The following is a 57,671-nucleotide window of genomic DNA, read 5'->3' as shown; positions in this document are numbered from 1 at the left end:
TCTGGTCCAGGCCGAGGGGGACCCGGTGGGGTTCGGCGACCGGGCCGGGCAGGAGGTTCGGCTCCAGGAGGTGGGGCAGTACGCGTACGGGTTGGGCGACTTCGCCGCTCCAGGTGGCGCGGATGGCGCGGGTGGTGCGCTCCAGGATCGCGCCCAGGTCGGTGGTGTCGGTGAGTGTGTCGGTGCGGGGCAGGGCGACCTGAGCGAAGAGCTTGCCGTCGGTGAGGACACGGCCGGGCTCGTCGGGGGAGAGGGTTGCGGCGAGCTTGTGGTCGATGGAGGACTCGCTGGGGTCGTTGAGGCGCAGTTCGATGCGGGTGCCGAAGTTGGACTGGACGGCGATGCGGGCGTCGTTCCAGCGCAGCATGCCCGCCACGATGTGGATGCCGTAACCGCCGCCGCGCTTGAGGAGGTCGGTGACGTCGTCGTCCAGCTGCTCGAAGTCGTCGCGTAGCGCGCCGAAGCCGTCGATGACGAGGACGATCTCGGCGGAGGCCAACTGCGGGAGCCGCCCGGCGGCGTGCAGGTCGCGCAGTTGGGCCAGGGAGTCGATGCCGTGGTCGCGGAAGAGGTCCTCGCGGGCGGCGAGCATGGTGCGCACTTCTTCGACGGTGCGGGCGGCGCGTTCACGGTCGGCGCGGCCGGCGATGCCCCCCACATGCGGCAGATCGGCCAGGGCCGCCAGGCCGCCGCCGACCAAGTCGAGGCCGTAGATGCCAACTTGTTGGGGGGTGTGGGTGAGGGCGAGGGAGAGGACGAGGGTGCGCAGGAGGGTGGTCTTGCCGGACTGCGGGCCGCCGATGATCGCGGCGTGGCCGCCGGCTACGGTCAGGTCCAGGTACCACTGGCCCTGCCACTGCCTGATGGGGTCATCCAGCAGGCCGAGCGGGACTTCGAGTGGGCCGCGGCGCTTGGTGAGTTGCGTACCGCGCGCACCGACGTCCAGCGGCCCGGCGATCGCATCCAGGGCGATCGCGTCGGGCAGCGGCGGGAGCCAGATACGGCGCTCCGCACTGGCGGCGTTCGTCAACTGCTCGACCACGACGGCCAGTTCGGTCGGTCCGGTATCGCGGCGTCGCACTGTCGGCTCGGCCGCCTCGCCCTCTTGGGGGTTGGCTGCGGAGTTGAAGGTGTCGTAGGGGAGGGCGAGGGGCCCGGTGTCCTCGTCGTCGTTGCGTTGTACGGGGCCGCGGTAGGGGCCGGAGACGTAGCTGGCCTTGAAGCGGTCGTAGTGACTGGTGTCGACCTTGAGGTAGCCAAAGCCAGGCAGCGGCGGCAGGTGGAACGCGTCGGTGGTGTCCAGGACGGTGCGGGACTCGTCGGCGGAGAAGGTGCGCAGGCCCAGCCGGTAGGACAGATAGGTGTCCAGGCCCTTCAAATGGCCGCCCTCGATGCGCTGACTGGAGAGAAGTAGGTGGACGCCGATGGAGCGGCCGATGCGGCCGATGGACAGGAACAGGTCGATGAAGTCCGGCTTGGCGGTGAGCAGTTCGCCGAACTCGTCGATGGCGACGAACAGGTGGGGGAGCGGTTCCAGGTCGGGGCGGCGGCTGGCGCGCAGGGCTGCGTAGTCGCCGATGTCGGCGACGTTGCCGGCGTCCTTGAGGACCTGCTGACGGCGCTTGACCTCACCGGCGAGGGAGGCATGGACGCGCTCGACCAGCCCGGCCTGGTTCTCCAGGTTGGTGATGACGCCGGCGACGTGCGGCAGTTCGGCGAACGGTGCGAAGGTCGCGCCGCCCTTGTAGTCGACCAGGACCAGGGAGAGGTCCTCTGGTGCGTGGGTGGCGACCAGGGCCAGGACGATGGTGCGCAGGAGCTCGGACTTGCCCGAGCCGGTGGCGCCCACGCACAGTCCGTGCGGGCCCATGCCCAGCTCGGAGGATTCCTTCAGGTCCAACAGCACCGGTTCGTGGGCGTCGTTGACGCCGATCGGTACGCGCAGGAAGGCGCGTTCGTTCCGTGGCGCCCACAGGTGGGGGAGGTCGAGTCGTGCCACGTCGTCGATGCCGAGGAGGTCGGCGAAGTCGATGGGGCCGGTCAGCGGTGCGTCGGCGAGCGATTCGGCGGACAGGCGCAGCGGTGCCAGCATCCGGGCCAGGCCCTCGGCGAACGGGATGCTGACGTCGTCCGCCGTGCCGTGGGCGCCGATCGGCTCCTGCCCCCGCAGGTCCTCGATGACGACCTGATCGCCCTCGATGGTGATCCGGACCCCGACGTGGCCCGGTTCCTGGACCCGGTGCTCCAGCAGGTGCAGCACGGTGACGCCCATGTCGCGCAGGCCGACCGCCTCGTCCGGGCGCGGCAGTTCGACGGCGTCCGCCCCGTGTCCGTCGGCGACGACGAGTAGCCGGGAGGTCATGGCCAGGGCGTCGTTGCCGGACAGGCCGCGGCGCACCTCGGCGGCGTAGGAGGCGCGGCGGCGCAGCTCCGGACCGAGTTGCCGGGCGAGTTGGGGCAGGGAGGGCGCCATGCGGCGCGCGGCGACCGGGCCGTCGAACTGCTCGGAATCCAGCAGATGCGGCAACCACTTCGCCCACTCCCAGTCAGCCAGCCGATCACCAGGCGCTGCGAGGGCCACGGCCACGTCGTCCGGAGCGTGCACCGCAGCGGTCTGGACGAGCAGGGCGCGTGCGAGGCGCAGGCAGTCCTCGCGGGGGCCGATGACGCCGACGTTGCCGACCCGGTCCAGTGGGGCGGTCAGGGGCAGTTCGGTGCCGGTGCGGAAGCGGGCCATCAGCGCCGATGCCTCGTTCAGCATGAAACGGTCGGGCGGGGTGAGGACCGTCGAACCCTGCTGCCCGATCTGCAGGTCGCGTACGGGCATTTCGCCGGTACCGACGCGTACGCGCAGGAAGTCACCGTCCGTACGCCGGCGCTCCCACAGGCGGGCCGGATCGCGCACGATGTCGTAGAGGGCGGGTGGCGGCGGGTTGAGGATCTCGGCGCGCTCGCGGCGCCCGCGCTCGTCGGCGGAGAGTTCCTCGCGCAGGTCTTCCAAGTAGGCCAGGTATGCCTCGCGTTGGGTGCGTCGGGCGCGTTGGGCCTTGCCGCGTTGGGAGAAGGCGAGCGCCATGGAGCCCATGATGGTGACGACGAGGATGATCGCGCCGAGCCCGGCGAACTGGCTGTTGCGCACCACCGTCATCATCACCACCGACGACATGACGCCGGCCACCGGCAGCAGCGACATCGCGATGTTGCCCGCCTTGCCCTCAGGCAGGTTGGGCGGGGGCTCGATGATGCGCGCCTCGGTGGCGGCCGGGGGCCGGGTGGTCCGGGCCGGGCGGTGGATCAGTCGGGTAGTCATCGTCGTCCGTCGTTCACGGTTCGTCGTCCGGGGTTCACGGTCGGGCTCGGCATGGCGGTCAGTGACGCCTTTGGGAGAGGCGGAAGGCGTCCGCGGTGATGCGGGCGGCGGCCTGCCTGGTCGGGTGAGCGAGCAATTCGGTCTGGATCGGTCCGCTGGCCGCCAAGTGCCGGTCATACGGCAGGACTTGGACGCCTACCCCGAGGGACCGGAGTTTCTGCGTGGCCTCGTCGAGGTCGATCCCGCAGTGGGGCACCAACTCGGTGAGCACGACGACGGTGCCGTCGATCACGTGCCGGGGCAGCTTCTGCATCCACTGGAGCACGCAGTACGTGCTGCTGATGCCTTCCGGCGTGGCGGGCGTGGTCAGCACGCGACCATGGGCGGCGGCGAGCGCGACCCGGGCCACCTCGGCGGGCAGCGTCTCGCAGTCGATGACCATCACACCGAAGTAGCGCCGCAGCGCCACCACGGCCCGCTCGTACGCCTGACTGTCCAGCATCGCACCGATCTGGCCCTGGCTCGCGGGCAGCAGCCAGGCGTTGTTGGGGAGCTGGACGAGATAGCCGGTGACGTCGAGCAGCGACATGTCCGGCTTGACGATGTCCGCGACATCGCTCGTCGTCCAGCGCCGCGTCTGGGCACCGAGCCGCAACGGCACCGAGCCCAGCGCCGGATCGGCCTCCAGAACAAGGACCGGATCCTGCCGGTAGTGCGCGAACGTCGTACCGAGCAACGCGGCGACGGTCGACTTGCCCGAGCCACCCCGGATGGACGTCACCGCGATCTGCCGCCCCGTCGTCACGGGCTGCTGAAGCACCCCAGCAGTCTCGGCGACCGCGGCGACCTCACGTGCGGCGGACGAGGACAGCGTGCGACGCAGGACACGTGCAGCACGCGTCACGAAGGACTCGCCGTGCTGCGGCTTGCGACGCATCGCGTTGGCCAGTTCCTCGTCCACCATCGGGCGGGAGACGGGGGCGCCTTGAGGCTGGGGGTGTTGTTGGCCGGCAGCGTACGCCGCCGGAGCCTGCTGCCTGAGCTCCTGGTGCGGGTAGCCGCCCTGCTGCTCCTGCCCTGAATACGGGGCGGCCTGCTGATGCGCACCAACCTCATGAGCAGCACGCGAAGCCTGAGTGCTCTGTGCAGACGGGCCAGAAGCAGGACTGGAAGCGTTGTACGCCTGCCCACCAAGGACTTGCGCATCCTGCTGAGCGCCGCCACCCCTCAGGTCGCGCAGCACCTCACCCTGCCAGCCGTCTCCGCTCGGCATGCTTGCCCTTCACCCCCACCCTGCTGCCCCGCCCGGAGCACCTGCACGTCGACTCAGAACTGGTTAAGCAACTGCCCATACACACCGAACACGCCAAAGGCGAGGGGGAAGAGCCCCACCATTCCCACCGACTCGACCAGATCCGCCACGCGCCGCAACCGCACCTGCACATGCTCAGGCACCTGCACAGCCAAAGCCACCAGCGGCAACACCGCAGCAGCACCCAACACGACCAGCGGCCCGGCACCCCCCGCATGCTCCATCCACACCACCACCAGGCGCACAACCAGACACGACGCGGCGACCAAGAGCGCCACGACCTCGGCAACCAACGGGAACGCCCGCGCCCTCGACACAAGCACCACCGCGACCAGACACGTCAGCGCGACGCTCCACACGGTCGGCTTCCCGGCCACAGTGAGCAACCAGCCAGCAGAGGCCGCCGAAACCGCAGTGACGATCGTCGACAGAGCAAGACCGCGATGCGTCGCCGCAAGAGCCGTACCCACCTGGTGACGACTGACCGAGACCCCACCCGAGCGACGATCATCGAGCGCCGTGAGCCCCGACGCCATCAAGGCAAGCCGCGGCAACACACCAAGCAGCACCAGAGACAACACGGCCATCACAGCGCCGAGTCGGGCCGGATCGCCCTGGAGGGCAGCCACCACCTCCCACACGACCGCGATCGTGGCAGTCGTCACGGAGCCAACGAGCCCACCCTTACCCAGCGGCGAGAAGTAGCCGAGAAAACCAAGCGTCACCACCAACACACCCGCAACGCCGGCCAACCGCGCCGTATCCGGCCAGGCGTACGCATCCGCCGCCGTCCACGCCGTGAGAACACCAAGCCCACCGGCGGCGAGCAGGAGCGCGGTCGTCAGACCCCGGTTCCCCCGCCCGACCTTCGCAACGAGCCCACCAGCCACCAGAAGCACGAGCGCGAGGACCGAACAAGGACCGACGAGAGCGTCGAGCGCGAACTCACGGCGAGCGAGCAACGCGGCCACCACCGTGAAGGCGACCGTCGCCACGCCCGCGCTGGCCCGGCGAGCGGCGGGACGCCAGCGCCACGCCCGCAGATCAAGATCGTCAGCCACCTGGTCCGTGACATCATGCACCACCGGAGCGGGCGGCGCAGAGTGCGTTCTGACGAGCCGGAGCACGGCACCGTCGACGATCCCGGCCGACGCCAGCGTGCTGTCATGCGGCAATACGGAACCGTCGGAGGTAATCAACTGCCGCGTCATCGGCCCCGACACAGGCCGATCGCCCAACAACTGCAAGACATCGGGCAGCAATTGCCCAATGGGCGTATCGGAAAGCAGGACGACGTCGGCCCGGCGCCGCTCGCCGACCAACGTCACTCGACTCAACTGCCCCCGGGAAGTCGCCACTCTGCTCACCACTTACCTGAACCTATCATCGCGCCGCACAGAACACTCCGGCCGACCAAAGATGCCCCACCCGCACACCTCCGCCCAGCCACCACTCCCCAGGCCCCTCCTCCAACCAAGAGGAGCGATGGGGTATGTCCAGAAACGCTACAAAACCTTCCCGAATTCGCAGACTTCTAAGGCTTCGCTGGCTTCGTCGGCTGCTCGTACTGCTGATGCACCTGCCGCTGCTGCTTCTCCTGCTGGGCCTTCTGCTGCGCCAGCGTGTGCTGAAGGAACGACCACCCCACGCACCCCGCACACAGCACAGCCGTGATCGCGATCCCCGCAAACACCTTCCCCAGCCGCTCATCCGCCGAACGCCGCCCCCGCTGCGCCCCGAACAGCAGCGCATCCCGCATCCTGCGCCGGCGTACCGCCACCGACTCCAACAACTGACTGTCGTAATCCCGCGCCATCTCCCCACCCAGTACCCAAGTCGTCCAGAATTCTCGCCACCCCGATTATGGACGGACGGATGCACGCAACCGCTACTGCAAGGCGGTACAGGGCCGTGACCCACTTCTGCGCCTCGCGCTCCGCGGCCGAATTCACCAAGCCCCATAACCCGCAAACCCATAGACCACGATCTGGCAGCAGCACGGCCTGGACGTGACCTGGGACCACGCCCTGCAAGATCGGGATCAGCGCACCAAGTCGAGCTGCTCGGCTGGCGTCCGGGGCCGCCCCGCGGGCACGGGAACCGGTGAGGCGTACGAACTGTGGGTATCGGTCGAGATCACCCGCAGGCGCGGGGACCACCCCATGTAGGGCAAGGCATGCACCGGCGCCATGGGATCCCCGCGGGCGCGGCAACCACGAGGGCGAGGAGAGGAGGAGTCCGCATGCTGCTTCGGGGACCACTCTCGACAGACCACCCCCGCAGGCGCGGGGACCACCAGGTCATGAAGTCCCGGAGTGCGGCGTCGTAGGGACCACCCCCGCGGGCGCGGGGACCACCACTCGGACCCGGGATTCGGCATTCACCGCATGGGACCACCCCCGCAGGCGCGGGGACCACCTGAGCAGGCCAGCCTCCAGCTCCGGCGTCAAGGGACCACCCTGCGTGTCCCCAGCGACGTGCGCCTGGATCGGGACCACCCCCGCAGGCGCGGGGACCACAGAGGGGCGTCGGTGTGGGGGAAGGGGATGCGGGGACCACCCCCGCAGGCGCGGGGACCACCGATCTCACAGACACCGAGCTGGTCACCATCGCGGACCACCCCCGCAGGCGCGGGGACCACGGTTTCAACTCCTTCTCGACATCCCGGAGATCGGGACCACCCCCGCAGGCGCGGGGACCACCGCTGGAGTCGGGTACCGATTAGCCGCGCGACGGGACCACCCCCGCAGGCGCGGGGACCACGAGTCAACGGCCAGTTCGGCGGCCATCTTCGCGGGACCACCCCCGCAGGCGCGGGGACCACGTCGGCGACGTGAGTGCCGCGCCAAGACTGACGGGACCACCCCCGCAGGCGCGGGGACCACTTCACAGAGGCCAGGACGTCAGGGTTGAGGTTGGGACCACCGCCGCAGGCGCGGGGACCACGACTACAACTCCCACACCGCTTCGGACCGGTCGGGACCACCCCCGCAGGCGCGGGGACCACCCCTCACGCCGACCTGGATCGCTGTACGGACCGGGACCACCCCCGCAGGCGCGGGGACCACTCGTCGGTGAGGTCGAGGCCACCGACGAAGAGGGGACCACCCCCGCAGGCGCGGGGACCACAGCATGTGGCCGGAGTAGAGAGGCAGTTCGTCGGGACCACCCCCGCAGGCGCGGGGACCACCTCGCCCATCTCAACGACGTGTTGGCTAAGACGGGACCACCCCCGCAGGCGCGGGGACCACGAACCGCTGGACGGACTCGCGGCCGAGTTGGCGGGACCACCCCCGCAGGCGCGGGGACCACTCCGCTCCGCAGCGTTTGCAGGCGCCCGGCTCGGGACCACCCCCGCAGGCGCGGGGACCACAGGTAGGGGGCTGGTGACGAAGTGTCAAGATAGGGACCACCCCCGCAGGCGCGGGGACCACCGACGACGCCCCCACCCCTCCCGTAGCCAGCCGGGACCACCCCCGCAGGCGCGGGGACCACTACCTCCGCCTGTCCTACGAACTTGAGGCGTCGGGACCACCCCCGCAGGCGCGGGGACCACGTTCTGCGGCCGCTGGGCATCGCGTTTGGACGGGGACCACCCCCGCAGGCGCGGGGACCACGTCGACCCCTCGGCCGCGTCGTTTTCCACACAGGGACCACCCCCGCAGGCGCGGGGACCACCAGTGGCCACGGTGAGGTGGAAGGGTCGGGCGGGGACCATCCCCGCAGGCGCGGGGACCACACAACCGCCGAACTCGACGCGACCACACCAACAGGACCACCCCCGCAGGCGCGGGGACCACCCTGTGTGGCCTCCTGAGCGCCCGCCAGCAGCGGGACCACCCCCGCCAGGCGCGGGGACCACGTAAGCCGTGGCACAGCGGGTTCGAGCAGCTCGGGACCACCCCCGCAGGCGCGGGGACCACTCCGATCTGACCGAACTACCCGGAGATTCCCGGGGACCACCCCCGCAGGCGCGGGGACCACGGTGTGACGCGGCTCGTCACGCAGGTCAGCGCGGGACCACCCCCGCAGGCGCGGGGACCACGGCACGGTGCCACCCTCGAACCGACTCCGCGCGGGACCACCCCCGCAGGCGCGGGGACCACAAGTCCTGGTCGGACGCCATTGCCGAGCCGAAGGGACCACCCCCGCAGGCGCGGGGACCACCCCCACCGCACTTGCCAGGGCGCTCCCGATCGGGGACCACCCCCGCAGGCGCGGGGACCACACGCCCGCGGAGCGCGCCAGGTTGGCGATGTCGGGACCACCCCCGCAGGCGCGGGGACCACCTGACGTTGTACTCATAGCAACCATCGAAAACGGGACCACCCCCGCAGGCGCGGGGACCACACCATCTTGACCTGCTTAAGCAGGTTGCCTATGGGACCACCCCCGCAGGCGCGGGGACCACAGATCGTGCAGCGGTACGGGCCGGACACGATCGGGACCACCCCCGCAGGCGCGGGGACCACCCGACCGGCATCTCCGCCAACGCGGTCCTGCGGGGACCACCCCCGCAGGCGCGGGGACCACTGTCGTGGCCGCCGCCGGGGAGCGCCCACAGGTCGGGACCACCCCCGCAGGCGCGGGGACCACGATGAGCGGCATCTCGGCGTCGATGGCGTCGAGGGACCACCCCCGCAGGCGCGGGGACCACCTCACCGCACACCTGGTGCAGCGTCGTCCGCAGGGACCACCCCCGCAGGCGCGGGGACCACTCGCCCACAGATATCCGGCTGTTCCTCGCAGAGGGACCACCCCCGCAGGCGCGGGGACCACTTTCACAGCACCTCCGGCGCGATGCGATACATGGGACCACCCCCGCAGGCGCGGGGACCACAGTCCCGGCCCACTGGTCGTCAAATGTCGCTGGGGACCACCCCCGCAGGCGCGGGGACCACAGTCCCGGCCCACTGGTCGTCAAATGTCGCTGGGGACCACCCCCGCAGGCGCGGGGACCACTGATCTGGCGTAGCCCGTCGTCGTCCGGCTCGGGGACCACCCCCGCAGGCGCGGGGACCACCTCAGGGCGCACGATGCCCGGGTGGTGGAGCAGGGACCACCCCCGCAGGCGCGGGGACCACCCCGACGCTGACCCAACCGTCCCGCACCTGCCGGGACCACCCCCGCAGGCGCGGGGACCACACCGAAGTTGGAGTTACCCAGATCCCTCGTCTGGGACCACCCCCGCAGGCGCGGGGACCACCCGACCGGCATTGACGAGCAGGCAGCGCGGGACCACCCCCGCAGGCGCGGGGACCACAGCGGGGTGGCGAAGAAGTCGGCGCCCCCCTTGGGACCACCCCCGCAGGCGCGGGGACCACCTGGGCCGCCCGGTCGCCCTGGTCGGCGAGCTCGGACCACCCCCGCAGGCGCGGGGACCACTCGACGACCTCGGCGACGACCGTGCCGGAGAAGCGGACCACCCCCGCAGGCGCGGGGACCACCGCAGCGGCAGCTCGGTGTCCTGATCGCGCGGAGGACCACCCCCGCAGGCGCGGGGACCACCGCCCCCGGGTGGCCCTGACGTTGGGGCTCACGGGACCACCCCCGCAGGCGCGGGGACCACATGCCGGAGACCCGCTCGGCGCCCCGCACCTCGGGACCACCCCCGCAGGCGCGGGGACCACCTTCACGACGTCGAACAGCACCGGGCTGGCCTTGGACCACCCCCGCAGGCGCGGGGACCACCGCCCGTCGCTTGATGACTGCGGAGCGAGGAGAGGACCACCCCCGCAGGCGCGGGGACCACCGGACCTGCCGGCTGGCGATCGTCGAGCTGTGGGGACCACCCCCGCAGGCGCGGGGACCACGCCTCGATCAGCTTGTCGAGGCGCTGCTGCGTGGGACCACCCCCGCAGGCGCGGGGACCACTGCTGATTCTGTTCGCGCCCACCGGGCGCGCGGGGACCACCCCCGCAGGCGCGGGGACCACCTCCGAACCGTGGCCTCGCTCGGCTTCCGTAGAGGACCACCCCCGCAGGCGCGGGGACCACACTCACCGGCCGGAGTGCTGGCGATGGCCGAGCAGACCACCCCCGCAGGCGCGGGGACCACACCTCCCGGACCACCGCGGCGATCTCCTCGTCCCGACCACCCCCGCAGGCGCGGGGACCACACCTCTTCGACGGGCCAGTGGCGGCCTGCACGCAGACCACCCCCGCAGGCGCGGGGACCACACTTCAACCGCTCGGCATCGACCTTGCGGTTCAAGACCACCCCCGCAGGCGCGGGGACCACACAGGCCGTGACCTGCGGCTTTATGTAGCTGCCGAGCGGTTTTTGCTTACTTCAGCGGAAAGTGATGTTCCATCATTAATGCGAGCAATTTCGCCGAAGTCGTACATAGGGGTCTTCTCAGCGGTTTCCGAAGCGTCGTCTCTTGGCGGCTTTGCTCCAGCCCTGGCGTGGTGGGGTGGAGGGAGTGTTGTGGGAGGGGGGTGGTGTGTGGGGTGAGGGGCGGTGTAGCAGGGTGAGGCCCTCGTGGTCGGTGGGGTGCCAGGCGTGTTCGTGTGTGGCGAAGGTGAAGCCTTGTTCGTTGTTGGTTTGGTAGGCCAGTAGGGCGCGGCCTTTGTCGCGGTATTGGCGGACCTCGTCCCACAGGATTTCGCGGACTCGGGTGGAGACGGAGCCGAGGAAGACGCCGGGGGAGATTTCCAGGAGCCAGCGGGTGAGGAAGCCGCGGAGGCCGGCTGGGCAGTTGGCGAGGACGATGACGGTCACCAGATCGGTTCCTCCGAAGTGTGGTGTCCGGCTTCGGCGTTGCTGTAGTTGCGTCCGCTCTTGACGAGTCGGCCGCCGTCTGACTGGAGCGTCATCTGGTCTGTCGTCTCGTCTGTTTCTTCGTTCGTGTGCTGGGGGTTGTGGGTGTTGAGGAGGAGGTTTTTGATGTCGCGTACGCAGCGGTCGAGCAGGCCGGTGGTGTTGATGCGGTCGCGCAGTGCGCGGCGGGTGCGGGAGGCGATGTCTTCCTCGCCTTCGGCTGCTGCGTCGAAGGCGGCGGGGATGCCGATGTCGGTCTTGTAGAGGTCGGCGATGTCCAGGACGAAGGAGCGCTCGTGTCCTGAGTGCACGAAGCCGAGTCCGGGGGAGCAGCCGAGTGCTGCCACCACGGCGTGGGCTACGCCGTACATGCATTGGGCGGCGGCTGTGATGGCTTGGTTGGGTGGGTCGCCGGCGGTGAAGTTGCCCGGATGGTATTCGCGGCGACGCCAGGGGACGCCGGTGCGGGCCGATTCGCGGCGGTAGCACTCCTTGACCCGGCGGCCCTCCATGTTGAGCAGGTCGTTTCGTGTGCGCGTTGAAGGGTCGTCTTCGGGGAAGCGCAGGCGGTACATGGCGCGTGCCACGTCGAGGCGGGTGCGGCGGTTGGCCCAGGCGGTGGCCTGCGCTTCCACGAGGCGGGAGGAGCGGGTGAGAGCGCGCCCGCCGGCGTAGAAGCGCACGCCCTGTTCGCCGACCCAGACCACGCCCGCTCCGCATTCTCCGAGCAGGGCCATGGCCTGGTGGGTGACGCGGGTGCCGGGGCCAAGCAGGAGGGTGCCGATGGTGGCGGAGGGGATGTGGGTGACGCCGTCGGCGTCGGTGGCCGTGATCGCGTTGTCCTCGCGGTGGAGGGTGCAGCGTTCCAGGTAGATGAAGGAGAGCCGGTCGCTGACCCGGGCCAGTTCCCGCGGGGTGGAGGTGTTGCGCCGGCTGACGGTGCTCATGATGCCTGCACGGGGGCGAGGGTCATCAGGCCGCAGCCGTAGGCCTTGGCCTTGCCCAGGCCGTGGGTGAGGGTGCGGCGGAAGGCGTCGACATCGGTGACGCGGAGCCGGCCGTCGAAGGTGACCCGGGTGAAGCGGATGTTGTGGCGGGCGGAGTCCTTCTCGTCGCGTTTGTGGAACTGGAGGGGGAGGCGGTCGTGCACGATCACTTCGTGTTCGTGGCCGCGTTGGGTGAGTTGGCGCTCGGCGGGTGTGCGGACCACCTCGAAGCCCGCGCGTTCTTGCCGTTGGAGCAGCCAGCCGATCTGGTGCCGCGGGGTGACGTGCGCGGTGCGCTTCGTTCGGGCGCCTTGTGGGTCCCCGGGTTTGTGGATGTCGTGCACGGGGTTGGCGGTGAGGCGGAAGGCCCAGGTGTCGCCTGTCGCAAGGCCGTTGAGGAACTCGCCGTAGGCGAAGGTGGTCCAACCGGGGGCGTCCAGGCCGGGCCAGCCTGCCTGTTCGACGAGGTGAGTGAGATCGGGGCGGGTGGGGCTGACGATGAACAGGTCGGCTCGTCCTGCGGCCGCGGGGTCCACGCGCCACAGGACCCGTGGCTGCTGCCCGTCCCGGGGTGGTGGGTCGGGGAAGGCCATGTCCACGGCTCCGTGCAAGAGGTGCGGCGAGCCCAGAAGCCGACGGGCGCTGGAGCGGGCGGTGTTGATGCGGAAGCGGGTCAGGTACATCAGGGGGTCCTTGGGGAGTCCTCTGCTGTGGAGGTGCTCGCGGGTGAGTGGAGCGGGCGGAGACTGGTGGTCGGGTCGTGTTGCGGTGTTGCAGCGTGCTGGAGCGGCAGGGTGGTCTGGTCGGTGCGGACGCCGCGTAGTGCGTAGCGCCGGTGGCGCGGGTCGAAGCTGACCGGGGTGTCCCGTAGGGAGTGGTGCGGGACTTCGGCGGGTGGGCAGTCGATCAGGATGTCCAGTGACTCGGGGGCGATTGGGCCCCGGTTGTTGCGTGCTGTACGCGCCCGTTGCCGCCGGTACCAGGCGGATGCCTGCCAGTCGGCTGCTCGTAGGGCCTCCTCCAGGGTGGTGTTGTCCTGGGGCGGGCTCATGGCGAGGGGGAGGGACGGGGGGCAGGAACGCCGTCCGAGGTAGGGCAGGAAGTGCGGTGTGAGGAGGGCCTGGTGGAGGCGTTGCAGCAGGGCCGGTTCTCCTTCGAGGCCGGCGACGAAGACGGCGTCGGTGAGGTAGAACCGCTCGGACAGGGGCATGGCCTTGCCCGAGTCGGCGTGGTGGGCGGTGTGGAAGTCCCGCAGGCGGGTGCCGGGTTGGTCGATCCGTACGCCGAACCGCAGGGTCGCGAGGTCGGAGAGGTCCGCGTTGCGGGGGCGGCCTTGGGCGGCGGCGAGCAGGCCGAGGACTCCGCTCTTGGTGGGCGCGTTCTCCGTGCTGCGACGGGCGAAGCGGGCCGCCGAGCCCCAGGACTGCAGGGGGCCGGCGAGCCGCAGCAGGAGCACGGTCATGCCGTGGCTCCGGAGGTGAGCCGCTGGGCCACCGCCGCGCTCACGTCCCGTACCAGCGAGGTCAGGGAGACGGTTGTGCCGAGTGGTGCGAGTTCCTTCGTTTCGTCGCCGACGCGGAAGACCCAGCTGTGATCGGGGGCGGTTTCGATCCCGTACTTCTGCTCCAAGTCCGTTACGAAGGCGACGAGTTTGCGGCAGCTTTCGCGCAGGTACCCGCCGCCCGATCCCTGGGGGACCGGCTCCTCGAAGGCTCCGACGAAACTCACCGGCCAGCGGTCGCGGAGCTTGACGATCACGGCGGAGGGCAGGGTGTGGTTGCCGAAGGTGTTGATCTTCCCCGTTGGGAGGGAGGTGATGAACGCTTCCAGGAACGCTCCAACCGCCTTCTCCGTTGGGGTGCTTGGTGATTCGCCCTCCCGTAGTCCGAGGCCGAGGTTGCGCTGCAATTCGTCGACGTCCACGGCGGCGTAGCGGTAGAGGGTGGCGGAGTTGAAGTCGATGGTGCCGATCATGCCGGCACCGGATTCGTCGTCGGAGCTGCGGTCGTCCACGGCGGTGTAGTAGTCGGATTCGATGTCCGACTTGTGCACGCTGAGGGCGTGGGCCACCTGGGTGGCCGCCTCTACGTTGAGATCGGCGGAATCCGCGACCATGCGCCCGAAAAGCGCGATGTCCACCGAGTGCCGGGCGTCGACGGCCTGCCGGGCCTTGGCCTTGTTCTCCTTGCCCTTGAGGTGGTCGATGAGTGCCTTGACTTCGCCGTTGGGGCCGCTGCCCTCGATCGCCAGCGCGGCGAGGGCGTCCAACTGCCTCCTGCTCAGGAACATCAGGTAGGAGGACTCGGGCGCGGCGGTAGAGGTCGCCTCCTCACCCTTCTTCTCCTTGCGCTTCGGCACTTCGATCTTGATTCCGGTTGCTGCTTTCAGGATCTCGGTGGCCAACTGGACCGCTACTCCTTGGAGTGAGCTGTCCCTGGCGACGATCCGCTCGGCCAGCGCTTCGGCCACCTTCTTCGTCCGTACGCCGAGTTCCTCGGGAGGCAGGAGGTCGTTGAACGCCTTTCGGGTCGCCCGCTTCCATGCCTGACTGGAGACCCGCGCTCGCCGGACCCCTCCGTAGTACGCGGACTTGGGGGTGCCGGTGTCGTCACGGTTGAGGTTGCTCGGCGGGACGGTCTGGAGGATGTGGACGTCGAGGATGGTCCGGGTCACCGTAGTTCCGTTCTCGTCTGGTCTGTTGATGCCTGGGCATTAGGGGATCGCAGGCAATGGCATACCGAGTGGGGGTGTGCAGTGTGCAGAGGTGTCTGCGCAGAGTGTTGGGGGGTATTCGCCAACTTCTCGGCAGAATCTAATCGTTGGCCTCTTCGACCGAGAGAGTCGACGGGTGGGCCTGGGAGGCCGAGGTGTCGTCCTCGTCGGTGTCGCCCGCGGTGGCCGTGCGGTAGATGCGATGGAAGTCGCGTCCCCATGCGCGCCTGACGTCGGCCTGGTTCGACTCGTTCTGCCAACGGTTGAGTTGGTCCGCGAGCAGTCCGTAGTCCAGGGGGATGCGTGCGGCGCGGAGTAGCAGCACCATCTCCCGCAGTCGGCGACTCAGGGTGTCGATGTCGGTAGAGGTGCCGATGCGTACGAAACGCTTGCGGATGGTGGGGCTGATCTCTTCGACCGGCTCGGATTGCTTGCCGTGCGTCGCCTCGTCGTCCGAACGGCCGTCGTTGCCATTGCTGCGGGCCGGGCGGTCGATCGTGCCGGTCTTTCCCTGGGCCAGGCGCCGGACCGCACGGCCGACGGACCAGCCGGGAACGTGCATTGGCTCGTCGCGCACCGACTGCTGGTGAAGCGCCCAGAGCGTCACGGCGACATGGACCGCTTGGTCCTCGCGGTCCTCACGCCGCTCGCGTTGTCGCAGTCCTTCGTACTGCGAGTGCCACGAGGCGCCGTCTTCCTCTTGGTCCTTCTGCTCGCGCAGTTCGGTGAGTGCCGCCAAGTCATCCAGACCCCAGCTGGTGGGTGAGGCATGAGCGTCCTGCCCGGCTTCACGGCGCAAGCGTGCCACGGCCGCCACCGCTGCCGGCTTGTCCTGCCGATACCCGCCTTGCAGCCGGCTGATGGTGCGCACAGCGGCCGCACGCGGGAGGGAGCGCCAAGACGGATCCTCGGAGGCGCTACTCCCTGGTGTGTTCTCGTGGTCGGTCTGTTCCGTGGTTGTGGTCATCGGGTGCTCTCAGCGTGCGGTTGGGATACGGAACCGGCGTTGGATTGAGACGGGACACCAACTCTGGAGCTCGGACGGGAACTTGGCGGCCCCAGAACTGTGGTGAGTCGGGTACGGAACCAGTGCTCGGCCCGACCCGAGTCCATCAGCCGGGTACCCATGCTGGGGATGTCGATCAGCCGGCCCTCATCGGCCGCGGGCCCTGCGGAGGCGAGCAGCCGCTCACTGAGCCGCAGCATGCTCCGCCGCACCGTGGTCCGCCATTCCTGGCGCGCCGCGTCCAGTTCAGGGAAGGCCAGCAGGTTCTTCAACCACGCCCTGTAGGGGCCGTCCAGGGCTCCGAAACCCAGGTCGCGGGCGGTGGCGGCGGGAGCGGTGGGGTCCGTGCCGGCGGATCGGGCGAGATTCGCGGCGAGCTGGCCGAGAGCAATCACCGACTGTTCCGCGTCGTTGACAGCGTCGACCGCGGCGGCGCCGTAGACCGGGTTCGCCTCGTGCAAGGTGATCACAGGCAGAACGACGGAGTCGTCCACGACCTCGTCGATAACGGATTGCTGGGTTCCATAGACCGCACCGACCAGACGCAGCCGCACCAGCGTGCCCGGATCGATCTCACTCGCCGTGATCACCTGCGTGAACCACCTGGCGATCCCGGAACGCAGGACCTCAGCCGGCGCGCCGCGCTGCCCGGTGTTCGCCGTCTGCTGGCGGGCCGGAAGCAACGAGCCCAGCCCGCGCCAAGCCACTCTGCTCGGATCGTGCCGCAGCGGCGTGTACACCGGAGTGCGGCCCTGCTTCTTCTCCTGGGCCTCGCTGCGGCGCCAGGCCGACATCGGCTCCAGCTTCCACGGTGCGGTCAGCACGAGCGGGTCACCGTAACCGAGCACCACCCCGGTCACCGCGCCGCCCTCCGCATGCAGCCGGATCCTCCGCGACTGCCAGGTGTACAAGTCCCGCAGCCCCGCGGGATGCGCCTTCCCGGAAGCATCCTTGCGTTCGCCCGGACCTGGTGGGTCAGTGCGCCGCCACACGGGCACGTCCTCGTCGCCAGCGAGGTCGTCCGACGCCCCGCCCTGGGCCTCCTCCAGGGCGATGAGATTGAGCAGCAGGGTCTCTTGGAGCGTGTCGCCTTCGGCGAAGACCCCTCCCAGGTTGCCGAGGGTCCCCACGCCCAAGGGGTAGACCTTCCCCGACCTCCCGCGCTCGTCATCCACCATGGCGGACTTGATCCCGGAGGTGTCGTAGGCGTGGGCGTGCACGAGCCATCGCGCGGCCTCGCCGTAGGGCAGCGCATCGACCCCGGGGCGTCGCATGGCGAAGAACGGCTCGCCCACGGGCACGTCCGCCACGATCCGGCTCAGCGGCGCGACCTCACCCTTGGCGGTACGCAGACCAGCTACTTGGTAGAACGGCCGCTCGGGATGGAACAGGTCGAAACGATCCCGGTGCCGTTCGAGGTACGCAGGCACCGTGGCGAACGGGGCGTCCGCCAGCCACAGGTCCTCCCAGTCCTCTACCTCCACCGGGCCGTCCAACGCGTCGTAAACGATCGCGAGGAGCAGCCGTAGCAGGGCCATCTCCTGGGTTGGTACGTCACCCACCAACCGGCGCAGAGACGCCGCCTGTTCGAACAACCCCAGCAGGGAGACCTCCGTGACGGTTCCGTCCGTGCGCTGCACTGGCATCCACGGCAGGGAGACCAGGTCGAAGGATGGCGGCCCGCATACTTCTTCAGCAGCCTCGGCCACTACGCTCCCCCCACCGGTAACGGAACGACCACCGACACCTGACTCGACGCCGACGGCAGACGTCTCCTGGCGATGCTCACCATCACTGTCCTCGCTCTCAACCCATCTGCTTCCTGGGGCCGTTGCCCTCGCGCCGGCCGTGACGTCCGAGCCCGTGGAAACGTCAGGGGACGTCACCCGCAGGCCATCGGCACGGCTGTAGGTGAGAACGAAGCCTGCCAGATGGGTCTGACAATCCGCGTCGAGAACGAGAATCAACTCCCCATCCAGCCAAGGGCATTCCTTGACCTGCCAGGCAGGAACCCGGAACCTCTCCAGCTCCTCGATGACCCCGTAGACCATCCAGGGCTTGCTGAAACGCACCGGAAGGGTGAGCGCGCTCGCGGCCACCGACTCCGCCGCACGCCTGCTCGGCAGGAAGTCGGTCGGCAACTCCAGGCCGCCTCGTTGCCCCTTCGCGTCGTCATCCAGCCACGGAACCGTCGTCAGCCGACCGTCCGCCTGCCGCTGAACGACCAGCACCTCCAACGTCTCCTCGCTGTCACGTACTTGGGCGTGCCCAGCAGGACTGTCGTCCACGTCGCCGGCCGCGGCCTCCAGCCATCCGTACACCGGACGCCCTGGCCGCCGCACCGGATCCAGCAGAAACCCCCCGGCCTTCTCCCGCTTCTCAGTGAGCAACCGCTCGTGCGCGACACGTGCCTCGCCCAAGCGCTCCGCCCATGCCGCGGGACCGACCCGGTCGTCCCCGTAGGCGGCCTGAACCAGGGGGCTGATGGCGTCGGGAAGCTCCAGGGGATCGCCGTCCAGATACGGGCCCAGTACAGCTGCGGAGCGCAGCAGGCTGTATTCGCTCCGGTACACCGCAACAGTGCCGTCGACGGCCTCCGGAGGCACGGCCTGCCAGTCCTTCACACCGGTGATCAGACACCGTGCCTGAGCCACGCGTGCGGGCCGACGCCGCGGGTGCCGGTGCAACCGGCCCATCCGCTGAAGGACCAAGTCCACCGGCGCCAAGTCGGTGACCAGCAGATCGAAATCAACGTCGAGCGACTGTTCGACCACCTGGCTCGCCACCACGACATGACGCCTGGGTCGCTCCTGCCCCTCCCGCCCGAACCGTCGCAACAAGTCGGAGTCCTTCGCCGCCCGGTCGGCGGCGAGGAAACGCGAATGCGTAACGGTGACCGCTTCGTTGCCCAGGCGCTCCCGCAGCACATCTGCGGTCTCCAACACCCGGTCCACGGTGTTGCGCACCACCAGAGCGCAGCCGCCATCAGCCAGTTCCCGCTCCAACCGATCGGCCAACACGGCCAGATCGTCCTCCAGCCGCTCCACCACCACTTCGGTGCGGCGCCCGGAAGCCGCAGCCGGGTGCGCGGAGAGGACCGGATGCCCGGGGGACACAGCAGTGATCAGCGGATACGCATCCGCCGCCGCCTCGACCTCGGCCCCCACCGAACCGGCGTACGCAGCCACCAGCGCACGCCTGCGCTCCGCCGGCAACGTCGCCGAAAGCAGGACCACCGGCACCCGATACGCTGCCAACCACTCCAACACCCGGTCCAAGTACCGCCCCATATAAGCGTCGTAGGCATGCACCTCGTCGATGACCACGACCTTGCCCGCAACAGCCAGATGCCGCAGCGCCAGGTGCCGGGTCTTCAACCCGGCGAACAACACCTGATCAATGGTCGCCACCGCGAACGAGGCCAGCAGCTGCTTCTTCCGCCCCCGCAACCACTGATGCGCATGAAGCCCGGCGGGCCTGGCCCGCCGGCCACTGCCCTGCTCTTCGCCATCGAGATCAACGGCGACGATCGAACGCCGCCCCGCACGCAGCAACCCCGACCAGCGCTCGTTCAACGCCGCCTTGGCATGGGCCAGTACGACCGACCGCCGACCGTCGTCATCGCCGTCCGACCCCGGCAACCGCTCCAGCCAGTCAAGCAACCGAGGAAACATCGCATCACCCGTAGCGCGGGTGGGCAGCGCCACCAGCACACCACCGGCCCCTGACCGGGCCGCCAACACCTCCGCCGCGGCGAACGCCGCCTCCGTCTTCCCCTCACCCATAGGCGCCTCGACCACCAACAACCCAGGCGCCGGCATGGACCGCGCCACCCGCACCGCCTCAGCCTGAACCGGCCGAATCGCCGCATCCTTCAGCCGCGGAAACCGCCGCGCGAACAACTTCTCCGCCGATTCCCGCGGTTCCCGCGGCGCCCACGCCCTGGGCAGGTCCAAGCCTTCCCAGGCGGCGCGCAACCGCCGCCGCTCACCAACCGGACCACTGGGCTGCCAGGACTCGGGATCGTACGGAAAGAGCTCAGGCGAACTGGCGATCCAGTCCGCAACGATCACCACGGCAGTCAAGATCACCTGCGCTGGCTGCGGCAGCCGCACCTTCTGCCACTCCGGCAGGCGCTCCGCCGCCCCGGCCGCCGCAGCACAGGCATCCATCAACTCGAACTGGACCCCACGCCACAGATCCTCACTCGGCCCCGGATGCCGGAGCAGATGCGGGCGAAGCTGAAGATCGTGGATCTGCTGATGATCCGGCGGCGTCCCATGGTGACCCCCCGCAACGACCGCGAACTGCCCGGAGATCCGGCCGCGCAGCCCAAAGCGACCCTCCATCCAATCCTGTAACAGCAACTGCCCGGCCAGCCCGTGCGGCGCCAACCGCCGGTCCTGCCCGTACTCCCTGGCAACCGGCATATCGAGCCCGACCTCTCGCATCCGCGCGGCCAACGACTCAACCTGACAAGCGAACGCGGGAGTTGCCTTGCCGGCATCGTGAGCGGACGCCAGAAACCTCACGAGCGTCAGCGCGTCCGCATCACCGGCTGGCAGCGCCTCGGCCACCAACTCCCTTACGGTCCGCGGTATCCAGCTCTCCCACAACATCACGGCGACGGCGCCACTGTCCGCCATATGCCGCCACAGCGGAAGCCAACTGTCCGTTCTCCTATCGGACTTCGCCCACGCCTCCCGCGCAGCCGCCGATAACTGACCAAAGGGCGCACCATCTTCGCCGGAGGTCGACTTCAGGGGTGTCTCAAACATGCCTGCTTCCTCCTGCCCGTGCAGTACGACAGAACCGGCTGCGGCGTGTGCCGGCGAGGACTTCCGGCGAACGTGCCGGACTGTGGCGCCCGGTCTCGACGAGGCCGGGCGCCACCCGCTTCACATCACGCGAAGCGCTGACGCAACTTCCTCGGGCGAGGCAGCAGCATCACGACCACCACCACAACGACAACGGCGCCCCACACCCACGGTGCATACGGAAGCGAGGCGGACGGGAAAGCGGTGAACAGTGCGACGAGCAGCGCCTGACGCAGAGTCTGTGGTCGCGGCTGGGGTGATGCATTTTCGGTGGTCACAGGTAGCATGGGGCCTCGTCTCGACTCATTCCGATGGTCTGGGACATGGCCGAGCCCACCTTCTCGCTGCAACGAGAAGGCCTGATGGGCTCGGCCTTCGTCGTTGTACGACAAAGGCCGAGCCCTCAACGGTCGGCCGCGAGGAGGTTACCAGCTGACTGACACCTCCAACGCCCCTTCGTTTAAAGGGACTTGGTGGCAGATAGCTTCTCAGTTGCCACGGACGAGCCAGGTATCTCTGGCCTGCCTAAACGCGGCGCCGCTCATCCCCGCAGGAACGGGGAACACTTGGGCAGTAAGGCCTCTCAGGGGCCACCCCCGCAGGTGCGAGGACCACTTCACCGATCCGTCCGGCGAGACATACGCCTTAGGCCTCCGCAGGCGCGGGGACCACACTACGCAACGGCGAGACGGCCGACGAGGCCGCGCGCATCAAGGCAGGGCTAGGGGCATTCGACGTACCCAACGAACCGTTCGTGACGCGGCCCACGCGCTCAGCAGAGGCGAGCGACTCCCTCCGCTCACCCTCGTCGGCGAGACACACGACAACCTGGTCTGCCTGGAGGGCTACCTGCGCCTGACCGTCGACGCCCTCGTCGGCTTCCGCTTCGCGACCGACACCCAGTGTCTGATCGGCACCGCGCCGGACATGGGATGGTGGGCACGGTAGTTCAGCCACGCCCGTTCTCGGCGCTTGTGCCACACTTCGTCCATGCCACTGGTGTGGGCAACCGGCAACTCAGGTGTCGGCAAGTCGACGGTCTGCGATCTGCTGAAAGATCGAGGAGAGTTGGCCGTCGATACCGACTGGGAGGGCTACAACCACTGGGTGGATCGGACGAGGACGGGTTGTCGTCGAACCTCCGGATCCAGTGCCAGTCGGCTGGCTCGACCGCTTCGCGTGGAAGATCAGTCGCACACGGGTCGAGGCTCTTGTGGCGGAATCACACGAGAAAGCCACGTTCCTCTTCGGTACTGTCGAGAACGAGGTGGACGTGTGGGATCTGTTCGACATCGTGGTCTGCGTGGTGGTCGACAACCAGACGCTCCGGGACCGTCTGCTGACCCGCACCACAAACGCTTTCGGCAAGAACCCGGAGGAACTGGCGGCAGCGCTCGGACGCAATGACGGTGTGGAGTCCACCTACCGACGCTTCGGCGCAATGATCCTTGATGGCACCCGCCCTGCGACGGAGGTTGCCGACGCCATCCTCGCAGCAGCCAACCGCCGGATCGTTCACCCGAGCGAATGAGCGCACTGATCTGCCCTCTTCGTCGCCGCACAAACGCTGTCAACGCGTGGTCGCCCGAGGCGGCGGAGTGGAAATCAGGACCCTCCACAGCGCGACAAAGTTCGAAGAGCCGCCATGGCCGGCGGGTTCCTCCTCCAGTCGATCAAGCGGCCTGCTTCTCACGTTCGGGGAGGATGCCGTTCTCGAACCGCGCACCCGCGCGGACCAGGAGCACGAGGCAGGCGCCTGTGATCGCGCGCCAACGGCTCTGGGCTGGCTCTACGGGATTGAAGACCGTTGCGAGTGCGGCGGCTGGGCTGCCAGCCCCACGGGTGGCCTTGGTGCGCCCTCGACTTCCACTTCGTAGGCGACGTTATTGAGGATGACGAAGGCGACGGGTGAGACCGAAGACACGCCGGGACAGCAAACGCAGCAGCCCCGCTGGCATCGACAAGGCGCTGTGCTGCTCAATGGGTCGTGGCCGGCGACGCGGAGAGCGAGGGTGTGTGCTGCGCTGACGGCCGGCGGGAGTTGGCCGAGGAGAGCCTCTACGACTGGCAACTTGCTTGCGATACCGAAGGGTTGGCGTCAAGGATCCGTGAAATCGGGCCCTCGCGAACGCGATCTGTGTTGCTCATCTGCCTACGCTCGCTGAGCGGACTGATCACATACGGCTTCACCGGGGGAACCACGATGGCTCATGAGCATTTTTCGATTCATCCCGAGCCTGTTACGGCTCTAGGGAAGGACTTCACCGCCTCTGCCGAGCACTTAGACAGCCGCGTCGGTGACTTCGCCAAGCGGGCGGAAAACGTGGACGACGCCTTCGGCGTGATGTCGGAGTCCACCGAAACCCTTTCCCAGTACGTGGAGATGACCCGCCATACCGCGTTGGTCCTTCAGGAGTTATGCGCAGGTCTGCGGAACTACGCCGCCGGCCTGCATCACACGGTCGCCTCCTACCAAGGGGCTGACGCCGCGCAGGCGCAGCAGTTCGGGGGGAAGTGACATGGCAGGTCAGCAGCAGGAGCAGCAACCGCAGATCGAGAAGAGCTTCGACCTGTTCAACCCCGGCGGGGACCCCTCCGTCCTACGGGCCTGCGCCGAAGCGTGGCGGGGCATGGCCCACGACCTCAAGAGCACCATCGAGACCCAGGATCACGAGGTCACTCGGCTCGGCGACAGTTGGACGGGCGCTGCCGCCGACGCCTTCCACGCTCACTGGAAGCACACCAGGAGCCAGGTGGAGAAGTCCTTGCCGCAGTTCGAAACTGTGGCAAGGCAGTTGGAGTCCACTGCTGACGCCATTCAGAAGGCCAACGACGAAGTCCACCGTGTGATCGAGGAAGTCCTTGTGACGGCCGCGATCGGCATCGGTCTGTCGGTGGTGACCGCGGGCTTCTCCGACGCGCTCGCGGCGGGCGCGGCAGCTGCGGAGGTCGCTGAGGCGGCGGGTGAGGTCACGCGCCTCGGTCAGCTTCTGATCCGGGTCGCCAAGATGCTGGAGACGGTGAAGGAGGCCATGGAGAAGAGCAAGCTGCTCAAGATCGCTGTCGACTTCGGCAAGAACACCGGCGCTAACTTCACCGGCAACGTCTTGGGCCAGTCCCTGTCCGGGCAGGAAGTTAACTGGGGTGAGGACATCCAGGACGCCGTCATCGCCGCGGGGGTGGGCACGGGGGCCTCGGAAGCCGGGGGCAGGCTTGGGGCGAAGGTCGAGAAATGGTCGGAGAGTTCCGGGGGGCACGGAGCGGCATGGGCCCCCGGCATGGCCATCGGCGCGGGACTGCGCAGCCAGAATATCCTCGGCAGGATGGCCGTCGAAGGCGTGGGCAGTGCGGGCGGCCAAGCCGCCGCAGACGGGGCGGAAATACTGTTCGAAGGGGAGAAAAAGGACGTCCTGCGGGATATGGGCTTCAGCGGTGCTGCTGGAGCGGTTGGCGGAGCGGAAAACCACGCGGGGGACAAGGCATTCGAGAGCATGAGTGGCAAGCACCGTAAGGGGGGACTTGCCCATTTCCCCGCTTTTCAGCAGATCGCCGCCGACGGCATCATCTACGGTGCGGGCAACGCAACCAACAATATGACGACACCGGCGGAGAACGAGGACAACAACACAACGACTCCGGACGATTGATCAACCTGTGTTTGAAGTTCGCAAAAGCATCAGACGCTTCCGCGACGACCCGGCCTGGACGTACCGCAAGACAGCGCCGCGGGACTACCGCGCCACGTTCGACGATCGCGGATACCCGTTCAGCCTCGGCACCGATGGCTTCGGTATGCGTGATCTGCTCCAAGGCAGCTTCCAGGGCCGCGAGGTGAGCATGTTCCGCCTCCTCGCATGGGAGCGCAGCGGCAAGGCCAGTGTCGCGTGGAACTATTCCGTAGTCGTACTCCCCCTGCCCCGCGCACTCCCGGCCACCGCTCTCACGAGCAGACGACTGGTGGTCACCCGGCAGGTAGAGAAAATTCCCGCACTCAACCGCGTCACCGGCCGCGGAAGGGACTTGCCCAACCTCGGAACCCACCTGGTGCATTACTGCGCTGATGACCCCGACTTCGCAGCCCTTATCAGCACACATGCCATGGAACGACTCATGCACCAAGCCAAGTTGGGCTGGCGCATCGAGGGCAACCGCATGATCGGGTGGACGGACGGACGCAAGACCTACGAGGATCTCCTGTCCCTCGCCGAGACCCTCACGGCCATCATCGACGGCTTTCCCGAACGGGTATGGCACTGGCCCCAGCAACAGGAATCCGGCAACGATCCAAAGGGCGGCGTCGGCAAGCACCGTGCGCCCATCCGGGAAGGGCTCATCCGCCGGGCAGCAGATCCCAGCCGCTGGCCTGTGCGACAACGGCCACGCAGCCAGCCCGAACAGGAGGATGGCTGACCGTGAGCGCGAGGTGCAGAGCAGGAAGATGACGCGAGGGGCACCGGCCGCGCGCCGAGAAGAACGCCTGCCCAAGAAGGCAGCCGCTGCAGCGCTCCATGCTTTCCCGGTGGTCCCACAGGGCCTCCTGGAGGACTGCGCCAGAGCCCGGGAAGGGGTCGAGCCAGCGGCATCGATCGTCGTCCCCACCACCGATGCAGGGCTCGAAGACGCAGGTCAGGCTGGTCCATGCCAGGGGCTTCGCAGGGACTTTCAGCTCTGTCCCAGGGACTTTTCAGGGATTTTTCGCTGAGTAAGTGACAAGGCCACGACGGCTCTGAAAGACGCAAAGCCCCAGGTCAGGAGTGCTTTTCGGCTCACCGATGGCACTCACTGTGGTGACTCACTGCGGAGGCCGCTTCAATCAAGCACGACGGCGTGGACGAGGAGCTCGAGGGGACAGCGAGAGTCCCCAGTTGCTGCGCCGAAATTGGCGCTGTTCCAGGTGAACTCCCCCTGGAACAGCGCCTCTTGGTGGCGACGCTGCACTCCCTAGTAGGAGTAGAACCCCGACCCGCTCTTCCGCCCGAGCCGCCCCGCGTCCACCATCCGCTGGAGCAACGGCGGCGCAGCGTACAGCGGTACCTTGTACTCCTCGTTCATGCAGCAGCTTTCTGCTCGCGACAATAATCTTCCAGCCACTTCTTGATCTCGCTGGGCCAGAACCGCAGTTGTTGTCCCACGCGGAAGCTGGGGATGGCCTGCTTCTCGTGGTTGTCGTAAACCCATGACACGGGCTTGCCGAGAAAGTGCGCAAGGGTCGGCACGGTCCACATGGTTTGATCCATAGCTGTTCACGTCCGGAGGTTGGGAGTGCGACACAATAGGGATGAACTCCGGCCGCACCAAATGCTTCCACGTAGCGTTACTTGAGATTGCTGAGGCCAGTCGCGAGGAGTGTCGGCGAAGGCGGCGGCCTTGAAGGGCGTGATGGTGTGAGGGTGTTGCGGCCTTGGTCTGGCCACGGATCCACCAGGCGGTGACGAAAGTCAGCACCGATCCAGCGCAACGGCCTCGACCGGACCGGAAGGGGCGGCACTGGAACTCAGCACGAAGTCAGCACGCCGCGGCTTGGGCTCGTTCGTTGCGAACGAGCCCAAGCCATTGACCTGCATGTTTGCTGAATTCGGATGCGTCTGCTAAGTGCCCGCATCCCAGTTCGAGACCATCTGGCTGAGGACCAAACGCAAGGACGCCGAGGGCAAGGTCAAGTCCGGCTCGGGTGGGGTCTGTGACCTCTACTTCCCGGCGCACCCCACACCAGCTCAGCATCGCGTCCTGCGCGAGCTCGGCATCCGTTAGCGATCAGGCGGCGATCCCGACGGCCAATTCCTCCGACAGGTAGGCGCCGGCACCGATCGACCGTGACCTTGATGGAACCGGCGCCCTGGCCACCGGGGAGTTTGTGAAGGGACGCTCCGTTCGTCAGGGGTGCGGTCGCCTGTTTCCGGCGAAGGTCGGCGCCGCTTGAGGAGAGCGGCTGATGGAAATTGTGGATCTTCCGTCCTCAGGGGACTCGCGTGACAGCGCGCCCAGAGGCACGAAGGCGCCCTACCGGCTAGCGGACCGCGGGTTCGCCCGGCCCGCGGATTTGCCGCGGGCCGGGCGTGTGGGCGAGTTGTTACGGCATGGCAAGTACCTGCTTGCCGGTGCTGCGGCCGGTTTCGATGTGGCGATGGGCCCGTGCTGCGTCGCGCAGTTCCAGTACCTCGCCGACCTCGACGCGCAGCGCGCCGTCCAACACGGCGTCGACGGCGCGTCGTAGCACCGGTGCCACGGCCTCCGGGCGCTCGCCGCTCAGGGCGCCGAGGTTGAAGCCGAGCACACCCTTGCCGCTGAACCACAGCTCGTTCGCGTCGAAGTGGACGGCGTCGGCGCCGGAGGCGTTGCCCATGGCGATCAGGCGTCCGCCCCGGGCTAGCGCGTCGAGGCTCGCCCGGCGGGCCCCGCCGCCGACCGGGTCGACGGCCACGTCGAATCCGCTACCACCGGTCAACTCCTCCACGGAGTCGGTCAGTTCGTCGCGGAGTACGACCTTGTCGTAGCCGAAGGCGGCGGCCTTCTCCAGTTTCTCCGGCGAGCCCACCGTGCCCACCACCTGGCCGGCGCCCAGCAGCTTGGCCACCTGGCCGAGTTGGCTGCCCACGCCGCCGGCCGCGGCGTGCACCAGCACCCGCTCGCCCTCGCGCAGTCGTGCCACCTCGCCGAGCACCAGCCACGCCGTGGTGCTGTTGGAGGGCACGGCGGCCAACAGGGCGAGGTCCGCGTCGTCCGGGAGCGGGGCGACGAGCCGTGCGTCGGTGACGGCCACCTCGCCGTAGCCGCCGCCCATGGTCATGGTCAGGGCTGTCACCGGCTGCCCGACCCGCAGGCCCGTCACCCCGTCGCCGAGCGCGCGGACGCGACCGGCGGCCTCGATGCCCGGTACGTAGGGCAGGGGAACGTCCACCGCGCCCTGGCGGAAGAGGATCTCGGCGTAGTTCACGCCGGCGTGGGTCACGTCGATGGCGACCTGACCGGGCCCGGGGGTCGGGGCCTCGATCTCGGTGTACTCCAGTACCTCGGGGCCACCGAAGCGGGGGATCGTCACAGCGCGCACGGAATGTCACTCCTCATCAGATGAACAGGGAAAGGGGCGGCGGGGCAACAGGGGTTGTGGGGAGGGTAGTTCAGCCGGTGGTCGCCACGAACCGCGCCGTCCGCTGGTCGGCCATCTCCGTACGCACTCGCGGACCGGCTCGACATATCCGCCGCAGGCGCGAGCCAGCGTACCGGCGGGGACACCGGGGAGCTGGTGATCGCATGCCGTTCCGTGGCCGCCGGATTTCTGGGACAGCCCGAAGGCGGAGGGCGGTTCATAGACGAACGTGATCTGGGGGAGAGACGGCGGCAGAGCCTACCGGACCGGCGACTTGGTCGAGGTGCTTCCGGACGGTGCACTGCTCTGTCTCGGCCGTCAGGACGACCAGATGAAGATCAATAGCCATCGCGTCGAACTTGGCGAACTCCGCCACCACGTACTGAGCATTCCGGGCGTCGCCAACGCCGCCTTCGACATCGTCCGCGGTCCGCTCGATGCCCTGGAACTCTTCGTCCTGCCACGTCAAATGCCCCTCGACAGCCTGGCGTTCGCCGAGACTGTCCGGAACTCCCTCGCCGCAGCGTTGCCCTCCGCTCTCGTCCCACAGGAGGTCCACGTCGTCCCCGAGATCGTCTTCACCCCCAATGGCAAGTGCGACATCCGTGCCACACGCAGGAATCTGTTCTGCGCGGGGCGGCCGGCGGACCCTTCCTCACTACGCTAAGAGGATCGCGCTTTCTCTTGAGGGCGTTGCGGCACCGAGCCGGCCACGGACGGTTCCACCGGGCGGTGGCGGAAGTCGGCGCGGGTTCGGCGCAGCGTCCACGACCGGACTGGAAGGGGCGGCAGGGGAGGCCGGCGACGAGTCGGCATGGAGTCAACACGGCTTCGACTGGGCTTGTTTGACGTGAATGAGCCCGGGCCCTTGCCCTGCATGTCTGCTGACTTCGGATGCGTCTGCCACGTACCCACACCCCAGTTCGGGACCATCTTGCTACGAAGGAAGCGCAAGGACGCAGCAGACCAGATCAAGTCCGGCTCGGGGGGCGTGTGTTGACTCCGCTTCCCGGTCGAACTGTCAGCGGGGCAGTAGGGGGTAGGGGGTGTCGCGGGGGATTGGGGTGCGATAGCGCCCGGCTCGATCCTGGGCGAGGTGGCTTACGGCAAAGCGTTCCGTTTCGAATATCTCGTTGGAACGCCCATACAGTGGAGTATTTCCGACATATTCTTACGGTTCGGTATCGCGGTGCCTGTGTCGTGTCGTCTCTCCTTCCGCCCGCGTGTTCGCTGCGCTGTTTTCGGTCAAGCCAAGATCATTGCTGACATTGGGGTGCGATAAGGTGGCGGGACGTGCGGGGCCGTGATGTCTTCCGGCCGGTACGTTTTCCTCTGTCGGCGTGAACGGATTTCCGTCCGGTGCCGCGGGCGGGGTAGAAGTGAGGAAATGTCCGGGCGAAGGGGGAATCGCATCATGGCGACAGACTTCAAAATTGATGTCGGACGCATCCAGGAGATGCTCACGAAGCTCTCGGAGGCGGGCGACCGCATGCGGGATGCGCAGCGCCGTCTCGAAAAGGTGGGCCCGAAGACCCTGGGTACCGGTGGCCTCGATGACGCCTGCGATGAGTTTCAGGATCAGTGGGGCGATGGCATCAAGCGCATCGCGAAAGCGTCCAAGGAGATTCACGAGAAGCTCCAGGTGACACTGGACGCCTATAAGGCCGGCGAAGCAGAAAACGCCAAGATGATGGGCAGGAAGTAGCCGCCAGCACGGTTCGGCACTGCCCGGTTCAGAGTCGAGGAAAAGATTGACCACAGGGGGAAACGCATGTCTTGGCGCAGTATGTTCATCGAGGACGACTCGGCTTGGCCCGGCGTCGGTTTCAATCCGGCCAAGGGGGATCTGGACCAGATCCAGGCGCTTGCTTCGGATGTGAAGTCCGTCGGCGACGAACTGGACGAGCTCGACCACATGCTCAAGTCGATCGGTAGGAGCGATGGCGCGTGGGAAGGCGAAGCGGCGCGGAACTTCGCGAAGAAACTCGGTGAACTGCCCAAGTACCTTCACCAAGGCAGCGAATCCATGCATGACTGTGCCAAGGCGCTGCGTGGCTGGCACACTCATCTGCAGGGATTCCAGGACAAGGCCGGGAACATCGAGGCCGAGGCGGCATCTGCCCGTCATCGACTGAAGTCCGAGCAAGCGCAATTCGAGAGCCTGAAGAAGCAGTACGACTCGCTCAACCTGGCGACGGTGGATGCGAACGACCCCGGGTTCAAGCAGCTCATGACGAACTTGGGTGACGCGCGGGACGCGGCCAACGGGTCCAAGGAAAAGTTGGAACATCTCATCCGTGAGGCCGAGCGCATCCATGCTCAGTGGAAGGACCGCGCCGGCGAGGCCGAACGCGCGATCCTCAAGGCGTCGGAGAACCACCCGCCGGACATCCACTGGTGGAACAAGGCCATTGACGGCCTGAAGGCCGGCTTCCGGGCGTTCACGGACTGGCTGGTCGACCACGCCGATCTGCTGTCGACGATCTCGTCGGGCCTGGCCGCGGCCGCACTTGCCTGTGAATTCGTACCGGTCGTGGGAACGGTGGCAGGCGGCGTGCTCGCGGGAGCCTCCGCGGTCTGTGCCGCCGGAGCCATGGCGGGTCACTGGATCGGCAACGCGCGCGGGAACGGCACGCCGGGATGGAAGATCGGGCTCGATGCACTCGGGGTCATTCCCGGCGTCGGCGGCATCGCGAAGTCGGCCGTCGCCGGTGCCAAAACGGCTGTGGGCGCAGCAGAGGGGGCCAGCCTTTTGGGAAGGGCGGCCGCCGGAGCCAAGGGTCTGGCCCGAGGCGAGGAGCTCGGTCAGAAGATCTACGACGGCGTGCGTGCCCCGCTCAGCCAGAAGGGCATCAATATGCTCCTGAAGGGCAGGTTCCCGGAGGGGAAGGTGCCGACTGCCGTGGAGGCCGGTATCCAACTCCCCATCAAGGCAGGGTCGTTCATCCACGGCGCCGCGAAGCAGTTGTCCGGTGAGGAAGAGAATTAGGTCCGGCGCAGCGCGAGGACAGGAGAAATCGTTCACGCGGCTATCGGGTTGCGCGAATCGGGACAGTGCGGCGGTGCCGCGAGTGCGCCCGCCCCGACGCGACCCCCTGCTGCGTGCGCAGCGAAGGGACCAGAAAATGCCGAACGACGCCGGCGACACCACGACCAGGACGACAACTCCCCAGCAACGGCAGGCCACCAAGCTGCATATCGGCTGGATCATGCCGCCGTTCGTCCGCGAACTCCCCGTGAATGCCGTGGATGACGAGGCGGCAGCCACGCAGTTGCACGCATTGGTCACGGACCTCCTGCCGGACCATCCGGCGGAGTACCAGTACCGCTTCGCGCTGGGACTTTCGGCGCAGTTGGAGCCGATGGCGGAGGCCGATGTCATCTACGCGGGACTCTGCCCTCTTGAGGTCGACGAGCGGCCGGGCCTGTCCACCCTTGTCGTCAGCCAGGTGGCGCACGATGCCGAGAACGAGACCGCGGCGCTGCGCAAGACGCGCGAAACCCTTGAGCGGAAGTACCCGGACGACGACTTCCAGTCAGTGGAGTTGACCTGTGGGACCGCTCTCCTCCGCGTCGGCACGTCCTCGTACGTCATCAGCGCGGAATGGTCGGTGTCGGGTCGCGAACTTCCGGTCAGCCAGTCGCAGATGCAGGGCTACATTCCCCTGCCCGGCACCGCGGAGATGCTGATCTTCGAACTGACCTCGCAGGCGGGCGAAGACTGGGATCTCCACGTCGAGCTCTTCCGCGAGATTCTGAACACGGTCGACTGGGGCACGGATCTGGAGATCGCGGACTACCGCACTATGCGGAGCGCGCCATCGGTTCCGGCCTCCGTCGAGCCGGCCGAGGCCGTCAAGAAGGCCCTGTACAGGTGCTCCAGTAGGCTGCTCGACGCCGTAGCCCTGCGCGGCCGCGTGGGCGGTCCGGATTCCCTGGCGGCGATCACCTGCGAGGGCTGCTGGGGCAAGGGCCTGCGCACGCCGTGTTCCGCGAAACACGTGTGGCACATCGATCTCGTGCCGGGTAGTGCGCTGCCCGCTGCGCTGTCGCGGGTGGTGGCGGCCTTCTCCGACAACGGTTGGGAGTCGGAGAGGGGGGAGACGGGAGACGCGGTGCGTGCGTGGGAAGTCGACATCTCCGGAAACCGGCTGGGCCATTCCTTCGTGCTTGCCGTCGATGTGGCCGCCGGACGGCTCACGGCCGAAGTGGCGTCTCCGTGTGACCGTGCTGTCGATGCCGAGCCAACCGGCTCTGTTTTCGGGTGAATTGGGAGGAACGGCCAAAGATGAGTCAGAGCGACCTTGTGGATCGGGTGCGGGCCGTGTTGCCCGCTGGTGAACGGGATGCCGAGGTTTTTCGGGCCGTTCATGTCACCCAGAGCGTCGAAGGTGGCGGCGATGCACCGAAGTTCGTGCGGCCGGAGGTACTGGTCGGGCGCAGCATGCCAGGGGACGGGTGGGCGCGTGCCTTCTCTTTCGTTCCGCTGATCTTCAAGGTCGCCTTCAACGCCTTTCCGGAGCCCGATGCGAGCAGCGATGACCCGGTCGTGAGAGCGGCACGGCAGCGGAAGAACGCGCACTTCTTCGGCACCTGGGAGGGACTGGCGGGGCAGTGGATGGCTGCCTTGCAGCCGCGGTGTTCGGGAGGTGTGGTGACGGCCTTCGCGCTCAGTGAGAGCCATGTGCGCTTTGTCTACTGGCAGAAGCGCCGTGGCGGCGAAAGGCTGGGTGACGCCCATGAGTTGGGGGCTGTGTTCCCGCGGGAGAGCATTGCCTGGACACGTCGTAGACGGAAGGACACCAAGGAGTTTCAGATCGGGTTCGCCGACGGTTCCTGGGGGACGGTGTTGGTTCCTGGGGATACGGGATTTTTGGCAGCGTTTCCTTGCACGTTGAGTGCTGGGGACGCGGTTCCGTAGGTGTCGGTGGCGGCGGGTGTTTCGCGGCTGGGCACGGGGCCTTTGTCGGGGGCGTTTCACTGGTTTCACGGGGTTCGGGGGATGGGAGGGGTTCCCGGGCGGGGGGTAGGGGCCTTGAATCGCTGGTCTGGGCCCGCCGCGCGGAGGTGCGTGCGTGGTGGGGGAGTCGAGGCGACGTGAGGGTGGGGGCACTGTGTCTCGCTGCACGCCCAATCGGCAGTTGTCCGCGCTGCTGTTGGAGGCCGACTGGAGCGCCGCTGATCTGGCGCGGGCGGTCAACGCCCTGGGCACGGCCCAGGGGTTGGTGCTGCGGTACGACCGCACGTCCGTCGCGCACTGGCTCACCGGCTCCCGGCCGCGGGCGCCCGTCCCGGACCTGGCGGCCCAGGCGTTGAGCCGTCGCAGCGGGCGTCCGGTCACCGCTCAGGAGACCGGGCTCACGCAGTTCCCGAGAGCGGCGGCCGTACGACCCGGTTTGGCCGAGGAGGGGGAGCCGCTGCGGCGGTTGGGCGCGTTGTGCCGGGGGGAGTCGGATCCGGCGCAGCGGGCCGAGTTGGCGCGGACCGTTTACACGGTGACGACCGCGCCCTCCGCGCGGCCCGGGCCCGCCCAGCCCCCTGCCAGGGTGGCGGCGCGGCGGCGGGCGGCCCATCCGTCCGACGTGCAGGGGCTGACGGAGATGAGCGGGGTGTTCGTGTCCCTGGCGCAGACGCACGGGGGCGGACATGCGCGGACGGCGTTGGCCGCCTATCTCGGGGATGACGTCGTGCCGCTGCTGAACGCTTCGGGGACCGAGTCGTGGCACCGCGAACTGCTTACCGGGGGCGCCCAGTTGACGCATGTGTTGGCGGTCATGACGGACGATGCCGGGCATCACGGCCTGGCTCGACGGTACTTCCGGACGGCGCTGTCGCTGGCTCGTGAGGCCGGGAGCAGGGCCGTGCGGGCCGTCACGCTGCGGGTGATGAGTGGTCAGGCGCTGCGGTTGGGGTATCTGCACCACGCCGCGGAGCTCGCCCAGGCCGCGGTGGGGGTGGATGCGGCGGGGCTCGACGTGCAGGCGTTCGTGTTGGTCCAGCGGGCCCTGGTGCGGGCCACGCAGCGTCGTGTGCGGGAGGCGTTGGCGGATCTCGGGGCGGCGGAGGGGGCGCACGAGCGGGCTTCCGGTGCGCCCGGGCCGTTCACCGCCTATCCCCGGTCCGGGCTCGACTACCAACGCGCGCTGACGTTCCGGGCCCTCGGGCGGACGGAGGACGCGCTGGCCGCCCTGCACGACTCGGTACGCCACCGCTCCGGCGGTGAACGGCGCGGGGACGCGCTGACCCAGGCGCGGATCGCCGAAATGCTGTTGGAACAGGGGAGGTTGGAGGAAGCCTGCGCGCGCTGGCACGCCTTTCTCGACGTCTATCCGCGCCTCCACTCCGTCCAGGCCGACCAGGCCCTCGGCCGCCTCACCCGTACCCTGCGCAGCTTCGCCCGCCATCCGCACGCGGCGGGGGTGCAGGAGCGGGCGCGGGGCGTCCTGCGCCCGGCCCGTCTGGCCAATCCGGAGCCGGCGGGCCGCGGCGCCCGTCTGTCCGATCCGGCCCACTCGACGTACTCGACGTACTCGACCAGGCCGACCCGCATGGCCTGACGGGCGCCGCGTCGTTGCCGCTCCGCCCGTTGCCCCGCGCCGCGTAAGCGCAGCAGCCAGCAGCCAGCAGCCAGCGACTGGAAACCAGCAACCAGCCAGCACCAGCCGGCACTTGGCGCCCAGGCGTGCCCACCAGCCCGGTTGCTCCCCCTGCCCCTTCGGTCCCGCCCGCGCATGCCCTCGACTTCACAAGCTCACGAGCGTTCAACGCGTTCATGGCTCGCGCGGCGGTACGGGGTTCCGGGGCGGCCGGTTTCGGCGCTTGATGGAAGCCCGAGTCGGCGCCTCCCAGGGGTGCCCCGTCGGCGTCCGGTTCTCGATGTGAGGTTCCGATGACCCCTTCCACGCACCATCCCGTAACGCTCCCCCCGTTGGCCGACCTCGACCGCCCCGCCGCCCTGCGCGGTCTGCCGTACGAGGCGTTGGAGGCCCTCGCGGCGGAGATCCGCGCGTTCCTGATCGAGAAGGTCACCGCCGTCGGCGGCCACCTCGGGCCGAACCTGGGCATGGTGGAGCTGACGCTCGCGCTCCACCGGGTCTTCGACTCGCCGCACGACACCCTGCTCTTCGACACCGGTCACCAGGCGTATGTGCACAAGCTGTTGACCGGACGGGCCGCGGACTTCGACGGGCTGCGGCAGCGCGGGGGGCTGTCGGGCTACCCGTCGCGGGCCGAGTCCGAGCACGACGTGATCGAGAACTCCCATGCCTCGACGGCCCTTTCCTACGCGGACGGGCTGGCCAAGGCGCGTCGGCTGCACGGGGAGCGCGACCGGGCGGTGGTGGCCGTGATCGGCGACGGGGCGCTGACCGGGGGCATGGCCTGGGAGGCGATGAACAACCTGGGGGCGCATCCGGACCGGCCGGTCGTCGTGGTGCTGAACGACAACGAGCGTTCCTATGCGCCCACCATCGGGGCGTTGGCGGATCATCTCCAGCACCTGCGCGGTGACGGGACGGACAGCGTCGACTGGTTGGTGGACGGGGGCGGGGCGCGGGCCGGCGGCAACCTGGGGCCGCTGCCGGTGGCGGGGAACCTCTTCGAACTGCTCGGGTTCTGCTATCTCGGGCCGGTGGACGGCCACCACCTGCCGTCCGTGGAGGAGGCGTTGCGGGTCGCCCGCGAGCTGTCCCGGCCGGTGGTGGTGCACGTCGTCACCGTCAAGGGGAAGGGGTACCCGCCGGCGCTGACGGACCGGGCCGACTGCATGCATGCGGTGGGGGTGCTCGACCCGGTGTCCGGGCGGCCCCGTTCCTCTGCGGGGCGGCCGTCCTGGACGCACGTCTTCGCGGACGAGCTGCGTGACGTGGGGGAGCGGCGCCGGGACGTGGTCGCGGTCACGGCGGCCATGCCGGGGCCCACGGGGCTGGCGCGGTTCGGGGAGCGGTTTCCCGAGCGGTTCTTCGACGTGGGGATCGCCGAGCAGCACGCCGTGACCTCGGCCGCGGCGTTGGCGATGGACGGGCTGCACCCGGTGGTCGCGGTCTACGCCACCTTCCTCGGGCGCGCCTTCGACCAGGTGTTGATGGACGTGGCGCTGCACCGGCTGCCGGTCACCTTCGCCCTGGACCGCGCCGGCATCACCGGCCCGGACGGGCCGAGCCACCACGGCATGTGGGACCTGACCGTGCTCGGCGCGGTGCCGGGCATGCGGGTGGCGGTGCCACGGGACGCGGCGCGGCTGCGCGAACTGCTCGCCGAGGCGCTGGACTGCGCCTCGGGGCCGACCGCGCTGCGCTTCCCGAAGGCGACCGCCGGCACCGACCTGCCGGCCGTCGAACGCATCGGACCCGTCGACGTCCTGTACCGCACCGATACCCGGGACGTGCTGCTGGTGCCGGTCGGCCCGCTGGCCGGGCCGGCGTTGGAGGCCGCGCGCTATCTGGCGGCAAAGGGCGTCGGGGTCACCGTCGCGGACCCGCGCTGGGTGCTGCCGGTGCCCGAGGAGCTCACGGAACTGGGCGGCCGGCACCGCGTGGTGGTGACCGTCGAGGACAACACCCGCTCCGGCGGGATGGGTACCGCCGTCGCCCGCGCCCTGGCCGACGCCGGCTCCACCGTGCCGGTCCGCGTGCTCGGTCTGCCCGGGCGGTTCATCCACCACGGCACCCGCGAGGCACTGCTCGCCGCGGCCGGCCTGAACCGCTCCGGCATCGTCCACTCCGTCCTGCGTGCCCGCGCCCACCTCCCGCACCTGGAACCGGAGATCCGGCCATGACCATCGACCTGGGCCTGCCCGCCGTGCCGCCCCGCCTGCCCGCCCGCCGCCCCTCGCGCCGGATCGACGTCGGTGGCGTCCCGGTCGGCGACGGCGCACCCATCTCCGTGCAGACCATGACCACCACCCTGACCGCCGACGTCGACGCCACCCTCCAGCAGATCGCCGAAGTCACCGCCGCCGGCTGCGACATCGTCCGGGTCGCGGTCCCCTCCCAGGACGACGCCGACGCGCTGCCGGCCATCGCGCGCAGGTCCCCGATCCCCGTCGTCGCCGACATCCACTTCCAGCCGCGCTACGTCTTCCAGGCCATCGACGCCGGCTGCGCGGCGGTGCGGGTCAACCCCGGCAACATCAAGCGGTTCGACGACAAGGTCGCGGAGATCGCCGCGGCGGCGTCGGCGGCCGGGGTGCCGATCCGGATCGGGGTGAACGCGGGCTCGCTCGACAAGCGGTTGCTCACCAAGTACGGGCAGGCCGGCCCGGAGGCGCTGGTGGAGTCCGCGCTGTGGGAGTGCTCGCTGTTCGAGGAGCACGGTTTCCGCGACCTGAAGCTCGCGGTCAAGCACCATGACCCGCTGACCGTGATCGCCGCCAACCGGCTGCTGGCGGAGAGCTGTGACTACCCGTTGCATCTGGGCGTGACCGAGGCGGGCCCGGCCTTTCAGGGTTCGGTCAAGTCGGCGGTGGCGTTCGGGGTGTTGCTGGCGGCGGGGATCGGCGACACCATCCGGGTCTCGCTGTCCGCCCCGCCGGTCGAGCAGGTCAAGGCCGGCTGTCACATCCTGTCCTCCCTCGGACTGCGGCCCCGGAAGCTGGAGATCGTCTCCTGCCCCGGCTGCGGCCGCCTCCAGGTCGACATCCACAAGCTGGCCGACCAGGTCGAGGCCGCCTTCGACGGCTTCCCCCACCCGCTGCGGGTGGCCGTCATGGGCTGCGTCGTCAACGGCCCCGGCGAGGCCCGCGAGGCCGACATCGGGGTCTCCTCCGGCAACGGCAAGGGCCAGATCTTCGTACGGGGCCGGGTCGTGCGGACGGTCGCCGAATCGAAGATCGTCGACGCGCTGCTCGACGAGGCCCTCAAGCTCACCCAGGCCGACCCCGGCCCCGGACCGTCGGGAGACGTCTTGACCGATCCGTGACGCCCTCTCCGCGACCCCCGGCGCCCACCTCGTGACCGCGTCCGCCCACACCGAGGAACCACCGACGCAGCACGCAATGACCAACAGGGAGGAACCACTGTCATGACCACCCACCTGCCACCACCCGCGACGAGGCGATCATCGCCGAGCTGCACCGACTGGAGTCCGCCCAGGCCGAGTTCCTCGCCGACCACCTCGGGGCCGTCGCCCCCGAGGACCGCCTGCTGGACTCCGGCTGCGGCCGGGGCGGCGGCACCCTGGTCGCCAACAAGCGGTTCGACTGCCACGTCGACGGGATCTCCATCCCCGAGACCCAGGTGGCCTTCGCAGGCGCGCAGGCCGAGAAGCGCGGCGTGGCCGACAAGGTCCGCTTCCACCTCAAGAACGTGCTCGCCACCGGCTCGTACCGCGCCATCTGGAACAACGAGTCCACGATGTACGTCGACCTGTCGCTGCTCTTCGCCGAGTACTCCCGGCTGCTGGCCCGCGGCGGCCGCCACGTCACCGTCACCGGCTGCCACAACGACGCCTACGGGCACCCCTCCCGCGAGGTCTCCACGATCAACGCCCACTACCTCTGCGACATCCACCCCCGCTCCACCTATGTCAGGGAGACGGCCGCCAACCGCCTGGTCCCCATCTGCGTGGTGGACCTCACCGAGGCGACCCTCCCGTACTGGGAGCTGCGCGCCCCGTCGTCCCTGGCCACCGGCATCGAGGACGCGTTCCTCACCGCCTACAAGAACGGCAGCTTCCAGTACCTGCTGATCGCCGCCGACCGCGTCTGACCTCCCGCGAGCACCCTCCGTCCGGACCGCTACCGGCCTCCCGGCCCGGGCGGAGGGGGAAAGGACCCCCGGTCATGACCCCCGCGCCCCTCATGGCGGCCCCGCTGGACCTGGACCACATCCGCGCCTCCGTCGACGAGGTCCTCGCGGCGTTCCTCGACGACCTCGAACGGACCGCACCCCACCCCCAACTCCCCGAACTCGTCCGCGCGTTGCGGAGACTCGTCGGGGCCGGCGGCAAGCGCCTGCGGCCCCTGCTGTGCGTCGTCGGCTGGCACGCCGCCGGCGGCGCCGGCGGCCGGGGCGCCGCGCTGCGCCTGGCCGCCTCGCTGGAACTGCTGCACGCCGCCGTGCTCATCCACGACGACCTGATCGACGACTCCGCCACCCGCCGCGGCCGTCCCACCGTCCACCGCGCCCTGGCCGCCCGGCACCTGACGGGCCGCGGGCCGGACGCCCTGCGGTTCGGGGCCAGCGCCGCCCTGCTGCTCGGGGACCTCACCCTCGTCTGGTCGGACCACCTGCTGCGGACCGCGCGGCTCACCGACGGCGAGTACCGGGCCGTGCTGCCGGTGTTGGACGCCGTGCGCCGTGACGTGCTGCTGGGCCAGTACCTGGACCTGCTGTCCACCGGTACCCCCGGCGACGACCTGGACAGCGCGCTGGCCGTCACCCGGTACAAGACCGCCCACTACACCGTCGAACGCCCCCTCCAGGCCGGTGCCGCGCTGGCCGGCGCCGGTCCCGAACTCCTCGCCGCGTGCAGCGACTTCGGCATCCCGCTGGGCGAGGCGTTCCAACTGCGCGACGACCTCCTGGGCGTCTTCGGCGACCCGCGGCGCACCGGCAAGTCCGACCTCGACGACCTGCGCGAGGGCAAGCACACCCCGCTGATCGCCCTCACCCTGCGCCGCGCCGACCCGCACCAGCGCTCCTTCCTCCGCCGCCACCTGGGCCGGCCGGGCCTGCGCGCCGCCGACGCGGCCGCGGTCCGCGACATCATCCGCGCCACCGGCGCCCGCGACACGGTCGAGGAAATGATCGAGACCCGCCGTCTCCGGGCCCTGGCGGCGCTGGACGCGGCCGACTTCCCGCCGCCCGCCACCACCGCCCTGCACACCCTGGCCGAGGCCGCCGTACGGAGGTCCGCATGACCACCCACGCCCAACCCGCCCCGCGCCGCGTGCTGTTGGCCGCGCCCCGCGGCTACTGCGCCGGCGTGGAGCGCGCCGTCGCCACCGTGGAGCAGGCCCTGGAACGGCACGGGCCGCCGGTCTACGTCCGGCACCAGATCGTCCACAACGCCCATGTGGTGCGCGCCCTGGAGCGCAGGGGCGCCGTCTTCGTCGAGCGGACCGACGAGGTGCCCGAGGGCGCCACCGTGGTCTTCTCCGCCCACGGCGTCGCCCCGCTGGTCCACGCCGAGGCCGCCCGGCGCCGGTTGACTGTCGTCGACGCCACCTGCCCCCTGGTCACCAAGGTCCACAGGGAGGCCCGGCGCTTCGCCGACGAGGGCTACGACATCCTGCTCATCGGCCACGAGGGCCACGAGGAGGTCGTCGGCACCATGGGCGAGGCCCCAGGCCGCATCCACCTGGTGGACGGCCCGTCGGACGTCGCCGACGTCCACGTCCGCGACGAGCGGAAGGTCGCCTGGCTGTCCCAGACCACGCTCTCCGTCGACGAGACCATGGCCACCGCGGCCGCCCTCAAGGACCGCTTCCCGGCCCTGACCAGCCCGCCCAGCGACGACATCTGCTACGCCACCCAGAACCGCCAGGAGGCCGTCAAGCAGATCGCCGCCGAGGCCGACCTGGTCCTGGTCGTCGGCTCCCCGCACTCCTCCAACTCCGTCCGGCTGGTCGAGGTCGCCCTCGCCTCGGGCGCCACCGCGGCCCATCTCGTGGACACCGCGGACGAGTTGGCGGCGGAGTGGCTCGACGGGGTGCGCACCATCGGCGTCACCTCCGGCGCCTCCGTCCCCGACGTGCTGGTCGACGGCGTCCTGGACCGGCTCGCCGACCGCGGCTTCGACCACGTGGAGGTGGTCCGCTCCACCGAGGAGACCCAGCGCTTCGCGCTGCCCCGCCCCCTCCTTCCCCACGACGACAGTTGAGCCCCGATCCGACCCCACCCCGGCTGCTCGGGAGTCATCCGTGACCTACGTCATCGCGCTGCCCTGCATCGACGTCAAGGACAAGTCCTGCATCGAGGAGTGCCCCGTCGACTGCCTCTACGAGGGCTCCCGCTCGATGTACATCCACCCGGACGAGTGCGTCGACTGCGGGGCGTGTGAGCCGGTCTGCCCGGTCGAGGCGATCTTCTACGAGGAGGACACCCCGCAGGAGTGGCACCGTTACCACGTGGCCAACGCCGAGTTCTTCGCCGAGTTGGGCGCGCCGGGCGGCGCCGCCCGGCTCGGCCCGGTCGCGCGTGACCATCCCCTCATCGCCCAGCAGACGGCCCGCACCCCATGACCCCGGCACCGCCCGCCGGCACCGGCCGCGGGCCGCCGGGACGTGGTCGTCCTCGGCTCGACCGGTTCGATCGGCACCCAGGCCGTCGAGCTGATCGGGCGCAACCCCGACCGGTTCCGTGTCACCGGGCTCGCCGCCGGTGGTGCGCGGGTCGGTCAACTCGCCGCACAGGCACGCAGGTTGAGGGCGCGAACCGTGGCGGTGGCGCGCGCGGACGTGGTGCCGGCGCTGCGTCAGGCGCTGGCCGCGCAGTTCCGGGCCGAGCCGCCGCCCGAGATCCTCGCGGGCCCCGACGCGGCGTCCGAACTCGCCGCCTCCGACTGTCACACGGTGCTCAACGGCATCACCGGCTCCATCGGCCTGGCCCTGACGCTCGCCGCCCTGAAGGCCGGGCGCACCCTGGCGCTCGCCAACAAGGAATCGCTGATCGCCGGCGGCCCGTTGGTGGCGGAACTGGCCCGGCCCGGGCAGATCGTCCCGGTCGACTCCGAGCACGCCGCGCTCTTCCAGGCGCTCGCCGCCGGCACGCGGGCGGACGTGCGCAGGCTCCTGCTCACCGCGTCCGGCGGCCCGTTCCGGGGCCGCACCCGGGCCCAACTCGCCGATGCCGCACCCGCCGACGCGCTCGCCCACCCCACCTGGTCGATGGGCCCGACGATCACCGTCAACTCCGCGACCCTGGTCAACAAGGGCCTGGAGGTCATCGAGGCGCACCTGCTCTTCGGCGTCCCCCTCGACCGCATCGAGGTCGTCGTCCACCCGCAGTCCGCGGTGCACTCCATGGTGGAGTTCGTCGACGGTTCGGCGCTGGCGCAGGCCGCCCCGCCGGACATGCGCGGCCCGCTCGCCATTGGGCTCGGCTGGCCCGAGCGGATCCCCGACGCGGCGCCCGCCTTCGACTGGGCCGCGCCCCTCGCCTGGGAGTTCCTCCCCCTCGACGCGGAGGCGTTCCCCGCGGTCCAACTCGCCTGCTGCGTAGGCAAGGTGGGCGGCACCGCCCCGGCGGTCCTCAACGCCGCGAACGAGGAGTGCGTTGCCGCGTTCCTCGCCGGCCGGCTGCCGTTCGCCGGCATCGTGGAGACGGTCACCGCGGTGGTGGCCGAGCACGGGACCCCGGCCAACGGGGCCGCGCTCACCCTGTCGGACATCGTGGCGGCGGAAGCCTGGGCGCACGCCCGGGCCCGCGAACTGGCGACGTACGCGGGGCGATCGGCCGCGCGCCGCGGACCACGGCGCTGACAGGGCCACCCAACGCCCCCCCGCCAACTACCGCCCCGAATCGGTGAGATGCGACGGAAAGCCTGGATTCCGCACCCCCGATCCGGGATCGTAGAGAAATGAACTCCGGCGACTGCGACGGCGACCGCACCCCCGACCGCGACGGCGACGACGACGTGGAGATGCGCGAAGTGGTCCGCGAACTGGCCCGGGCATTGGAGACGATGCTCAACCTCATCAAGGCCGACGCCCTGCCCGTGACCCCCGAGGCGCGCGCCCTGATGCACCGGACCATGGCCTTCCTCGACGAGTCCACCGACCGGTTCGTGACCCTGGACCGCCCCGGCGACATCCTCCCCCTGGCCGCCGCCATCAACGAGATGGTCAACTCCACGCGCCAGCAGATCCACGACGACGTGATCGCCGCCTCCCCGCCCCCGGACCACCCGACGCCCTGAGCGCGAACGCGCACCGGTCTCCCCGGGCGCCCACCGCCCACGTCCCCTGCAGAAACGTCTGCGCAACGAACTACCCTGACCCGTTATGGAGTGGCTCGAACGGGTGGTGGACCTCAGACGGTGGACGCAGAACGGCGTCCGCGCCCCGCACAAGCCGCTGTTGCTCCTCTACGCCCTCGGCAGCTACCAGCGGGACGCCGACGCCGAACTCCGCTACACCGCGGTCGAGGACGACCTCAAGCGCCTGCTCGCCGAGTACGGACCGCCGAACCCGACGACCCCCGCCTACCCCTTCCACCACCTCGTCAGCGACGGCGTGTGGGAGGTCCACACCGACCGGGGACCGGGCAGCCCCGGCGCCAAGGTCGGCGAACTCCGCTCCAGCGGAGCCACCGGCAGCCTCGCCCCCGGCCTGCGGGACGCCCTCGCCGCGGACCCGGCGTTGCTCGGCCGCCTGGTCAGGGTGGCGCTGGACGCCCACTTCCCGCCGTCCCTGCACGGCGACCTGTGCGAGGCGGTCGGCCTCGACCTGGAGCGCGCCGAACTCGGCCCCGCACACCCCGCGAACGAGACGGCCCGACGCCAACGGGACCCGCGGATCCGCGAACTCGTCTTCACCGCCTACGAGTACCAGTGCGCGTTCTGCGGTTACGACGGGGCGCTCGGCGACGCGCGGCTGCGCACCAGCGCGGTCGGGCTGGAGGCCGTGCACGTGCGCTGGTGGAGCCACGACGGGCCGGACGCGGTCGACAACGGCCTGTGTCTGTGCGCCCTGCACTACAAGCTCTTCGACAAGGGGGTCCTGGGCCTCGGCAACGACCACCGCATCCAGGTCTCCCAGCGCTTCGTCGGCCGCAACGAGGCCAGCCGACGGCTGGTCCTCGCCCTCGCCGGCCAGCCGGTCCTCGGCCCCCAGCCCGGTTTCGCACCGGTCGCCGAACACCACCGCGCCTGGCACGCCAAACAGGTCTTCCGCGGCGCCCCCCGCGATCCCGTCCTCACCCCCACGAACTACCACACCCTCGCAACGGACTGATCGTCCAGGGCCGTTGAGCTCGTTGAGCTCGTTGAGCTCGTTGAGCTCGTTGAGTCCGTTGAGTCCGTTGAGTCCGATGCGGGCGCGCGGGCGGGCGAGGGCGCGCCGACCCCACGGCTGAAAGGGACCCCCACCGCCCCTCACGTCACCGAGAAACCGCCGTCCACGAAGACCGTCTGGCCGGTCACGTACGCCGCGCCCGGGCCGGCCAGGAACACCGCGGCGCCGGCGAGGTCGGCCAGTTCGCCGGTGCGGCCGACCATCGTCCGGCGGGCGATCGCCTCGACGCGGTCCGGGTCGGCGTAGACCTCGGCGGTGAGCGGGGTGCGCACGAAGCCCGGGGCGAGGGCGTTGACGCACACGCCGTGCCGGGACCACGCCTCGGCCTGGGAGCGGGTCAGTGCCGCCAGTCCGGCCTTGGACACCCCGTAGGCGCCGCTGTTGCCGAACGCCCGGATCGACTGCTGGGAGGCGAGGTGCAGGATGCGGCCCCAGCCCCGCTCCGCCATCCCGGGCCCGAACCGCTGGCCCAGCAGGAACGGGGCGTCCAGGTTGACCGCCATCGTGCGGTCCCACTCCTCGGTGCCCAACTCGTCCATGGGCGGGCGGGGGTTGACGCCGGCGGAGTTGACCAGGATGTCCGGCTCGCCGAACCGGCGCGCCACCTCGTCCGCACCGGCCCGCACCGCCGCCCGGTCGCCCAGGTCGGCGGCGACCCAGTCCGCGGCGACGCCCGCCGCCCGCAACTCCTCGGCGGCCGCCGCCAACGGCTCCGGCCGGCGCGCCATCAGGACGACCTCCGCCCCGGCGCGGCCCAGCGCCTCGGCGATCGCCCGGCCGATCCCGGAGCTGCCCCCGGTCACCAGGGCCCGCCGGCCGGAGAGTGAGAACAGCGCGTCGAGGTACGGGGTGGACATGGGGCGGGCCTCCTGGATGCGACGGAACGAGAGGGGGCGAGACGGGCCGGGGCGGGCCGGTGTTGGCGCTTGCCGGCCGTCGCACCCCGGTGAGCGCGACGAGCACCTGGCCTCAGACGATCACACGGTGTCGTCGACCAGGTCCAGAACGGGGCGCAGTCCGTCCGGGCGGCGGTCGACGGGGAGGTGGTCGACGGGGAAGTAGCGGCAGCCGACGGCGGTGGCGCCGCCGTCCGCGGTCCGGTCGTCGCCGACCATCAGGACCTGCGCGGGGGAGCGGCCCAACGCACCGCAGGCGAGCGCGAAGAGGCGCGGGTCCGGCTTCTGGAGGGCGTGCTCGTAGGAGAGGACGCAGGCGGTGAGGTGGCGGTCCAGACCGTGGGCGCGCAGGACCGGGCGGAGGTCCCAGCCGATGTTGCTGAGCACGCCGGTGCGGATGCCGCGGCGGTGCAGCGCGGTGAGCACCTCGGCGGCGTCGGGGTAGGGCAGCCAGGCGTCCGGGGTCATATGGCGGTCGTAGAGCACGTCGTAGAGCGAGCGGTCGCTCGGCGGGTCGTACAACTCGGGGTGGGGGAGGGGGACTTGGCGGGCCAGTCCGGTGTAGAGGGCGCGGTGGTGGCGGGCCTCGCGGTCGCGGGCCTCCCAGAGGGCGGTCAGGGCGTCGGGGAGCGTGGCCGGCGAGGGCCCGCCGGGGAGGGCGCCGGCCCGTTCCAGGGCGGTGGCCAGCGCGGTGATCTCGGCGGCGTCGAGCGGGCAGGGCGCCGTGCCCGGGGCGGCGTGGAAGGCGGCGAGGGAGGCCCGGAGCCAGGTGCCCGCCGGCTCGATGCGCAGCAGCGTCCCGGAGAAGTCGAACAGGACGCCGGCGATCCGGTCGTCGGCCGGCCCGTCGGGCGTGCCGTTGGGGGTCGTCATGGCTCCATGGTGACGCCGGCCCGGCCGCGGCGGGTCAGGTCAGCGCGTTCAGGCCCGGCCAGAACGTCACCACGAGCGGGACGGCGGGCAGCAGGACGGCACAGGCGGTCATCCCCAGGCGGCGGCCGGGGGTGAGCCGGGCGGCCGGCGCCAGCAGCCGGTCGACCCGCTGCGGGACCTGCGCGAGCTGGGGCGGGCACGGCCCGAACACCCCGCTGTGCTCGTTGAGTTGGACCAGTGCCAGGGCTATCGTCAGCCGGCCGAAGCGGCGCGAGGCGACGTCGTCGGCGGCCAACTCGACCAGCCGGTGCACCTGGTCGCGGAACGCGGCGAACACCGGGATCTGCGGGAAGCCGGCCGCCAGCGCCGACGCGCAGTGCAACAGCACGTCGTGCCGGGCCCTGAGGTGCCCCTGCTCGTGGGCGATCAACGCATCGAGCTGACGGCCCTTCAGGCGCCGCAAGGCCGAGGTGGTGATGACCATTTGGGACGCGGGGTGGTGCTGCAACAGCCAGGCGGCCGGCCGGTCGCCCTCCAGCACCACCAGGCGGCCGCCGCGCGGGTCCTCGCCGGGCAGCAGCGGTGAACGGCGCCGGAGTTCGGCCCGGCGGCGCCGGCGGCGGGTCCGCGCCGCCCGCACCTCGCGGGTCAGCGCCACCACCGTCCACGCGCCGCCGCCCGCCAGCAGCAGCGCCAGCACGCCGGCCCACGGCCCGTAGGTGTTGAGCGCGTACGCCTCGACGACCACCCGCGGGGCGAAGCCGAACACCGGGCTGCGCACCGCGTCCCAGGCGGCGGCCGCGCTCAGCGCCATGGCGAGCACACAGCAGAGCAGCACCCCGGCCACCACGCACTGCCACACCCACAAGGCGAGTACCGGCTCCCGGTCCGGCCAGTCCGAACGGGCCATCAGGCGCGGCGCGGTCGCCGCGGCCAGCACGCCGAGGGTCATCAGCGTGAGGGGGACCATCATGGCCACAGCCTATGAGCGGCCGACTACCGGTTGGTACGGTCCTGCGGCGGAAGTGACGCACGCCACGCCACCGCCCGGTGTGCCCCGCGGGGCGGCGCCACTGCCGCCCGGCGGCGCCCCTCAGAGCGCCAGCAGCATGGCGAGCATGCCCACCCCCATGGCCACTTGGCAGGCCCGCAGCACACCGGGCCCACCCGGGCGCGCGGCGGGACCGCCGTCGGACGCCGGACCGCCCGGCGCCAACCGCACGCCGGCGGTGAGCACATAGACCACGTAGTAGACGAGCAACGCCCCGGTCACCAGCGGCACCCCGGCCGGCACCGCATGTCCCGCCCCGGCCGCCCCCGTCATGCCGGTCATCCCCGTCATGCCGTGCGCACTCTGCGTCCCCGACATCCCCGGCATGTCCCGCATGCCGACCATCGCGAGCGCCATGTAGACCATCGTCAGCGCGCCCACCGCGTGGTGCAGATGGCGCCGCAGCAGCGCCCACAGCGCCGCCGCGCCGAACACCACGGCGTACGGCCAGGGCGCCCACGCCGGCGGCGCCACCACGGACGCGGGCAGCGCCATCACCGCCATGCCCCCCGCCATCAGCGCCTCGCTCCGGGCCGTCGCCCGCTGGGCCGGGGGCCCGCTGCGTATACGGGACAGGCAGTAGCCGCCGGTCGCGGCGCACAGCGCCACCAGCAACCAGCCGACCAGCGGCGGCGTGTGCATGGCACACCTCCCGGACGGGGGACGGAGATCACCCGCAGGATTCCCGCCCGGGGCGTGGCACATGGGAGCGCACAGGCGCATACGGGGAGCGCAGGGCGCCGCCCGGCCGGTCAGCCCACCGCCGGCCGCTCCGGGCCGCACCAGGCGGTCAGCGCCGCCCGCAGCGCCTCCTCGGTCACCGGGGCGTCGCCCGCCCAGGCGAGATAGCCGTCCGGACGCACCAGCAGCGCCGCCGCCCCCACCCCCTCGGCATCGGCCGGGACGATCGCGACCCGGTCGGCCCACCCCGCCGCGGCCTTGCGCAGACCGTCCGCGCCCGCTTTTCCGTCGAGCCCCAGCAGCAACGGTCGCCCCGGGTGCAGCAGTTCCACCAACCGGGTCGGCCCGTCCGCCGTCGTCAGCGGCAGATCGCGGAGGAAGGTCCCCGCCAACGGGTGCCCGTCCGGGCCCGGGTCGTAGCGGATACCGGTGGCGTAGACGATCTCGGTGAGGTACTTGTTGACCTCGTCCATCGCCATCAACTCGGTGAACAGCCCGCGCAGCGCGTCGACTTGGGGACCTGGGCGCATCAGCGCCACCTGGGCGCGGGTGTTCGCCAACACCTGCGCGGCGACCGGATGCCGCTCGACCTGGTAGCTGTCCAGTAGCCCCGCCGGCGCCCAGCCCCGGCACTCGGCGGCCAGCTTCCACCCCAGGTTGAAGGCGTCCTGGAGGCCGAGGTTGGCGCCCTGCCCGCCGGCCGGGAAGTGGATGTGCGCCGCGTCCCCGGCCAGCAGCACCCGGCCCGCGCGGTACCGGTCCGCCTGCCGGGTGCTGTCGGAGAAGCGGCTGACGAAGTCCACGTCGGTCAGGGTGATCCGCACCCCGGTCACCCGCTCGATGCCCGCGGCCAGTTCCGCCGCGGTCGCCGGCCCCTCCGGCGCCTCCGGGGCGTCCCACTCGACGACGGCTATCCGCCCGTCCGGCATCCGCATGAACCAGCCCCGGTCGGTCCGCTCCCAGGCGGCCGGCAGCTCCCCGCCCCCGTGGACCTCGACGGTGCCCCGCCCCATCCGGCTGGTCAGCGACGCATCGGTGCCCGGGAAGCCGATCCCGGCGCCCTTGCGGACCGCGCTGCGCCCGCCGTCGCACCCGACCAGGAAGTCGCCGCGCACCTCCGACTCGCCGCCCGCGGTCCGCACCCGGACGGTGACCCCGGTGTCGTCCTGCGCCAGCCCGGTCACCTCGTGGCCGTGCCGGACCACCGCGCCGAGCGCGGCGGCCCGTTGGCCGAACAACTCGGTGAGGACCTCGTGGGTCAGCATCAGGTTGTGCGGCTGCTCGGCCGGCTCCGCGGTGTGCCGGCCGAGCAGGAACAGCCCGGCGAAATGGCCGCGGGCGCCGCGGTCGTCGACGTCCCGGCGGAAGGCCGCGAGCCCCGGCAGCCGCTCCTGGGCCCGGGCGAACTCCGTCAGCAGACCCCGCCGGTCCAGACTCTCCAACGTCCGGGAGTGCACCATCAGCGTGCGCGGCTCGCCCTCCCCCGGGCGGCCCCTCTCCAGGACGAGCGTCGCGACCCCGTGCAGCCGCAACTCCCCCGCCAGCGCCAGGCCGACCGGCCCGCCGCCCGCGATGACAACATCGAAGTGCTCCCCGCCCAGCGGGTGTTCCGTAGTGGTCATGTCGCGACGCTAGCGACCGCCGCCCCCTACCACCAGTTACCGTTGCGCAGGCCAGAGTTGCACCACGCGCACTCGTGCCGCCCGACCTCGCCGTCGGGTCAGGGCCGGTACCGCAACGGATGGTCCGCGGGCACCTCGGTCAGCACGATCCGGTGCCCGTCCGGGTCCGCGATCCACATCTCGATCAGCCCCCACGGCTCCCGCACCGGTGGCCGCAGCACCGTCACCCCGCGCCCGACCAACTCCTCGTGCGCCCGCGCCGCGTCGGCAACCTGGAGCCACAACCGGAGCGTCGGCGTCGGCGCCTCCGCGGACCGCCCGGACACCTCCAGGAAGCCGCCGCCGAGGAAGTACACCGTGCCGCGCTCCGGGCCCGTGCCGAACTCCCGGTAGATCGCCAGGCCCAGCGCCTCGCCGTAGAACGTCCGCGACCGCTCCGGATCGGTCGGCCGCAACAACACCCTGCTGCTCAGTACCTGCACCATGCCAGGGACCCTATGCCGCGCGACGGGCCACGGGTGCCTGACACGGCGCACCCGCCACCCCCGCCCGGAGCGGGGGACCTCCGCCCCTGCCGCTGCCGACCGCCTCTTGTTAGCCTCGCTGTCAGCCATCCTTACGTCCCGAGAGGACCCCGTGCCATGTCCACCACCTCGCTGACCTTCCGCACCGCCACCGAGGACGACATCCCCGGGCTCGTCGCCCTGGTGGAGGCGGCCTACCGCGGGGACGCCAGCCGGGCCGGGTGGACGACCGAGGCCGACCTGCTGGAGGGCCAGCGGACCGACCCCGAGGGCGTCGGCGCGGCGGTGCGCCACGAGAGCGGCCGGCTGCTGGTCGCCGAGCGGGACGGCGAGTTGATCGCCTGCTGCCAGTTGGAGCACCGCGGCGACCACACCTACTTCGGGATGTTCGCGGTCCGGCCCACCCTCCAGGGCGGCGGCCTGGGCAAGACGATCATCGCCGAGGCCGAGCGGGTCGCCCGGGCCACCTGGGGCGCCGGCGAGATGCGGATGACCGTGATCCGGCAGCGCGAGGAACTGGTCGCCTGGTACGAGCGGCGCGGCTACCGTCGCACCGGCGAGCTCAGCCCGTTCCCGTACGGCGACGAGCGGTTCGGCATCCCGCAGCGCGCCGACCTGGAGTTCGAGCAGCTGGTCAAGCCGCTGGGCTGACCGCCCGGCCGGCCGTCGCGCCGCTCACAGCCGCCCGGCCTCGATGATCCGCTGGAGGAACTGCCGGGTCCGGGCGTGCTCGGGAGCGCCGAACACCCGCTCCGGCGCCCCGCGTTCCAGGACCACCCCGCCCTCCAGGAAGCACACCTGGTCGGCGACCTCCCGGGCGAACCCCATCTCATGGGTGGCGATCACCATCGTCATGCCCTCCTCCTTGAGGTCCCGCACGACCGTCAACACCTCGCCGACCAGCTCCGGATCGAGCGCCGCGGTGATCTCGTCGAGCAGCAGCAACCGTGGCCGCCCGGCCAGCGCCCGGGCGATCGCCACCCGCTGCTGCTGGCCGCCGCTGAGCCGGTCCGGATACTCCCCGGCCCGCCCGCCGAGCCCCAGCCGCGCCAGCAGCGCACGGGCCCGCTCCTCGGCCTCGGCGCGCGGCACCTTGTGCACCCGGCGCGGCGCCAGCGTGATGTTGTCCAGCACGCTCAGGTGCGGGAAGAGGTTGTACGCCTGGAAGACCACGCCGATCCGGCGGCGCACCGCGTCCGCGTCCACCCGCGGATCGGTGATCTCCTCGCCGTCCAGGAAGATCGCCCCGTCGTCGATCTCCTCCAGCAGGTTGGCGCACCGCAGCAGCGTGGACTTGCCGGACCCGGAGGCCCCGATCAGCACCGTCACGCTGTGCGGGGCGACCGCCAGATCCACGTCCCGCAGCACGACGCTCCGCCCGCGCCCGTACGTCTTGCGCACCGCCTCCATCCGCAGCACCGGCCCGCCGGCCCGGTCCGCCGCGTCCACCGTCCCCGCCCCGTCCGTCGTGCTCATACCGTCCCTCCCTGGGTGCGCCGGCGGTCCATCCGGGCGGTGACCCAGTCCGTGAAGCGGGTCATCGGGATGGTCAGCGCCACGAAGACCAGCCCGGCCACCACGTACGGCGTGTAGTTGAAGTCCTTGCCGGCGATGATCTGCGCCGCGTACACCGCGTCCACCGCGCCCGCGATCGACACCAGCCCGGTGTCCTTCTGCAGCGACACCAGGTCGTTGAGGAGCGGCGGCACCACCCGCCGCACCGCCTGCGGCAGCACCACGAAGCGCAGCGCCTGCCCGCCGGTCAACCCCAACGACCGGGCCGCGGCCCGCTGCGAGGGGTGCACCGACTCGATGCCGGCCCGGAAGACCTCCGCCACGTACGCCGAGTACGTCAGCACCAGCGCCGCGCCGCCGAGGACCACCGGGTCGGTGGTGACCCCCTGGAGCCGGAGCGCCGGCACCCCGAACACCACCATCAACAGGCAGATGATCAGCGGCATTCCGCGGAAGAAGTCGGTGTACGCGGTGGCCAGCGCCCGCAGCGGGAAGAACACCGGCCCACGCAGCGTCCGCGCCACCGCCAGCAGCAGCCCGCACACCAACACCGCGGCCCCGCACACCACCAGCAGCCGCAGGTTCAACAGCAGCCCCTCCAGCACCTTCGGCAGCGCGATCCGCGCATACGCCGGGCTGAAGAACGTCTCCCGAGTGCGCGGCCAGCCGGGCGAGTCGACCACGGCCAGGACCAGCATCGCACCGGTGACCAGCGTGCTCAGCGCCGCGACGGCGACGGCCCGCCGCGCCCGGACCCGCCGGTACCGCTCCCGCTCGATCCGCCGCCGCGACGGCACGTACCCGTCGTCGACGACGTCGGACCCGGCGCTCCCCGCCGCCTTCCCTGTCTCCGTCATCTCTCCTTCCCCGTACGTCACTTGAGCACCGGGACGTCGACCGCGTCGGCCAGCCACCGCTTCTCCAGCGCGGCCAGCGTGCCCTTGCGGCGCAGCGCGTCGACCGCCGCCGTGACGCAGCCGGTCAGCGGGCTCTCCTTGTCCAGTACCAGCCCGAACTGCTCCTTGACCGGCCCCTGTTGCGCGAACTGCCCGACGACCACGGCGTCCTTGAGCTCCGCCGAGGTGATGAAGAAGGCGGTCGGCAGATCGACCAGGATCGCGTCCACCTGGCCGTTCTTCAGCGCGGACTTGGCCAGGTCGTTCTTCTGGAAGACCGCGGCCGGCCGGCTGGGGCGGATGGTGTCGTTGACGACGTCGAGGCTGGTGGTGCCGACCTGCGCGCCCAGCCGCACGCCCTTGAGGTCGGCGACGCTCTTGGCGCCGGCCGCCTTGGAGCCCTTGAGCGCCACCACCGCCTGCCGCACGTCGTAGTAGCCGGAGGAGAACGCCACCGCCCGCCTGCGCGACGCGCTGATCGACACCTGGTTGATATCGAAGTCGAACGTCTTCGCCCCGGGCGCGAAGGCGCTGTTGAACGGCACCTTCCGCCACCGCACCGCGCCCTTGCCGTACCCCAGCTCGTTCGCCACGGCGTAGGCCACCGCCGACTCGTAGCCCCTGCCGTTGGCCGGGTCGTCGTCGTTGAACCAGGGCGCGTAGGCGGGCTCGTCGGTGCCGACGGTCACCGTCCCCGGCGTCACGGTGGCCAGCCTGCCGGGCGCGCAACTCCGCTTCCCGGCGGCCTGCGTGCCGCCCGGGGCGGCGTCCTGCGGGGCGCAGCCGACCGCCGTGCCGAGCAGCACGACGGTGGCGCAGACGGTCAGACGCACGCGGCGTCGGGAGGGATGCATGCCCGGAGAGTGGCAGCGCACCGCCCGATCTGTCGAGATCACCGACCCGAACGTCCGCATGCTGGAAGCAGATTGCACCGCTGTGAACTGCACGTTTCCCGAACCCGGCGGCCCGCGCGCCGGGTTCGGGCCGCACCCGGCCGACCGCTACGCGGTGAAGCGCACCGCCCGCCGGATCTCCGGCCGGTCGGTCACCACACCGTCCAGCCCCAACCCCCGCGCCAGCCGCAGTTGGTCATGGGTGTTCACCGTCCACCCCAGCACCCGCAACCCCGCGGCGTGCGCCCGCTCGACGAGCTCCAGGGTCAGCCGCCGGATGTCCAACGACACCAGCTCCGCACCCACCGCCGTCGCGCGCCCGACGACCTCGGCGTCGTAGTGCTCGGCGACCAGCCCGGTGCGGGCCCCCGGCAGCGCGCCGCGCGCCGCCGCCAACGCCTCCTCGTGGAACGAGATCACCTCCACCCGGCCGGTCAGGTCGCGCGCGCCCACCACCTCGACCAGCGCCTGCGCCGCCGCGACGTCCTTGATCTCGGCCTGCAGCGGCAGCCGCACCGCCTCCACGACCTCCTCGAACACCGGGATCCGCTCGCCCCGCCCGGCGTCCAGCTCCCGCAGCTCGGCGAGGGTGCGCTCGGCGATCGGCCCGGCGCCGTCGGTGGTCCGGTCGACGTCCGGGTCGTGCATCACCACCAGCGCCCCGTCCTTGCTCAGGTGCAGGTCCAGCTCGATGGCGTCGACGCCCTCGCGTTCGGCCCGCACGAAGGAGCGCAGGGTGTTCTCCGGCTCCACACCCATCATTCCGCGGTGCCCGATGGTCAGAAAGGACAAGGCTGCCTCGCTTCTGGTCGGCTCGGTTGCTGTCGGCTCCGTGCACAAGTCGGCCACCGGCGCACTGCCGCCCGAAATGGCGCACAGCCTAATCCGCTGACGTGCGGCAGCGCCGTAGGGACAAGTGCCCTCTAGCCCGTACGAGTGCCCCCGCGCCGCACCCGCTACGCCCCGCCGGCCCGCCCACCGCCCGCGGCGGCGCCCGGCATCCGACCCCCCCTCACCCGTTCGGCCCAGAGTCGACCTACGCACCTACCCAGGTGGCGCCGCAGAAAACGCGGTGACCATGCCACTAGAGGCCAGGAAGTGAGCTCGAACCCGTAACACACAGGAAAAACATCCGTGACCATGCGAGTCGGCAGAATAATTTTCAGCATCCCCACTTGAATGGGTGATCCCTGGCTGGTTACCGTGGTCTTAACAGGACGATCTACCGCCGGAGGGCAGTCATGACGGAAATTCTTTCGCCTGTGGGTGTCCAGGGCGGCGCTCTCTCCGACGAGCCCGTGGTCGCGCACCTCGCGTGGCCGGTGCTCAAGGACGCCGTCGAAACCATCCGCCCGTGGCAGTCCAAGGACGGTTCGATCGACCTCGCCGCCGAGGGCGCGCCGACCGCCGCCGCCGTCCGCCACGAGGTCGACCGCGCGATAACCGCCATCCGCGAACTCGCCCCGCTGCTCCCGCACGACGCCGCCTACCACCGGGCGCTCGTCGCCGACCTGCGCCGCTGGGCCGACGAGGGCTTCGGCATCCCCGACTTCCTCGACTCGCTGCTCGCCTTCCAGCCCGCACAGGCGCGCGCCGACGGCCTCCAGCACCTCGTCGTCTTCCCCATGTACACCCAGAACGGCAACCCGAACCGCAACTTCGAGGCCGTCGTGCTGCGCATGGTCTGGCCGGACTGGCTCGCCGACCTGGAGCGCACCCGCTACGACAACCCCCTCTTCTGCGGCATCACCTTCGAGGACTTCACCGCCGGTTACGACACCAATTCCGCCGTCCTCTTCCCCGAGACCATCGCGGTCCGCCAGGCCCCCGAGCGCTTCAGCTGGGGCGGCATCTTCTGCGACCGCGAGGCCGCCCGCTTCCGCCGGGTCAGCGCCGCCGCCGTGGAGATCCTGGGCGTCCAACTCCCCGACGACATCCGCACGATGCTCGACGACCAGCAGCGCTGCCAACAGGCGTTCGTCCTCTGGGACATGGTCCACGACCGCACGCACAGCCACGGCGACCTCCCGTTCGACCCGTTCATGATCAAGCAGCGCCAGCCGTTCTGGATGTACGGTCTGGAGGAACTCCGCTGCGACCTCACCGCCTTCAAGGAGGCCGTGAAACTGGAGGCCGAGGGCTACCCGCAGGCCCGCGACGTGCAGTACGCGGTGATCTTCGACCGGATGTTCCGCTTCCCGGTCACCGGCGAGCGGGTGCGCAACTACGACGGCCTCGGCGGCCAGCTCCTCTTCGCCTACCTCCACAAGCACGACGTCGTACGCTGGACGGACAACACACTGCACATCGACTGGGAGCGGGCGCCCAAGGTCACCAACCAGCTCTGCGGCGAGATCGAGAAGCTCTACCGCGACGGCATCGACCGGCCCAAACTGGTCCACTGGTTCGCCGCCTACGACCTCGTCTCCGGCTACCTCGCCCCGCACCCCGGCTCGGCCTGGGCCAAGGGCCCCGACGCCCTCGACCTGGACCGGCCGCCCCGCAAACTCGTGGACGACGTGCTCCCCGACGAGTTCCCGCTGAGCATGTTCTACGAGGCGCTCGCCAAGAAGCTGCGCACAGTGATCGCCTCCACCAAGGGCATCACCGCTCACAGCGACACGCCGGCGGCGGCGTGACGGGCGCGCGGAACGAGCAGGATCACCAGGTGCAGAGCGTGCGGACCGACCGGGATCCCCGGTCGGCGGCCGTCCAGGGGCAGGACGACGAGGAGGCGACGGAGATGGGTACTTCGACGGGCGGACAGGGTTCGCTGGAGGGCGCGGTCATCGCGGTGGCCGGAGCGGCCGGCCCGGCGGGCCGCGCCACCCTCCTGCGGCTGGCCGAGGCCGGCGCGACGGTGGTCGGCTCGGACTCCAACCCCGAACGACTGGCGGAGGCCGTCGACGCGGCGCGCTACGCCCACGGCGGCGCCACGGTCATCGGTGAGACCGTCGACCTCCTCGACCGCGACCAGACCCGCGAATGGGCCACCCGCACGGAGAAGGAGTTCGGCCGCGTCGACGGCCTGGTCCACCTCGTCGGCGGCTGGCGCGGCTGCTCGACGTTCACCGATACCGACCTGGCGGACTGGGACACCCTCCACAAGCTGCTGATCCGCACCGTCCAGCACACCTCCCTCGCCTTCTACGACGGCCTCGAACGCAGCGGCAACGGCCGTTACCTGCTGATCAGCGCCGCCGGCGCCAGCAAGCCCACCGCGGGCAACGCCGCCTACGCCGCGTCCAAGGCCGCCGCCGAGGCGTGGACCCTCGCCATGGCGGACGGCCTCCGCAAGTCGGGGGGTGACGCCGGCCCCCGCGCCGCCGCTGCGATCCTGGTCGTGAAGGCGCTCGTCAACGACCAGATGCGCGCCGAGCGACCGAACGCCAAGTTCGCGGGCTTCACCGACGTCACGGAGCTGGCCGAGGCCATCGCCGGGGTCTGGGACCGGCCCGCCCAGGAAGTGAATGGACAGCGTCTGTGGCTGACCCCCAAGCCGTGAACCGGGCGAAGACCGACGCCCGCCAGCACCACGACCCGCAGATCCGCGGCTTCGCCAGCGACAACTACGCCGGCGCGCACCCCGAGGTGCTCGCCGCGCTCGCCCTCGCCAACGGCGGCCACCAAGTCGCCTACGGTGAGGACGAGTACACCGAGCACCTCCAGTGCGTCTTCCGGAGCCACTTCGGCCAACGCGCCCAGGCGTTCCCGGTGTTCAACGGCACCGGCGCCAACGTCGTCGCGCTCCAGGCGGTCACCGACCGCTGGGGCGCGGTGATCGCCGCCGACACCGCGCACATCCACGTCGACGAGTGCGGTGCCCCCGAGCGGATCGGCGGCCTCAAGCTGCTCACCGTCCCCACCCCCGACGGCAAGCTCACCCCCGAGCTGATCGACCGCGAGGCGCACGGCTGGGAGGACGAACACCGCGCCATGCCGCAGGTCGTCTCGATCACCCAGAGCACCGAACTCGGCACCGTCTACACCCCGGACGAGGTCCGCGCCATCTGCGACCACGCCCACGAGCGGAAGATGCTCGTCCACCTCGACGGCTCCCGGATAGCCAACGCCGCGGCCACCCTCGACGTCCCGATGCGCGCCTTCACCAACGCCGTGGGCGTCGACATCCTCTCGTTCGGCGGCACCAAGAACGGCGCCGTCTTCGGCGAGGCGGTGGTCGTGCTCAACCCCGACGCCGTCGGCGCCATGAAGCACCTGCGCAAGCTGTCGATGCAACTCGCGTCCAAAATGCGCTTCGTCTCCGTCCAGTTGGAGGCCCTGCTCGCCAAGGACCTCTGGCTCCGCAACGCCCGCCACGCCAACGCGATGGCCCAACGTCTGGCCACCGGCGTCCGCGAGATCCCCGGCATCGAGATCCTCTACCCCGTCCAGTCCAACGGCGTCTTCGCCCGCCTCCCCCACGACGTCAGCGAACGCCTCCAGAAGCGGTACCGCTTCTACTTCTGGGACGAGAGCGCGGGAATCGTCCGCTGGATGTGCGCCTTCGACACGGAGGAGGGGGACGTCGACGGGTTCCTCTCGGCGCTACGTGAGGAAATGTCCCGGTAATCGATTGCGGCTGACGCCGGGCTGTTCCCACGTCGTCGGCTTTCTCGCCGCGCGGGTTGTTGTTCTTTGCGTCTGCGGCGCCGGTCCGCTTGCGCGGGGCGAGCCGAGTTGTCCGCTGCCGGTCCGCTGCGCGGTGCTGTTGGGTGCGGTGACGGGCCTGCGGGGTGGGGGTGCCAGACTGCTTCGCTTTACGTCTGGCAC

Annotated in this window: 44 protein-coding genes, 4 pseudogenes and 1 CRISPR repeat array (1 of these 49 running past the window's edge); of the genes and pseudogenes, 24 read left to right on the top strand and 24 right to left on the bottom strand. The window is 70.4% G+C overall.

Annotated elements, in window-relative coordinates; all coding sequences use genetic code 11:
* The 11 genes from eccCa to casA all read right to left on the bottom strand — a co-directional run.
* Nucleotides 1–3,310, bottom strand: partial view of a type VII secretion protein EccCa gene (gene eccCa / locus ACIQU6_RS26080; RefSeq protein WP_403484097.1) — the 5' portion only. 665 nt of this gene lie to the left of the window's left edge; only the first 3,310 of its 3,975 coding nucleotides appear in the window; the start codon lies at nucleotides 3,308–3,310; its stop codon lies off the left edge, out of view.
* 58 nt (nucleotides 3,311–3,368) lie between these two features.
* Nucleotides 3,369–4,583 carry a MinD/ParA family protein gene (locus tag ACIQU6_RS26075; protein ID WP_403484096.1) on the bottom strand — a complete coding sequence of 405 codons (1,215 nt, stop codon included), beginning with the start codon at nucleotides 4,581–4,583 and terminating at the stop codon, nucleotides 3,369–3,371.
* Nucleotides 4,584–4,636: 53 nt separating this feature from the next.
* Complete coding sequence (eccD, locus tag ACIQU6_RS26070) at nucleotides 4,637–5,992, bottom strand: type VII secretion integral membrane protein EccD (RefSeq protein ID WP_403484095.1); 1,356 nt, start codon at nucleotides 5,990–5,992, stop codon at nucleotides 4,637–4,639.
* Nucleotides 5,993–6,156: 164 nt separating this feature from the next.
* A complete protein-coding gene (locus ACIQU6_RS26065; protein WP_403484094.1) occupies nucleotides 6,157–6,438 on the bottom strand; it encodes a hypothetical protein in 282 nt (93 codons plus the stop codon).
* A gap of 676 nt (nucleotides 6,439–7,114) precedes the next feature.
* Nucleotides 7,115–10,862: a CRISPR direct-repeat array (repeat unit 27 nt; unit sequence GACCACCCCCGCAGGCGCGGGGACCAC).
* A 117-nt stretch (nucleotides 10,863–10,979) separates the two neighbouring features.
* On the bottom strand, nucleotides 10,980–11,345 hold the full coding sequence (cas2e, locus tag ACIQU6_RS26060; RefSeq protein ID WP_403484093.1) for a type I-E CRISPR-associated endoribonuclease Cas2e: 366 nt from the start codon (nucleotides 11,343–11,345) through the stop codon (nucleotides 10,980–10,982).
* Complete coding sequence (gene cas1e, locus ACIQU6_RS26055) at nucleotides 11,342–12,331, bottom strand: type I-E CRISPR-associated endonuclease Cas1e (RefSeq protein WP_403484092.1); 990 nt, start codon at nucleotides 12,329–12,331, stop codon at nucleotides 11,342–11,344. Before cas1e ends, cas2e begins: the two co-directional genes overlap by 4 nt.
* The gene (cas6e, locus tag ACIQU6_RS26050; RefSeq protein WP_403484091.1) at nucleotides 12,328–13,053 is read right to left on the bottom strand and encodes a type I-E CRISPR-associated protein Cas6/Cse3/CasE; all 726 of its coding nucleotides are present in this window, start codon (nucleotides 13,051–13,053) and stop codon (nucleotides 12,328–12,330) included. The genes cas1e and cas6e overlap by 4 nt, the downstream gene beginning before the upstream one ends.
* Nucleotides 13,053–13,832 (bottom strand): type I-E CRISPR-associated protein Cas5/CasD, encoded by a 780-nt coding sequence (gene cas5e / locus ACIQU6_RS26045; RefSeq protein ID WP_403484090.1) that lies wholly within the window; start codon nucleotides 13,830–13,832, stop codon nucleotides 13,053–13,055. Before cas5e ends, cas6e begins: the two co-directional genes overlap by 1 nt.
* Nucleotides 13,829–15,043, bottom strand: coding sequence for a type I-E CRISPR-associated protein Cas7/Cse4/CasC (gene cas7e, locus ACIQU6_RS26040; protein WP_403484089.1), 1,215 nt, complete (start codon nucleotides 15,041–15,043; stop codon nucleotides 13,829–13,831). Before cas7e ends, cas5e begins: the two co-directional genes overlap by 4 nt.
* A 139-nt stretch (nucleotides 15,044–15,182) precedes the next feature.
* On the bottom strand, nucleotides 15,183–15,953 hold the full coding sequence (gene casB, locus ACIQU6_RS26035) for a type I-E CRISPR-associated protein Cse2/CasB (RefSeq protein ID WP_403484088.1): 771 nt from the start codon (nucleotides 15,951–15,953) through the stop codon (nucleotides 15,183–15,185).
* 92 nt (nucleotides 15,954–16,045) lie between these two features.
* Complete coding sequence (casA, locus tag ACIQU6_RS26030; RefSeq protein WP_403484087.1) at nucleotides 16,046–20,866, bottom strand: type I-E CRISPR-associated protein Cse1/CasA; 4,821 nt, start codon at nucleotides 20,864–20,866, stop codon at nucleotides 16,046–16,048.
* A gap of 1,189 nt (nucleotides 20,867–22,055) precedes the next feature.
* Here casA and ACIQU6_RS26025 point away from each other — a divergent pair.
* From ACIQU6_RS26025 to ACIQU6_RS26010, 4 genes are all read left to right on the top strand, one after another.
* Nucleotides 22,056–22,436: a hypothetical protein gene (locus ACIQU6_RS26025; protein WP_403484086.1), complete on the top strand. Its 381-nt coding sequence runs from the start codon at nucleotides 22,056–22,058 to the stop codon at nucleotides 22,434–22,436.
* A 672-nt stretch (nucleotides 22,437–23,108) separates the two neighbouring features.
* Complete coding sequence (locus tag ACIQU6_RS26020) at nucleotides 23,109–23,423, top strand: ESX-1 secretion-associated protein (RefSeq protein ID WP_403484085.1); 315 nt, start codon at nucleotides 23,109–23,111, stop codon at nucleotides 23,421–23,423.
* A 1-nt stretch (nucleotide 23,424) separates the two neighbouring features.
* A complete protein-coding gene (locus ACIQU6_RS26015; RefSeq protein WP_403484084.1) occupies nucleotides 23,425–24,552 on the top strand; it encodes a WXG100 family type VII secretion target in 1,128 nt (375 codons plus the stop codon).
* Between the two features lie 7 nt (nucleotides 24,553–24,559).
* Nucleotides 24,560–25,315 (top strand): hypothetical protein, encoded by a 756-nt coding sequence (locus ACIQU6_RS26010; RefSeq protein ID WP_403484083.1) that lies wholly within the window; start codon nucleotides 24,560–24,562, stop codon nucleotides 25,313–25,315.
* Between the two features lie 531 nt (nucleotides 25,316–25,846).
* Here the strand turns inward: ACIQU6_RS26010 and ACIQU6_RS26005 are convergent.
* Both ACIQU6_RS26005 and ACIQU6_RS26000 read right to left on the bottom strand, forming a co-directional pair.
* A pseudogene (locus ACIQU6_RS26005) lies at nucleotides 25,847–25,957 on the bottom strand (3-hydroxyacyl-CoA dehydrogenase family protein); the annotation flags it as partial.
* Nucleotides 25,954–26,142: a helix-turn-helix domain-containing protein gene (locus ACIQU6_RS26000; RefSeq protein WP_403484082.1), complete on the bottom strand. Its 189-nt coding sequence runs from the start codon at nucleotides 26,140–26,142 to the stop codon at nucleotides 25,954–25,956. The pseudogene ACIQU6_RS26005 and the gene ACIQU6_RS26000, both read right to left, overlap by 4 nt.
* Nucleotides 26,143–26,509: 367 nt before the next feature.
* On the opposite strand from ACIQU6_RS26000, the pseudogene ACIQU6_RS25995 reads away from it, so the two are divergent.
* Nucleotides 26,510–26,656, top strand: a pseudogene (locus ACIQU6_RS25995) (peptidase C39 family protein); the annotation flags it as partial.
* 319 nt (nucleotides 26,657–26,975) lie between these two features.
* On the opposite strand, the gene ACIQU6_RS25990 reads toward ACIQU6_RS25995, so the two are convergent.
* Complete coding sequence (locus tag ACIQU6_RS25990) at nucleotides 26,976–27,953, bottom strand: zinc-binding alcohol dehydrogenase family protein (protein ID WP_403484081.1); 978 nt, start codon at nucleotides 27,951–27,953, stop codon at nucleotides 26,976–26,978.
* A gap of 370 nt (nucleotides 27,954–28,323) precedes the next feature.
* On the opposite strand from ACIQU6_RS25990, the gene ACIQU6_RS25985 reads away from it, so the two are divergent.
* From ACIQU6_RS25985 to ACIQU6_RS25915, 15 genes and pseudogenes are all read left to right on the top strand, one after another.
* Complete coding sequence (locus tag ACIQU6_RS25985; RefSeq protein ID WP_403484080.1) at nucleotides 28,324–28,659, top strand: hypothetical protein; 336 nt, start codon at nucleotides 28,324–28,326, stop codon at nucleotides 28,657–28,659.
* A gap of 747 nt (nucleotides 28,660–29,406) precedes the next feature.
* Nucleotides 29,407–29,697: a WXG100 family type VII secretion target gene (locus ACIQU6_RS25980; protein WP_403484079.1), complete on the top strand. Its 291-nt coding sequence runs from the start codon at nucleotides 29,407–29,409 to the stop codon at nucleotides 29,695–29,697.
* 81 nt (nucleotides 29,698–29,778) lie between these two features.
* Complete coding sequence (locus ACIQU6_RS25975) at nucleotides 29,779–30,981, top strand: WXG100 family type VII secretion target (protein WP_403484078.1); 1,203 nt, start codon at nucleotides 29,779–29,781, stop codon at nucleotides 30,979–30,981.
* Nucleotides 30,982–31,117: 136 nt separating this feature from the next.
* Entirely contained in the window at nucleotides 31,118–32,260 is a 1,143-nt protein-coding gene (locus ACIQU6_RS25970) for a hypothetical protein (protein WP_403484077.1), read from the top strand.
* 20 nt (nucleotides 32,261–32,280) lie between these two features.
* Nucleotides 32,281–32,913 (top strand): hypothetical protein, encoded by a 633-nt coding sequence (locus ACIQU6_RS25965; protein WP_403484076.1) that lies wholly within the window; start codon nucleotides 32,281–32,283, stop codon nucleotides 32,911–32,913.
* Between the two features lie 193 nt (nucleotides 32,914–33,106).
* Complete coding sequence (locus ACIQU6_RS25960; protein WP_403484075.1) at nucleotides 33,107–34,549, top strand: hypothetical protein; 1,443 nt, start codon at nucleotides 33,107–33,109, stop codon at nucleotides 34,547–34,549.
* A 332-nt stretch (nucleotides 34,550–34,881) separates the two neighbouring features.
* Nucleotides 34,882–36,768: a 1-deoxy-D-xylulose-5-phosphate synthase gene (gene dxs / locus ACIQU6_RS25955; RefSeq protein WP_403484074.1), complete on the top strand. Its 1,887-nt coding sequence runs from the start codon at nucleotides 34,882–34,884 to the stop codon at nucleotides 36,766–36,768.
* Nucleotides 36,765–37,910, top strand: coding sequence for a flavodoxin-dependent (E)-4-hydroxy-3-methylbut-2-enyl-diphosphate synthase (ispG, locus tag ACIQU6_RS25950; protein WP_403484073.1), 1,146 nt, complete (start codon nucleotides 36,765–36,767; stop codon nucleotides 37,908–37,910). The genes dxs and ispG overlap by 4 nt, the downstream gene beginning before the upstream one ends.
* Before the next feature lie 125 nt (nucleotides 37,911–38,035).
* Nucleotides 38,036–38,698: pseudogene (locus ACIQU6_RS25945) on the top strand (SAM-dependent methyltransferase); the annotation flags it as partial.
* 74 nt (nucleotides 38,699–38,772) lie between these two features.
* Nucleotides 38,773–39,852, top strand: coding sequence for a polyprenyl synthetase family protein (locus tag ACIQU6_RS25940; RefSeq protein ID WP_403484072.1), 1,080 nt, complete (start codon nucleotides 38,773–38,775; stop codon nucleotides 39,850–39,852).
* On the top strand, nucleotides 39,849–40,814 hold the full coding sequence (locus ACIQU6_RS25935; protein WP_403484071.1) for a 4-hydroxy-3-methylbut-2-enyl diphosphate reductase: 966 nt from the start codon (nucleotides 39,849–39,851) through the stop codon (nucleotides 40,812–40,814). Before ACIQU6_RS25940 ends, ACIQU6_RS25935 begins: the two co-directional genes overlap by 4 nt.
* 40 nt (nucleotides 40,815–40,854) lie before the next feature.
* On the top strand, nucleotides 40,855–41,175 hold the full coding sequence (gene fdxA / locus ACIQU6_RS25930; protein ID WP_403484070.1) for a ferredoxin: 321 nt from the start codon (nucleotides 40,855–40,857) through the stop codon (nucleotides 41,173–41,175).
* A 30-nt stretch (nucleotides 41,176–41,205) separates the two neighbouring features.
* Nucleotides 41,206–42,414: pseudogene (gene dxr / locus ACIQU6_RS25925) on the top strand (1-deoxy-D-xylulose-5-phosphate reductoisomerase); the annotation flags it as partial.
* 98 nt (nucleotides 42,415–42,512) lie between these two features.
* The gene (locus ACIQU6_RS25920; RefSeq protein ID WP_403484069.1) at nucleotides 42,513–42,851 is read left to right on the top strand and encodes a hypothetical protein; all 339 of its coding nucleotides are present in this window, start codon (nucleotides 42,513–42,515) and stop codon (nucleotides 42,849–42,851) included.
* Between the two features lie 85 nt (nucleotides 42,852–42,936).
* Nucleotides 42,937–43,887, top strand: coding sequence for a phosphorothioated DNA-binding restriction endonuclease (locus tag ACIQU6_RS25915; protein WP_403484068.1), 951 nt, complete (start codon nucleotides 42,937–42,939; stop codon nucleotides 43,885–43,887).
* Nucleotides 43,888–44,027: 140 nt separating this feature from the next.
* Here the strand turns inward: ACIQU6_RS25915 and ACIQU6_RS25910 are convergent, their stop codons facing one another.
* The 6 genes from ACIQU6_RS25910 to ACIQU6_RS25885 all read right to left on the bottom strand — a co-directional run bounded on the left by ACIQU6_RS25910 (nucleotide 44,028) and on the right by ACIQU6_RS25885 (nucleotide 49,555).
* The gene (locus tag ACIQU6_RS25910; RefSeq protein WP_403484067.1) at nucleotides 44,028–44,804 is read right to left on the bottom strand and encodes an SDR family NAD(P)-dependent oxidoreductase; all 777 of its coding nucleotides are present in this window, start codon (nucleotides 44,802–44,804) and stop codon (nucleotides 44,028–44,030) included.
* Nucleotides 44,805–44,924: 120 nt separating this feature from the next.
* Nucleotides 44,925–45,716 carry an HAD family hydrolase gene (locus ACIQU6_RS25905; RefSeq protein WP_403484066.1) on the bottom strand — a complete coding sequence of 264 codons (792 nt, stop codon included), beginning with the start codon at nucleotides 45,714–45,716 and terminating at the stop codon, nucleotides 44,925–44,927.
* A gap of 34 nt (nucleotides 45,717–45,750) precedes the next feature.
* Complete coding sequence (locus ACIQU6_RS25900) at nucleotides 45,751–46,689, bottom strand: M56 family metallopeptidase (RefSeq protein ID WP_403484065.1); 939 nt, start codon at nucleotides 46,687–46,689, stop codon at nucleotides 45,751–45,753.
* 120 nt (nucleotides 46,690–46,809) lie between these two features.
* Complete coding sequence (locus ACIQU6_RS25895) at nucleotides 46,810–47,409, bottom strand: DUF5134 domain-containing protein (RefSeq protein WP_403484064.1); 600 nt, start codon at nucleotides 47,407–47,409, stop codon at nucleotides 46,810–46,812.
* 110 nt (nucleotides 47,410–47,519) lie between these two features.
* Nucleotides 47,520–49,070, bottom strand: a complete 1,551-nt coding sequence (locus tag ACIQU6_RS25890) for an FAD-dependent monooxygenase (RefSeq protein ID WP_403484063.1) — start codon at nucleotides 49,068–49,070, stop codon at nucleotides 47,520–47,522.
* Between the two features lie 98 nt (nucleotides 49,071–49,168).
* On the bottom strand, nucleotides 49,169–49,555 hold the full coding sequence (locus ACIQU6_RS25885) for a VOC family protein (protein WP_403484062.1): 387 nt from the start codon (nucleotides 49,553–49,555) through the stop codon (nucleotides 49,169–49,171).
* 156 nt (nucleotides 49,556–49,711) lie between these two features.
* Here ACIQU6_RS25885 and ACIQU6_RS25880 point away from each other — a divergent pair, with 156 nt between their 5' ends.
* Nucleotides 49,712–50,245 (top strand): GNAT family N-acetyltransferase, encoded by a 534-nt coding sequence (locus tag ACIQU6_RS25880; protein ID WP_403484061.1) that lies wholly within the window; start codon nucleotides 49,712–49,714, stop codon nucleotides 50,243–50,245.
* Between the two features lie 24 nt (nucleotides 50,246–50,269).
* Here ACIQU6_RS25880 and ACIQU6_RS25875 read toward each other — a convergent pair whose 3' ends face one another.
* The 4 genes from ACIQU6_RS25875 to ACIQU6_RS25860 all read right to left on the bottom strand — a co-directional run bounded on the left by ACIQU6_RS25875 (nucleotide 50,270) and on the right by ACIQU6_RS25860 (nucleotide 53,690).
* On the bottom strand, nucleotides 50,270–51,070 hold the full coding sequence (locus ACIQU6_RS25875) for an amino acid ABC transporter ATP-binding protein (protein WP_403484060.1): 801 nt from the start codon (nucleotides 51,068–51,070) through the stop codon (nucleotides 50,270–50,272).
* Nucleotides 51,067–51,966 (bottom strand): amino acid ABC transporter permease, encoded by a 900-nt coding sequence (locus ACIQU6_RS25870; RefSeq protein ID WP_403484059.1) that lies wholly within the window; start codon nucleotides 51,964–51,966, stop codon nucleotides 51,067–51,069. Before ACIQU6_RS25870 ends, ACIQU6_RS25875 begins: the two co-directional genes overlap by 4 nt.
* A 17-nt stretch (nucleotides 51,967–51,983) precedes the next feature.
* Entirely contained in the window at nucleotides 51,984–52,859 is an 876-nt protein-coding gene (locus ACIQU6_RS25865) for an ABC transporter substrate-binding protein (protein WP_403484058.1), read from the bottom strand.
* 147 nt (nucleotides 52,860–53,006) lie between these two features.
* A complete protein-coding gene (locus ACIQU6_RS25860) occupies nucleotides 53,007–53,690 on the bottom strand; it encodes a glycerophosphodiester phosphodiesterase (protein WP_403484057.1) in 684 nt (227 codons plus the stop codon).
* Between the two features lie 449 nt (nucleotides 53,691–54,139).
* Between ACIQU6_RS25860 and ACIQU6_RS25855 the strand changes: the two genes are divergently transcribed.
* The 3 genes from ACIQU6_RS25855 to ACIQU6_RS25845 all read left to right on the top strand — a co-directional run bounded on the left by ACIQU6_RS25855 (nucleotide 54,140) and on the right by ACIQU6_RS25845 (nucleotide 57,470).
* Nucleotides 54,140–55,537, top strand: coding sequence for a DUF6421 family protein (locus ACIQU6_RS25855; protein WP_403484056.1), 1,398 nt, complete (start codon nucleotides 54,140–54,142; stop codon nucleotides 55,535–55,537).
* Between the two features lie 104 nt (nucleotides 55,538–55,641).
* On the top strand, nucleotides 55,642–56,403 hold the full coding sequence (locus ACIQU6_RS25850; protein WP_403484124.1) for an SDR family NAD(P)-dependent oxidoreductase: 762 nt from the start codon (nucleotides 55,642–55,644) through the stop codon (nucleotides 56,401–56,403).
* The gene (locus tag ACIQU6_RS25845; protein ID WP_403484055.1) at nucleotides 56,382–57,470 is read left to right on the top strand and encodes a threonine aldolase family protein; all 1,089 of its coding nucleotides are present in this window, start codon (nucleotides 56,382–56,384) and stop codon (nucleotides 57,468–57,470) included. Before ACIQU6_RS25850 ends, ACIQU6_RS25845 begins: the two co-directional genes overlap by 22 nt.
* Nucleotides 57,471–57,671 lie beyond the last annotated feature (201 nt).

The sequence above is a fragment of the Streptomyces sp. NPDC090442 genome (genome assembly GCF_044769405.1).
Lineage (GTDB): Bacteria > Actinomycetota > Actinomycetes > Streptomycetales > Streptomycetaceae > Streptomyces.
This window is presented reverse-complemented; position numbering and strand designations above follow the sequence as displayed.

Bases quoted from the DNA above. Each gene is read 5' to 3' on its own strand.
- ACIQU6_RS26075 (WP_403484096.1), bottom strand. From the start codon at position 4,583: ATGCCGAGCGGAGACGGCTGGCAGGGTGAGGTGCTGCGCGACCTGAGG.
- ACIQU6_RS26065 (WP_403484094.1), bottom strand. From the start codon at position 6,438: ATGGCGCGGGATTACGACAGTCAGTTGTTGGAGTCGGTGGCGGTACGC.
- cas1e (WP_403484092.1), bottom strand. From the start codon at position 12,331: ATGAGCACCGTCAGCCGGCGCAACACCTCCACCCCGCGGGAACTGGCC.
- cas6e (WP_403484091.1), bottom strand. From the start codon at position 13,053: ATGTACCTGACCCGCTTCCGCATCAACACCGCCCGCTCCAGCGCCCGT.
- cas5e (WP_403484090.1), bottom strand. From the start codon at position 13,832: ATGACCGTGCTCCTGCTGCGGCTCGCCGGCCCCCTGCAGTCCTGGGGC.
- casA (WP_403484087.1), bottom strand. From the start codon at position 20,866: ATGTTTGAGACACCCCTGAAGTCGACCTCCGGCGAAGATGGTGCGCCC.
- ACIQU6_RS26020 (WP_403484085.1), top strand. From the start codon at position 23,109: ATGGCTCATGAGCATTTTTCGATTCATCCCGAGCCTGTTACGGCTCTA.
- ACIQU6_RS26015 (WP_403484084.1), top strand. From the start codon at position 23,425: ATGGCAGGTCAGCAGCAGGAGCAGCAACCGCAGATCGAGAAGAGCTTC.
- ACIQU6_RS26000 (WP_403484082.1), bottom strand. From the start codon at position 26,142: ATGGATCAAACCATGTGGACCGTGCCGACCCTTGCGCACTTTCTCGGC.
- ACIQU6_RS25985 (WP_403484080.1), top strand. From the start codon at position 28,324: ATGAAGATCAATAGCCATCGCGTCGAACTTGGCGAACTCCGCCACCAC.
- ACIQU6_RS25980 (WP_403484079.1), top strand. From the start codon at position 29,407: ATGGCGACAGACTTCAAAATTGATGTCGGACGCATCCAGGAGATGCTC.
- ACIQU6_RS25975 (WP_403484078.1), top strand. From the start codon at position 29,779: ATGTTCATCGAGGACGACTCGGCTTGGCCCGGCGTCGGTTTCAATCCG.
- ACIQU6_RS25970 (WP_403484077.1), top strand. From the start codon at position 31,118: ATGCCGAACGACGCCGGCGACACCACGACCAGGACGACAACTCCCCAG.
- ACIQU6_RS25965 (WP_403484076.1), top strand. From the start codon at position 32,281: ATGAGTCAGAGCGACCTTGTGGATCGGGTGCGGGCCGTGTTGCCCGCT.
- dxs (WP_403484074.1), top strand. From the start codon at position 34,882: ATGACCCCTTCCACGCACCATCCCGTAACGCTCCCCCCGTTGGCCGAC.
- ispG (WP_403484073.1), top strand. From the start codon at position 36,765: ATGACCATCGACCTGGGCCTGCCCGCCGTGCCGCCCCGCCTGCCCGCC.
- ACIQU6_RS25940 (WP_403484072.1), top strand. From the start codon at position 38,773: ATGACCCCCGCGCCCCTCATGGCGGCCCCGCTGGACCTGGACCACATC.
- ACIQU6_RS25935 (WP_403484071.1), top strand. From the start codon at position 39,849: ATGACCACCCACGCCCAACCCGCCCCGCGCCGCGTGCTGTTGGCCGCG.
- ACIQU6_RS25920 (WP_403484069.1), top strand. From the start codon at position 42,513: ATGAACTCCGGCGACTGCGACGGCGACCGCACCCCCGACCGCGACGGC.
- ACIQU6_RS25915 (WP_403484068.1), top strand. From the start codon at position 42,937: ATGGAGTGGCTCGAACGGGTGGTGGACCTCAGACGGTGGACGCAGAAC.
- ACIQU6_RS25910 (WP_403484067.1), bottom strand. From the start codon at position 44,804: ATGTCCACCCCGTACCTCGACGCGCTGTTCTCACTCTCCGGCCGGCGG.
- ACIQU6_RS25905 (WP_403484066.1), bottom strand. From the start codon at position 45,716: ATGACGACCCCCAACGGCACGCCCGACGGGCCGGCCGACGACCGGATC.
- ACIQU6_RS25900 (WP_403484065.1), bottom strand. From the start codon at position 46,689: ATGATGGTCCCCCTCACGCTGATGACCCTCGGCGTGCTGGCCGCGGCG.
- ACIQU6_RS25895 (WP_403484064.1), bottom strand. From the start codon at position 47,409: ATGCACACGCCGCCGCTGGTCGGCTGGTTGCTGGTGGCGCTGTGCGCC.
- ACIQU6_RS25890 (WP_403484063.1), bottom strand. From the start codon at position 49,070: ATGACCACTACGGAACACCCGCTGGGCGGGGAGCACTTCGATGTTGTC.
- ACIQU6_RS25885 (WP_403484062.1), bottom strand. From the start codon at position 49,555: ATGGTGCAGGTACTGAGCAGCAGGGTGTTGTTGCGGCCGACCGATCCG.
- ACIQU6_RS25880 (WP_403484061.1), top strand. From the start codon at position 49,712: ATGTCCACCACCTCGCTGACCTTCCGCACCGCCACCGAGGACGACATC.
- ACIQU6_RS25875 (WP_403484060.1), bottom strand. From the start codon at position 51,070: ATGAGCACGACGGACGGGGCGGGGACGGTGGACGCGGCGGACCGGGCC.
- ACIQU6_RS25870 (WP_403484059.1), bottom strand. From the start codon at position 51,966: ATGACGGAGACAGGGAAGGCGGCGGGGAGCGCCGGGTCCGACGTCGTC.
- ACIQU6_RS25865 (WP_403484058.1), bottom strand. From the start codon at position 52,859: ATGCATCCCTCCCGACGCCGCGTGCGTCTGACCGTCTGCGCCACCGTC.
- ACIQU6_RS25855 (WP_403484056.1), top strand. From the start codon at position 54,140: ATGACGGAAATTCTTTCGCCTGTGGGTGTCCAGGGCGGCGCTCTCTCC.
- ACIQU6_RS25850 (WP_403484124.1), top strand. From the start codon at position 55,642: ATGGGTACTTCGACGGGCGGACAGGGTTCGCTGGAGGGCGCGGTCATC.